We start from the raw sequence: 57,671 nt of genomic DNA, 5'->3' as shown, positions 1-57,671 counted from the left end.
GACACATTATTGTTTAACAAAGAAAAATGGAGTGGCAATTTTTTTGCCACCCATTTGCCACTACATTTTCAAATCGGTGGCAAATTGTATCATTATAGTTGTTTTTTATATTTCTAAAGTTTCTATAAGAGGGTTATCACTAAATAATTTTAATAAATTTGTTTTTTTGTATCCTTTAGGTAACTTAGTATATATAACTATTTCTAACCAATCTCCATCAAGACGTTTAATATTCATGTTTATAATTTCAATATTAGATTTCTTAAATTTCTCCTCAATGTACTCTATAGAATCAGTGCTATTAGAAATTTTGAGAGAAACTTGTTCTGCTGTAGGAAGTTTCATCCATTTCCTATCTCTATGGAGTAATATCTGTACAATAACAATGATAATACTTGAAACAATACCTAATAAATATAGTCCAGAGCCAATAGCAAGCCCTGTACCAGCTGTTGCCCATATACCAGCAGCTGTAGTAAGTCCACTTACTGATTGATTTCTAATAAATATTAATCCAGCTCCTAAGAAACCTATTCCACTAACAACTTGTGCTGCAACACGGGCTGGGTCTAGACCAATACCTGGAGTACCTACTATATCATTAAACCCATACTTAGAAACAATGATTATAAGTGCTGAACCTAATGCCACTATAAAATGAGTTCGTATTCCAGCTTCTTTTAGTCTATTTTTCCTTTCATATCCAATTAAAGCTCCACAGAAACCAGCAATAATGATTCTTGCTATATACCCAAATTGAATTAGTATATGATTATTCATTTGTCTAGCACCCCTTTCTATATAATATTATATATACTATAATACTACATTTTTTATGTGGATATAGTAAAGTTTAAAATTTATATAATAGTTATATATGAATATAAAATAGATAAGGGTATTTTATATATATAAAAATGGTAGAAAGTATCTAATTTTAAATGATTAAAAAGCATACTTAAATAGGTTAAGTTTGCTTTTTTTAATATGGTGAATATTTTTATTTATAACAACTAGACAAAAAAATATCTGTATTTTTTATATCTGCAAAACTATTCTGCAATGATGCCATGAATACTTGATGGACAGTGTTTGCATGAATTTCTACATCACACCAAGATAAATTTTTTGTTGTACAGGCATCATCTATAAGAGTTATGTCGTATCCCAATTTTTTTGCTGTTCTTACACTTGTATCAATGCACATATGACTCATCATCCCACAAATCACCAACTTAGTTATACTTTTTTTCTCAAGTACAGTGTGTAGGCTGGTTTGAAAAAAACTGTCTGGTGAATGTTTAATTATAATTTCTTCATTTGCCAGTGGAAAAACAGTTTCATTTATTTCTGAACCATAAGTGTGAGGAAGAAAAAAAGAAGCTGTTTTATCTGTTGATATATGTTGTACATGAATAACTGGTAAGTCATTTTTTCTAAAGAACAGCAATATTTTCTTTGTATTTTCAGCAGCTTTTTTTGATTCAAATAATTCGCATTTTCCGTTTTTAAAATAATCATTCTGAATATCAATTAGTATTAAAGCTATAGACATGTTTATACCTCCTATCTATCCTTATTATAATATTCATATAAGAAATGTAAATTACTTACTTTTTAGTATGTATAAAACTATTTATTATAACAAATTCCTTTGCTATCTAGAACCCCTTGTTGACCGTTTTCAAGCATATATTCTATACCTATTTCTTGCATTATTTCCACAGCCTTTAACATTTTTTTACCACGGTCAGTAAGAAAATATTCAACATGTAATGGATAACCAGCTGAACTTATCTTATCAACGATACCAAATTCATGTAGTTCTTTTAATTGTTGAATTAACATTTTTTGATTTATTCCCAAAATACTATGTTCTAACTCAGAAAATGTCTTATTAGACTGTCTCAATTCAAATACAAGGATAGTTTTCCATTTTCCTTTGATTATGTCATGTACAATTTCAAGAGGACATGTGTATTCATCTCTTATTTTCATAATATATCACCCCCATAAAATGATAATAAATTATATCACTTGTATTGTGATATGACAAATATATATGAATTGTATGTAAAGTTTATGGTTTATTAAGTTCTAAAATTCTTCTAGCGTAGTTCACATTTAATACACAAATAATTAGTAAGATATAAGTAAATAAACATATAAAATGACTACAGAAATTTAACTTTAAAATAATTTATGATAATTTAGAGGAGGAAAATATATGAATATATCAAGAAAAGCTATGAAAATAATAGAATTGGCACAAAGAATTGCAATTAAGAAAGGAATCTCAGTGGAAGAGGCTTGGAATGAAGCGATGACAGAATATAAAAATAAATATGAACACATTGCATAGACATTAAAAAATGTAATTTAATTAAAATATAAAAATGACATATAATATTTTAATTGTATACTTTTATAAGAAATTAATTAGCTTACAATTCTAAATTATTTTTGAAAAATTAAGAATATTTGGTGGAATATAATGGATTTAAATGATACTATAAATTATAAGGTATATCATTATTAATACAAAAGGAGGATATATACTTGATTGTAAAAATAGATAATACTTTAGAAAAAGAATTTTGGCAATATGTATCACATGAAGAAAGTCTAAACTTATTCATAATTGGATATGTTGAAAACTATGGGTTTAGCTCCTACTCTCAAGATATATGGTCTCAAATGAAAGGAGGAAATATAACTTCTATAATATTAAAGAATAAGTCAAAACTTGTAATTTATAGTCTAAAAAATGACTTTGATGTAAAAGAGATGAAACATCATATAAAAGATTTGGATGTAGAAAGTATAAGTGGAAAAAAGTGTGTAATAGATAGACTAATAAGCGAATATAAAGATTTTTATGAAAAACTAGATAATAAATTTTGTATATTAAAGGAAATAAAAGAAATAGATTTTTCTCACATGAAAGAGTATAAAATAGAAACAGCTCAGGAAAAAGATATTGATGAGATAGGAAAACTTTTAAATATCTCAGATTATAAAGTAAGTAAAAATTACATAGAAGAAAGAAAAGAGCATTTAAAAGAAGGAAATGTAAGAGCATATTTTATTAAAAATAATGATACTATGATTAGCACTGCATCAACTGGAATGGAAACTAGTTTTTTGGCAATGGTAGTATCTGTAAGTACAGATAAAGCATATAGAGGAAAAGGATTTGCAAGTTATATAGTTTACAATTTAAGTAAAGAATTATTGTTGGAAGGAAAAGTCCCATGTCTTTTTTATAACAATGATATAGCAGGTAAAATATATCAAAATATAGGATATAAAGAGATAAATGAATGGACAATTCTTTTTAAATAAATATAAAAAATAAAAAACTCCATTAGGAATTAAAGTATTTATAAATAGTTTTATTTTTACTCTAATTCATGATGGAGTTTTGTTGAAATAAAATATTATTTTTTATTACTTAGATAATCAAGAGTTTTAAGTTTATAACCTTCTTTTTCCCAATGTGTAAGTACTTCATCCAATATTTCAGTATTTGTTGAAGAATTTGGATGTAATAAAACTATTGCCCCAGGATGCGTTCTTGAATAAATTTTGTTTTTAGCAAATTCATGCGTAGGTTGTTTCTTTTCATACCAATCCACATAAGCAAAACTCCAAAATATAGATTTATATCCTAAATCTTTTGTGTATTTTAAAGATTGCTCACTGAATTTACCCATTGGAGGTCTAAAATATTTGGGCATTTCTTTTCCAGTAACATCTTTATATGCCTTTTCTACACTTGTAATTTCTTCTTTGAATTTTTCAAAATCTGTAATATCTGCCATTGATGGATGACTTTTTGAATGATTACAAACTAAATGACCTTCTTTTTCCATACGTTTTACTAAATCTGGATTGCTTTTTATATAACTTTCAACTACGAAAAACTGTGCTTTAGCATTATGTTTTTTTAATGTATCTAATAACTTTGGAGTGTTCCCACTTTCATATCCAGCATCAAATGATAGATATATAACTTTCTCATTAGGATTTCCTACATAGTAAGAATCATATTTTTTAAAAAAAGTTGCTTCTTTTATAGGAGATGGCTGTTTACCATCCTCTCTAGGGTTAAAATACCAATCATATTCATGTGTATCGAGTGTTGGGCTAGAAATTTGAGTTTTTGTCTTATCTAATGATTTAAAGTTTACACTAGCGATTCCCAAAAGTATTAGAGCAAATGTTCCTATCAGAATGTATTTTTTTAGGCTATCTTTTTTCACAATTTCACCTCTTATTTAAAATTTCAAGTGCATTTCTTACAATATAGTTTGAATATTTATAGTTAAAAATATTCATATATACAGATAATAAATTAAAGAAATTTGTTGTAAGATATATAAAATTAATATTAATTATATTAAATAAAGTACATATAAATGATAAAATATAAAGAGCAATTATTGTAAATAAGTTAGACTTGTTTAACTTGAAGGGATATAAAAATGGATAATATAATAAGTATGTTGAATAATGTTGTTTTTTTAGATATAGAAATTAGTGGATTAGATTATTTAAATTCAGAAATTTTAGAAGCTGGAGCTGTTAAGGTTAAAGATTGGAAGATAGATACATATCAATCATTAATAAAAAATAAATACGATGTACCTATAGAAGTATTTTCACTATGTAGTAATTTAAATAAAAGTGATTTAGAAATAGCTCATGATATAGAAAAAGTAGAAGATGAACTTATAAATTTTGTAGAAGATAGTTTGATTATATGTCATGATTTAAGTTTGAAAAAAAAGTTTTTTGAGTATCATATGCCAAAGTTAAAAAATAAGTTTATTGATTTAATTGAATTAGCAGTTATTTTAGAACCATATCATAAAGAATATAGTCTAGAGTATTTAAAAAATAATTTGACTGCTTGCGATTCTAAAATAAAAAATAGAGCTCTATCAGATGTATTTGATATCATAAATATTTTAAATTGTCTCCTAGTAAGATTTAATAATTATGAGAAAAGTACTTTAGAGCCATTGAGTTTTAAAATAAATTCTTATCTTAAGAAGTTTAATCTTTCAACCTGGGAATGGAGTAAATTTTTAGAGGATGCAAACTATGATTTATCAAATAATATAAATATTAAAAAAGAATATAAGAAGCCTAACTCAAAAGAAGAGAAGAAAAAAGAAAGAGAAACATTAAAAATTTTAAATGAAGAGAAAAATAATTATGAAGAACTATTGAGATACAAGACCATATGGGAGAATAAAGAAGGATTTACATATGAGTATAGAACAGGTCAGTATGAGCTTACTAAAATGATAAGAGAGTTGTTTAGAAATAGTGAAGATGATGAAAAAATTGCATGTATAGAAGCACCAACTGGTATAGGTAAAAGTGTAGGGTATTTATTGCCAGCGATATTAGAATCTAGAATTAATAAGAAAAGGTTGTTAATTTCTACTGATACAAAGGAATTGCAGATACAATTAATAAATAAAGACATTCCAAACGTGTTAGACTCTTTAGGGTTAAATGGAAAAGTAAGTTATGGGTATATAAAAGGAAAAAATAACTATATTTGCATAGATAGATTGGAAGCATATATAGCAGATTACGAATCTCAAGAGCCTACTAAGGGAGAAATATTGTCTTTGATATTTTTAGAGAGATTAGTTGAAGGTGGTAAACATGGAGATATAGAAGAAATAAATTATTGGGTGTTGGATAATTTTAAGGAAATAAATGTACACTTGAGAAATATAAGCTGTGACCCAAATATGTGTAGACCTAAAAAGTGTAAAAAAGATTGCCTATATAAGAAAAGAACAGAAGAATTGAAAGAAGAACATATAACAGTAGTAAACCATTCTTTATTAGCTAAATGGCCATATAAAGATGAAAAACCTCTAGAAAATATAATAGTAGATGAAGCACATAATTTGACTGAAAAAGGATATGATTTCTTTTCAAGCATTATAAATTCAAAATCTTTAAGATATTTATTGCAAGAAATTTATCCATATGAATTCATTCAAGATAGTAGCTTCATATATAAAAAATATAGTAAAAATATGAGAAAAATAAAGGCTTTTGATAAATTTTATCATGTATTAAAAATTGAAAGAAAAGATAAACAAAAAATTGCTAGAAGTATAAATCTTATTCTTGAAGAGATAGATTCAATATTAGACTTTGGTAGTTGTAATGAATATAATAGTGTAAGTAATTATAATTTAAGATGGGAATTAAATCTGCAAATAGATGAAATTGTGGGAAAACTAAAAAAAGATGGTATAGATACTGAAATAAGTTATAGATTGTATAGTGAAAAGATAAAATCAAGTTGTGAAAAAATAATAAAAAATTTAGTTGCAATAATAATAACAATTTATAGAAATATTGATGATGATAGTATAGATAAAGAAACCGACATATATAAATTTGGGAAAGCGAAGGCGAGAGACTTAGAGGATATAAAGATTATATTTGAAATATTTTTAGAGTATGATGAAAAGGATGATTATGCAAGAATAGTTGAAATTGAGAAGAATTATAATGATTTTGAATTTAGAGTAGTTCCATTAAAAATAGCAGATTTATTTGAAGAAAATATCTTATCTCAGTTAGAAAAAGGAATATTTTTATCTGCAACCTTGAGTTTATCTGAAAATATGTCTTATTTTAAAAATACATTAGGAATAGATAGAGTTAAGAATGTAGAAAAGATTATAGAACCAATTTTTGATTATAAAAATATGGTATCTGTAGTTGCCTTTTCTGATATATGTGAATACAGGAATACTGAATTCCCAAATGAAATGAGTAAAATTATATCTAATATATCACAAATTACAGAAGGTCATACATTGGCTCTTTTTAATAGTAAAGATAGACAGGAAAAGACTTATGAAATATTGAAAAAATATTTACATGGTTTTAATTTAGAACTTTATGCTGATAAAAAAGGGATTAGACATCTTAATGATTTGAATCGAAAGTGTGTTGTACTTGGCTCAAAAGGATGTTTTGAAGGTGTAGATATTCCAGGAGATGGTCTGGTATGTGTAACGTTAGACAAGCTTCCAAATCTAAATCCAAAAGACCCTTTGTATTTTACTATAATGAAGAAGTATAATATAGATTACTACACTATAAATTATCCACAAATGACAATCAAGGTAAAACAAGCTATGGGGAGAATTTTAAGAAGTAAATATGATTATGGATGTTTTGTGATTTTTGATGCAGGAACCAATATAAGTATACTAAAGAGGTTAGAGAAAGATTTGCATGGTTGTAAAATTTCTAAAATGAATAGTAATGAATTTTATACCTATATAAAGCATCATTTAAATAAATCTAGAAGTTCAATCCTAAAATCTGTTATATTTGACACTGTAAAAGCACTAAATGTTGATGCTAGAATAGATAAGAATGATGTTGATAAAGATATAATAAGAAAAGATATGAATGAAAATATAAGACAAAGAGCTATAAAAGGGGAAGTGTATTATATAGATATTATAAATAAAGATATGAAAGTAAAGTATTTTGATAGGAACTATCTGATAAATCTAGATATATTTATGAGAGAAGAACATAAAAACTAAAGGTGGGAGTGATATATTTGGCAAAACAAAAGTTTTATGCTGTAAAAAAGGGTAAAAATATAGGTGTATATAATACATGGGATGAGTGCAAAAAGCAGGTAAACGGATTTTCAGGAGCTGAATATAAGAGTTTTCCTACTTTACAAGAAGCAAAAGAATATATTTATGGTTCAAAAAAAACTAGCTTTAAAGAAGATGAAGAATTTATAGAGGCATATGTAGATGGAAGCTATGAACATTCAATAAAGATGTATGGTTCAGGTGTTGTTATTTTAAAAAATAATGAAGTTATAAAAACATATAGTGAAAAAGGAAAAGATGAAACTCTTGTAGGAATGAGAAATGTAGCTGGAGAAATAGAAGCTTCTAAAATTGCAATGCAATACTGTCTTGAGAATAATATTCAAAATTTGATTTTATATTTTGATTATGAAGGTATAGAAAAGTGGTGTATTGGAGTTTGGAAAACGAATAAAGAAGGAACTATAGCATATAAAAACTTCTATAATAGTATCAAAGCTAAACTAAATGTAAAATTTACAAAAGTCAAAGCACATTCTGGAAACCAATATAATGAGGAAGCTGACAAATTAGCTAAAAAAGCTATTGGGATATAATAAAAGATTATTGACATATAATAAGATGTTGTAGGAGTATATTTAAACTCTTAACTCATAATTAAAAAGCAGGATTGTATTATTAGAAAATAAGTATCTAATTTATAAGTAACTAATCAGTATTATTAATTAGACAAAGTTTATTTAATATAATACAATCTGCTTTTTTGTATAACAAAACTATAAAATTTCCTTACATTATATTAGAACTGACCATAGATACCTTCAAGTTCATCTTTTAATACATCAGGGTCATTTATACCAATGGACATAGTTCTAGCCAATATATTTGCTTGGTCATAAGTTGATGTCCATGAGAATACGCCACCTAGACAATTTCTAAGAACATATTGAGTTTTTAAGAATATAGATAAAGAATCGTCATAGGACATTGCAAACTCTCCATCCTTAACTAAATATGGAACTTGAGCAACATTGTCAAATCTATATTCATACCCATTTTTATTTATATAATCTCTTCTAAGTTCATCGTAAGTTCTTGTTATAGTAGCACCTAATCTTCCATAAAATGGAATACCAAGAAGTATTTTTTCAGAAGGCATTCCAGCATTTTCGAGATTTCTTACCATTATATCAACGCTATATCCTGGTAAAGATAAATCAGATTCAAAAAGATTTGCTTGATGTTTTCTACCATTTGGACCTGTTTCACCTGCTGTAAAATCATAACTCATAAGATTAAAATAATCTATTATTGGAGCTATTTTATCTATTTCAGCACTTGAATTTATATACCCTCTATCTCCTGTTCCAGCCACACTAAGCCATTTTTCATCTCCTATAACATCTCTTATGGCTGTTAATAAAAGTGTAAAGTTTTCTCTATCCTCAGGTCTTGATACTATTCCAGATGCACTACTTCCAGGATATTCCCAGTCTATATCAACTCCATCTAAAGCATATTCATTTATCATCTGATTAACCTGTCTTGCAAAATTGTATCTGGATGTAGGAGTTAATGCTGCATCAGAGAAGCCTTCAGCTCCCCAACCTCCAATAGCTACAATTACTTTTAAACTAGGCTTTTCAGCTTTAAGAGCAAGTAATTGATTTAAAAATCTAGGATAAGGGATAAATAAATTACCAGACTGGTCTATCTCTGCAAAAGCAAAGATAACTGCATCTAATAGTTGAGCATCTACATTAGTTGGATTACCAAGAACATATTCTACCACAATTGGATTTATATCTGGACAATTTGCATTTTCAACTATTGGATTGTATGGGTCTGTTATTTGTGGTCTAACTAATTTTTTTGAATCCTTCAAAGTCTTCATAGCTATTTTCTTAGTATTTTTTTCACTAGTATAATCATAGTTTTTATAATTTTCTTTATAGAAATCCTCATAACTACTATCTTCTTTATCGTAGTTATGATTCATTACATCACAAGATTTATCTTTAAGCTTATTTTGTTTAGAGTTACAAGTTTTATTGGTATTTTTAGTGTGCTTTTGTTCACAGTTAAAATCTTTTTTAGTATCATTACTGTGTTCTTCCTTACAATCGTGAGTTTTGTGCATGTAGTCAGTATTTTTGTCTTCACAATCACCTTTATTTTCAATGTTTTTAGTATGTTCTGTATTCCAGCTACAAGTATTATCAATTTTCTTGTTTAATTCTTCGTCATTATAATTATCTGGTACAAAACATAAGTACCAGTCCATGCAGGAATATTTCTTATTACAGCTGTTAACCCTGTTTTTTAATTCTTTATAGTTTTTAGGATATGGTAAAATCACTGGCATACCAGGGAACCAGTTTGCAGGTGTAACTATGTTGTCTCTGTCGCTAGTTTGAAGAGCATCTACTATTCTAAGTATTTCTGGAATATTTCTTCCTGTAGTAAGTGGATAATAAAGAATCGTTCTCAAAATTTGATTATTATCTATAATAAATACAGAACGAACAGTTGATGTATCACTCATTGGTTTTGATATCATACCATATAACTTTGCAATTCTCATATCTCTATCTTCTATAATAGGAAATGGAATTTCTACACCTGTAAGCAAAGAAATATTGTACATCCAAGCTAGATGTGAACTGTTACTATCGACGCTTAGACCAATTAACTCTGTATTTCTTTTTTTGAACTCGTCATAATATTTAGCAAAGCACAAAAATTCTGTAGTACAAACTGGTGTAAAATCACCAGGATGTGAAAATAAAACAATCCAATTACCTTTATAATCAGAGAGTCTAATAGGGCCGTTTGTTGTATTGGCTTTAAAATCAGGAGCCTTTGATCCTAAACTTGGCAAATTTGGCATGTAAATCACCCCTCAATAAATTATCATTTATTTTATTCTATTAATTAATACAGATTAGTGTTACTACTTTATTAAAAATTAACGAATCCTAATGTCAAAAAAAGATATTTATTAAAAATATTTAATATATTCCTAATATAAATGACAATAGTAATTGCTATTTTTTTACTAATTTGGTATAGTAATGGATAAGGGGTAGTGTCAATATTAGTGATTATACGAGGTGATTGGATTGAAAAAAATTCTAAGAATTTTAGTTATCTCCATGATGATATGTTTTGCAATGACTTTTGCATTAGTATTAATAAATTCAGTTATGGGAGTACATATAGGATTGGATTATTACTTTTTGATGGGCGGTGTAGTTACAGTTTGTTTAACAACTGGAATTGTTTTATGCAATGCTAGAAAAATATTTGATAATAAAACTGTACATAAAACAAGAATGAAAAATGTCAGTGCTAATAAAAAACAAAAAAGTCATTCTAGAGATATAAAGAGAAAGATATCATAGTTTATGTAAAGGAAATATTTATGTATAAAATAATGATTGATAGGTAAAATAAAAACACGATTTAACTTGTGTTTTTATTTTTTTTCAGGAATTATGATATAATAACCAATAAGAAATTTAGTTTACCATAGAATATAAATATTGCTAAATGGAGAGGGAACCATAATGAATTTTAGAGATTTATTTGAGAAAACTGTAGATTTTATTGATGAAAAAAGAAAGTCTATAGTTGCAGTTTCATTATCAGCATTAGGCGTAATTGTTTTAATGATAGTATTTTTCTTAAGCAGTAATGAATTTAGTGTAGGGAATGAAGCTAATGAGTTGTTGAAAATCATAGATAAAAGACAATATTCTATAGCTGTTGATTACTATGCGAGTATAGAAAAAAAGTTTTCTGCTTCAAAAATGGAAAGATTCAATAAGTCTGTTTCTAAAAAAATTAACAAATTATTATTAAATAGTGGTGATAAATACTTAGATGGAGATATAAGTCAAGAAAGTTTTATTGGATTAATAAATACAGTAAAAGAGCTAAATAAAATAAATATAGATGTGGATGATTTGCTAACTCAGGCGGATAGAGTTAAGGAAATGTATAAGGAAGAGAATACTACTTATGATGTTGCCATTAACTACATAAACACTGTTTCAATATTAAATGGAGTGGGTAGTAATTTAGATGTATACAAACAGAATATAGAAACAATTAGGGAATCTAGAGATGTTTATGATTCAGCAGTCAAAGACCAAAAAGTATATAAGTATTATGAAGCTATCGAAAAGTATAATAAAGTATTAAAAGAAGATGAGAAGTATTATAATATGGCTCAAAATGCGAAAAAGCAATGTATTGAGGAAATGTATGATTATTATATAAGTAGAGCTGAAGAGGCAAATACTTCTGGAGATTATGAAAGAGCATTACAGTATATAGAATATTTAAAAGAAGATTATTCAGATGATGAAAAAGTGCAAAGTCTAGAGAAAAAATATAAGAAGAATTTATCATTGTATACTTTAACATCTGATGACATCATAAATGTAATATCCAAAAAAAGTGGCAAGGATAAGTCAAATCTATCTATAAATTCACTTCCACAAATGATAAAAAATAATAAATATTATTATGCTGAAGTATATGAGTATGACAAATTAGTAAATGAGGTTTTAGTAAGTGCAAAAACTAAAGATTTATATTCATATAAAGATGGTAAGAAAGATTACAAAGTAGACTATGGAGATGGATACTTTAGAATATTAGAGGATGGAAGTTATCAATTTGGTATTACTAAAGATAAAGCTAAATTTGTATTAACTAATACTCTTGATGAAAAAGATAACAAATATAAAAAGGTTGAGATATTAGATATAGAGAAAGCTGAGAGGTATGTAAAGAGTAAAAAAACATTAGAAGAGTTATTTGGGAAGTATAAAAATATTTATTATTACGCTATAGTAAACAAAGGATTATTTAAAGGTAAAGAGGTTTATGCTATTAATATTTACAATGAAAAAATATATGCCATATCAGAAAAAGGACTAAATGAATATTAATTAATTATATTGATAATGTTAAATTATTATATAATTAAAAAGTTTTTGGGTTTTTAAGGCAGATTATGTAGTAATATAATAGTAGGTGTATATAAATAATTTTATTGTAAGGAGAAGTATGGGATGAGTAATGTGAACAAAAAGCTAGTTATAGCCATTGGTGCTGTAGCATTAGTAGTCATAATTTTTATAGGCATAATGTGTGTGCAATTTAATGGGGAGAAAATAGCAAAAAACACATATGTTAATGGAGTAAACATTGGCAAATTGACTAAAGCACAAGCAAAACAGGAATTAAGTAAAAAATACAAATTAGAAAATGTTGAGTTTATCTACAATGATAAAAACTGGAAAGTTAAAAGTAAAGATTTAAATTTATCTGCAGATTTGGATAAAACAGTAGAAAATGCATATAATTTAAATAGAAAGAATGGTTTCTTTGGAAATCTATCAAAAACTATTTCAGCAAATTTTGGAAAGAAAAACAACTTAGTAGTAGTGACAAATTATGATAAAAATAAGCTAAAATCAGAAATGGAAAAGATAGCTAAAGAAATAGATGTAGAGGTAAAAGATGCAACACTTGATATAAGTGGTGAAAAAGTAAAAGTTGTACCAGACTCTGATGGTCTTAAAATGGATATTTCTAAGAGTATGGAGAATTTTGAGAATCAAACTAAAAAAGGAAATTATAAGAATAAGTTAGTAGTAAAAGCTACTCCAGCAAAGATAAAAAAAGAGCAACTTGCTAATATAGACACAAATTTAGGCAAGTATTCAACAACATTTAAAACTTCTCAAGTAAATAGAAGTATAAACATAAAATTAGCAACAGATAATATAAGTAATGTATTACTTATGCCAGGAGAAACTTTTTCATTTAACAAGCATACAGGTAAAAGAAGTAAAGAAAATGGATATAAAAGTGCACCTGTAATAATGGAAGGTGAGATGGAAGAAGACTATGGTGGAGGAGTTTGTCAAGTTTCGTCAACACTATATAATTCTGTGTTATATGCAGGATTAGAAATTGTTAATGTAAAAAATCATACAATACCATCAAGTTATGTTCCAAAAGGAAGAGATGCAACTGTTGCAGATAGTGGAATAGATTTCTTATTTAAAAACAATCTAAAGCATCCAGTTTACATAAAAAATTACGTTTCAGGGAATCAAATTGTTTGCAATATATATGGAAGTGCAGAAGACAAACAAAATATAACAATATCAACAAAATTAGATGGTGTTTCACAAACTACAATGAAAAGAGTTAATGATTCTACAATGCCTAAAGGCAAAGAAAAAGTGGAAAAGAGCGGAAGAAATGCATATTCTGTATCAACATATAGAACATTTAATGATGCTAATGGTAAGAAAATTAAAACTGAAAAAATAGCTAATTCATATTATCCTAAGAAGGAAGGTATTATATTAGTTGGAACTATGGAACCAAAACCAGAAGAAAAGCCAAAGACAGATGAAAATAAAAACAATCAAAATTCGAATAATCAAAATAATCAACAAAAACCAGAAACACCACCAACTGATAATAAGCCTAATGAGACACAACCACAACCGCAAGCTTAAAGTTCTCAAGAATAGGATTTATGTAGAGTATTAAAAAATATAAATCTAAATAGGAGGGATTACTTTGAATTTAAATAATATAACGAATTACGTTCAAAGTATTTGCGAGAATATTTCTAATGTGTTGGATGTAGATGTTACTTTAGTTACAAAAGATTTAACTAGGATAGCAGGGACAGGAATATTCAGAGGTAAAATAGGAGAGACAATCTCAGAGAAATCAGTATACTCTCTTGTTTTAAAAGATGGAAAATCCTATGTTATAAATAAGGAAATAGAAGAGAACTGTAATCAATGTGCAAATAGAGAAAATTGTAAAGAGTTAGCTGATATATGTACTCCTGTTAAAATGGGAGAACATATACTTGGAATTTTGGGTATAGCTGCATTTAATGAAGAACAAAAGGAAAAAATACTTTCAAAAGACAAGGAGTTAACTGCTTTTATAAGAAGTATGTCTGACTTAATATCTTTTAAATTAGATGAATTATATAAACAAGAAGTTAAGACTATGGATGACCTTGAGAGGGAAGCTATAGAAAAAGCTATAAAAAAATATGGAAGTAACACAGAAGGTATGAAAAAGGTAGCTGAGGCTTTAAATATAGGCATAGCTACACTGTATAGAAAAGTAAAAAAATTCAACATTAAAAGTTAGTAATATTGGAAAAAGGTAACCTTTTCACAAGAAGAAGAGGATTACCTTTTTTATTATTAGGATAATGGCAAAATATGTATAGTTTTGACTTGACATATTAAATATGTTATCTTAAATATATATTTTAGAGTGGAGGTGAGTATTATTTTAGTTAAAGATATAAAACAGGACATAGAAAACATGCCTAGAAAAATTTTAGATATATCTTTGATAGAAGATAATAAAAGTGATTTGACTTTTTTTAACATAGAAGAAGAAGATGGTGACGAGACACTAAAAGCATTAAAGCAGAGCTATGTGACTACAAATTATAAAGAAGAGACACTATTGAACTTACAAGGAGCTTTAAATTCAAAGTCAGACACAACATCAAAGGAATTAAAATTAGAATCATACAAAAGATATAATAATGCACTGGATTTGGCATATAAGAACTATATAACTAGTGCTATTAACATGGTGAATAAGGCTTTAGAAATAAATCCTAAAGATATTGATATACTAAATCTTAGAGGTCTTTTAAAGCTATTAAAATGTGACTTTGCTAAGTCATTTGAGAGCTTTTATACAGCTTTATGTTATGAAAATAACCATATATCGAGAAAATATGTAAATCTAATTTCATCCGAAGATTTTAAAACATTTTTAGGAAGGTACAATCATTCTATAAGATTTATAAATGAAGAATTAAATTATGAGTCAATACATATTTTGGAGAATATAATTGAGGAAGAACCTGAACTAATAGAACCATATGTGATTTTATCTTTGCTGTATGATAAACTAGGCAATGTAAAAAAGAGAGAAGGATACTTAGATAAACTTAAAGAGTTAGATAAGGATAATCCAGTATTTGAAAAGAAAGAGGAAGAAAAAGAAGATACAAGTAAAAAAGAAGAAGTAAAAAAAGTTAAAAAGAAGAAAAATATTTTACCATATATTATAGTTGTTTGTGTTTTAGTAGGTATGGGTGTATATTTGATTCAAAGTAAAAAGAGAATAGAAAATTTAAATAATCAAATAAGTAGTAAAGATGAAAAGCTAAATGAAACTGATAAAAAGCTGGGAGAAACAAGTGAAAAATTAGAAAAAACGAATAAAGAGTTAAGTGAGGCTAAAAATAAAGAACCAGAAAGAGAGATAACTGTAGCTGATGAGGAAGATTTATACTATCAAGCTCTAGATTTAAAGAAAAATAAAGAATATGAAAAAGCCATAGATAATTTTAAAAGTGTAGTTTCTTCTGGGAAAACTAAAAAATATATTTCTGAATCAATATATCAATTAGCCATAACAAATAAGCTATTAGGAAATAAAGATGAAGCTATAAAATATTATAAAAAATATATAAATACTTATACTAAACATGACCAGTATTATGATGATTCATATTATGAGTTAGGGATGCTTTATTATGATAATGGTGATTTAAAAAATGCACAACAAACCTTCTATAGTTTAAGAAGTGAAGTTCCAGACAGCATGTATAACAATTCAAAAATAAAAGAGATTTTAAGTGAAAAATAGGTTTATATAGTTAAGTTTTTTGAAACAACCAAGTATGTATTTTATTAAATTAAAATAAAAATAAATTTAAAAGAGATTGTATCAAATTATAACTTTCTATTTGAAGAAAGATATTTGCTTGTTGAAAAAACTACAAATATGTGATTTGAAGCAATCTCTTTAGTTTTTGGAGGTGGAAAATGAAAGTTTTCAATCAGTTAGTAATAATTTTATGTATATGGGTCATAGGAGAGTATATAAGTTCCTTTATACAGGGAATTATACTTATTCCTGGAAGTATAGTTGGGATGCTATTATTATTCTTGCTACTACAACTTAAGGTATTAGATTTGAGTAGTATAGAAAATATAAGTGGATTTTTCCTTGATAATATGGCTATATTCTTCATCCCAGCAGGTGTGTCACTTATAAAATCATTAGACCTGATAAAGGAAAATGTACTAGTGCTTTTATTAGTCATATGCTTAAGCACACTAATAGTAATGTATGCCACTGGAGTTATAGTGGAAAAAATGATAAAAAAGAAGGAAGAAGGACAAAAAGATGTATAATGTATTACAAACACCAGTGTTTGGTATAATAGTGACAATAGTATTTTTTAATTTAGGGAGATATATCCAACGAAAAACGAACAATCCTATATGTAATCCCATGTTAATTGCAATCGTAGGAATAATAGTGTTTTTAAGCATAACTAAAATTCCTTATGAGAACTACAAGATAGGAGCAGATAGTATAAATTTCTTTCTAGGTCCTGTTACAGTAGTACTTGCAGTTCCACTTTATAAGCAATTTGAATTATTTAAAAAGCATATGGTTGAAATTATTGTAGGTATAGGTTGTGGTATAGTAATTTCTTTTATATCTGTATTGATAATTGGTAAGATAGCTAATTCAGATGTAAGTATTATAAACTCTTTGATTCCAAAATCTATAACAACACCAATGGGAATATCTTTAGCAAATTCCTTAAATGGTATAGAGTCAATAACAGTTGTGGCTATAATTTTTACAGGTATCTTTGGTGGAATGGTTGCTTCTACAGTATTTAAACTTGGAAATATAAATCATCCAGTTGCTAAAGGAATTGCACTTGGAACGTCTGCACATGCTCTAGGGACTACGAAAGCTTTTGAACTTGGAGAAGTAGAAGGAGCTATGAGTGGTGTTTCTATTGGAGTATCTGGTACAATTACAGTAATATTAATTCCAATTATAATGAATTTTATATAAAAATAAAATTAAAATTAGTATTGTGGATACTTAAAACAAAATAAAATAAAAAAATTTTAAAATAAAAAGTGAATGAAAAAAATGCAAATAATGAAATAAAAAAATCATATACTGAAATTATGAAAACAAAAATTTCATTTAGCAATTAATTATGAACAGATAAATATTAAATTTGAATTTGCTAAGATAAGATAAATTACTGTAAAAATAGATATTTAGAAAAGAATACTATAAATTTACTATATTGCAAGTCAAACAATAAATAGTATCATATTGTGCTAGAAGGATTTTTATTTAAAGCATAAATGAGATGATTTGAACGTTTTTAAAGATTAAAATATAAAAAATTGCACTAGACATATATGAAAAAGATACTATAATAGATGATGTAATAGATGACAGTTCAAGAAATTATATAAAAATTTATTTGAAATATTATCTATTACATCAGGAATAATATAATATATGTAAAGATAAGTTTTTAAAATTCTAAAGATTTAGAAAGATTGAAGGGAGAAAGAAATGAGTGAAGTTAAGAATACCCTACAAAAACATCCAGTTTTAAGATATTCAACAATGTTATTTGGGATGTTGATGACATCTATAGGTATAAATGGGTTCTTAAGACCAGCACATCTGCTTAGTGGAGGTGCTACAGGTATAGCAACATCTATAAACTATTTGACAAATATAAATGTGGGTCTATTAACATTTTTAATCAATATCCCAATATTTATTTTAGGGTTCATATACCTTGAAAAAGAGTTTTGTATTTCAAGTTTAGTAAATATGATTGTATTTTCATTATTATTAGGTGCGACTCAGGAAATAAGTCAGATTATACCTATACATGATATATTACTCCAAAGTGTATATGGTGGGATACTATCTGGTTTAGGTGTTGGGGTTGTATTTAGAACTAGGTCTTCCCAAGGTGGTACAGATATAATAGCTGCAATACTAAAAATTAAGAAGAACATAGAAATGAAAGATACTGCTTTAGCAATAAATGGATTAATAGTACTTACAGGAAGTTTCTTATTTGGATTAGATTTAGCATTATATACTCTTATAGGTTTATTTCTAAATGCGTATTCAATGAGCTTCATTAAAGATGCAATGAATTATCAAAAATCTGTTATGGTAATGTCAAATGAAGTCGATTTAATAGCAGAAGATATAATGAAGAGTTTAGTTAGGGGTGTAACTTTTTTAGATGCAGAAGGTGCATATACTCATCAAAAAAAGAAAATTATATATACAATAGTTTCATCAAATGAGATACCAAAGATAAAAGATATAGCTTTGAAGTATGATAAAAAGGCCTTTATATCTGTAAATGATGTCACAGAGGTAAAAGGAAGAGGATTTAAAGCAAAAGATTTATAGAGAATTTTATAGGCTGAGAGCTATAATATATAAATTTATATTATGGCTCTCAGCCTATTTAAATTTAATAGGTGGAAGATAAAGATTTTATTAATGATTTGTGTATCACTTTAAAAGATGCCATTTTAAAATTAAAATTGAAAAAATTACTTAATGTGTAGAAAACATGACCACTATTAGGATATAATAAATTTAATGGATTTAGTAAAATATCTAGTAATAACGTTGGAGGAATGGCATTATGAATTTATCTAAAGAATATGTTAATTTGTATGATAATTATTTGAAATATATAAATGAAGTAAATAAAGAGATTAAAAGTATAAAGAACATGAAAAAACGTGTTTTAAAAAAGGGAGATTTTGCTCCAGAAAATGAAGTATTAGAATTAGAAGGAAAAACAATTCGTGATATAGATGAAGTAGATACAAAAAAACCAAAAAATAAAATATATAAATTTTCAAATGGGGATGTATATGTAGGTAAGTTTTTAGAGGGAAAGATGGAAGGTCAAGGCTCTTATACTTTTTTTGTAGATGAAGGAACAGAAATGGAGTACATAGGAGAGTTTAAACAAGATAAAAAAAATGGAAAAGGAAGTTTTGTATTTTCAAATGGAAATGAATATATAGGTAATTTTGAAGAAGATACAATGAATGGTATTGGAAATATGCTCTATAATAGTAAAGATGAGTATATTGGAACTTGGAAAAATGGTAAGAAGGATGGGAAAGGTATTTACAAGTGGAGTGATGGATGTATATATGCAGGTGAATTTAAAGGTGGAAAGATGGAAGGGTATGGTATTTGTTACAATAGTGAAGGCGAAATACTTTATGAAGGAGAATGGAAGAACAATTTGATTCATGGTAAAGGGACTTATATATGGGAAAAAGGCAAGAAATATGTAGGTGAATTTATGCATGGAAAAAAACATGGGCAAGGAACTTTTTATCTAAATAATGAATTGGTTTATGAAGGGACTTGGAAATTTGATAAACCATCCATTTTTGATAGAACATTAGATGAAATATTTTCTTTAAGACTGTAGCTTTATCTATTAGTAGGTAAAGCTTTTTTATAATACTTAGTAAATTTGAATAGGTATGAATGTTATTTATTAGTATATATTATCATTATTAGTATACTAAATGAATATTAAAAAATTTTAATTCGATTTTATGAAGGAGGGATATATTGAAGAAATTAATTGCATTAGTGTTAGTAATACTTATTGTTTTATTTTATAGTCCTGAATTGTTAGAGGAAGTATATGATTTAAAAGAAAAAATTTCTCAAAGTGAAATATGGAATGAATTTTTAGACAAGATAAATGTAGGTGACAATTCAAAAAAAGATAAAAAAGAAAAAAATCAAAATTTACAATTGAATAATACTGAGAATGAAAATCTAGATGAATCAGATATAAAGAGTTTTGAAAAAATAAGTCTGGGAGACAATTTAAATCAAGTATTATCAAGTATTGGGAAACCTGGAAGAATTGATACTAGTGAATATGGCTTTGATTGGTATGTATATAATCAATATGGAAAAGAATTTGCAATGATTGGTGTTGAAAATAATGAGGTAGTAGCACTTTACAGTAATTCTATGAATTCATGTGAAAACCAAGATATAAAAATAAATCAAGATAGGCAAACAGTGAGAACTAAGATTACACCATTAAAATATAAGAGAAAAGGAAATACTAGATATATAATAAACTCAGAAAATCAATATGATATAATAAGTAAAGAAGGCAAGTATATTACAATTTTCTACGATATTCATGAAAAAAATAGAGTTTGTTCATATTTAATAATTGATAAAAGTACTGAAGATGAGTTTAAAGAATTATATCCAGATGATAGAGAAGAGCTTAAAAAATGTTTTGAACTAGAAGTTATAGACCTTGTAAATAGTGTTAGGAATCAAAGAGGATTAAATTCACTAATATACAGTGAACAAGCTACTTTGAGTTCAAGAAAGCATAGTGAAGATATGAGAGATAATAATTTTTTTGACCATATAAATAAAAATAATGAAACTCCATTTGATAGAATGAAAAGGGAGGGAATCGTATATACTTCGGCTGGGGAAAACATAGCAGCGGGGCAAATTAACGCAATATATGCACATGAAGCTTGGATGAATTCTGAAGGACATAGAAAAAATATTTTGGGGAATTATAATAATATTGGAGTTGGAGTAATATTTGGAGGAAGCTATAAAACATATTACACTCAAAATTTTTATAAATAACTAAAATGTTTGAAAGGAAGTTTAAAAATGACACCATGGAAAAAGAGGACAACATATAAGTGTTTAGTAGCGATAGTCTTGTTTTGTGGAATAATACTAGTATCTAATTTTGGTAAGGTCTCTGCTTTGATGACAGATACTAATGGAAATGTTTTAATTAAGCATGGTTCAAGGGAAAAAAAGTTAATAGCAATTACCTTTGATGATGGACCACATCCAAAAGAAACTAGCCAAGTTTTAGATGTATTAAAGAAATACAATGTAAAAGCTACTTTTTTTATAGCTGGTAAACATGCTCAATGGTATAAAGAACCATTAGTGAGAGCCAGTAAAGAAGGGCATGAAATAGGAAATCACACTTTTAATCACCCTGATATAAGTAATTTAAGCTCTAATCAGATAGAAGAGGAGATTGTTAAGTGTGAAGATATCTTAAAAGAAGTGACTGGAAAGAAACCTACATTATTTAGACCACCATTTGGAAGTTATAGAGAAAAAGACTTAGTAGAAATTGCAAAAAAGCATGACTATAAAGTTGTTTTATGGACAGGTGTAGATGTGAAGGACTGGAAAAATCCTGGAGCTAACAGTATTGCTGATAAAATAATTAATAAAGTACAAAATGGAGATATAATACTTTTACACGATTATGCAACCAATGATACAGTTGAAGCTTTAGATATGTTTATCCCAAAAATGATGGAAAAAGGCTTTAAATTCGTAACAGTTTCTGAGTTAATAAAATAATTTTTAGGGGGGGATTTTAGTATGATTCTAATGATAGACAATTATGATTCTTTTGTGTATAACCTAGTACAATACATAGAAGAATTAGGGGAAATAGTCGTAGTAAAGAGAAATAATGAAATCAAAATAAGTGATATTGAAGAACTTAATCCAGAGGTAATTGTATTATCTCCAGGACCATGTTCTCCAAAAGAAGCTGGTGTTTGCATAGATATTGTTAACTATTTTAAAGGGAAAAAGCCTATACTAGGAATTTGTTTGGGTCACCAAACTATTGGACATGTTTTTGGAGGAGATATTATAAAGGCACAGCAACCTGTACATGGAAAAGTGCATAGTATAAACCATATTAATAAAGGGGTTTTTAGTGGTCTTAAGAATCCTTTGAATGTCACTAGGTATCATTCACTAATAATTGATTCTAATAAAGTTCCTGAAGAACTAGAAGTTACAGCAACAACTGATAAAGGTGAAATAATGGGAATTAGACATAAAAAATACTTAATAGAAGGAGTACAATTTCATCCAGAAGCTATTTTATCAGAGTATGGTCATGAGATGCTGAAAAACTTTATAACAGAAGCTAGAGAAAGGATACATATGTAATATGATAAGAGAGATAAACACTAAACTTAATTCTTTTGAGATATTTACTATTTTTAGAAACGAACATGACAGTTTTATATTAGACAGTGCTATGGATAAAGAAAAATTAGGAAGATATTCTTTTATAAGTAGTAAGCCATTTAAGGTATTAAAATATAAAGATACTGACGAAAATCCATTAGAATTTTTAAAAGAAGAACTAAATAAATATAGAGTTAAAAATGATACTAACCTTCCATTTATAGGAGGAGCTGTAGGATATTTGTCTTATGATTTAGGTAATTATATGGAAGAATTGCCTAGAAGTGCTATAGATGATATTGGGATGCCTGATATGTATTTTGGTTTGTACAATCATGTAATAGTTGTAGACCATCTTATGGAAAAAACTTACATAGCTACTCCAAATATAGATATGAAATTAGAAGAAAAGATAGTTGATGACATCGAACAAAAAATACTAAAAGAAGAAGAAAAAGGCATAGATAATATATGTTATCAAGAAAAAGAAGTTAAACCTATAAGACTTAAATCTAATTTCACAAAGAAAGAATTTAAAAATGCAGTTCAAAATGTTAGAGAGTACATAAGACAAGGGGATATATATCAAGCAAACTTAACACAAAGGTTCAGTGGAGAAACAGAACTTACAAGCTTTGAACTATACAGAGATTTAAGAAGATTTAGTCCAGCACCATTTGGAGCATTTTTAAACTTTGATGATGTACATATATTATCAAACTCTCCAGAAAGATTTATAAGATGTATTGATAAGAAAATAGAAACTAGACCAATAAAAGGTACTCGTCCAAGAGGTAAGGATAGGGAAGAAGACTTAAAGCTTCAACAAGAACTTAAAAATAGTGAAAAAGATAGAGCTGAATTACTTATGATAGTGGACTTAGAAAGAAATGATATTGGTAGAATATCTAAAACAGGAAGTGTAAAAGTTCCAGAACTATTTGTAATTGAACCATATGCAAATGTAAATCACTTAGTTTCAACAGTTGTAGGTGAATTAAAAGACGATAAGGATGCTACTGATATAATAAAAGCTACTTTTCCAGGTGGTTCTATAACAGGAGCACCTAAGATTAGAGCAATGGAAATTATAGATGAATTGGAGCCAACACAAAGAAGTGTATATACTGGTTCAATAGGTTATATAGGTTTTAATGGTGATATGGATTTTAATATAGCAATTAGAACAATAATAAAAGATGATAGAAAGGTTTATTTCCAAGTTGGAGGAGGAATGACTTGGGATTCTGACCCAGATGAAGAATATCAAGAAACAATGGATAAAGCAAAATCTATAATGAAGGCTTTGAGGGGTTATTATGAAGAATAATGTAGGTTTTGATAGCAGTTTAAGTAAGTTTGGAATTGGTTTATTTGAAACTATTAAAGTTGAACATGGTATAGCAATAGATTTAAATCTTCATATAGAAAGAATGCTTAATTCAATAAGGTGTTTAGAACTAGATATAAAGCATGAAAAAGACTTCTTGATAAATGAGATTAATACATATATAAAAAAAGAAACTATTGTTGATAAAGCACTTAGAATTACTGTTTTTGATAAAGGTTATAATATATCTATCAGAGATATCCCATATAATCAAGAAACATATGAAAAGGGCTTTAAATTAACTGTCTCACCAATCATTAGAGGAGATAGTTTGATTCATAGACATAAAACTACAAATTATTTTGAAAATATATATACTAAAAATTTTGCAAATAAAGATGGTTATGATGATGGTATATTTGTAAATTCAGAGGGTGTAATCTTAGAATGCTCTATGAGTAATATATTTTTTATAAAAGGAGAAATAGTATACACTCCTAGTGGTAAATTACCAATATTAAATGGAATAATAAAAAAGAGGATTATAAATATTTGTGACGAATTACATATAGAGTTGGTAGAAAATGAAATTAATATATCAGAAATTAGTAGTTTTGATTTTGTTTTTGTCACAAATAGTCTTATGGGAGCTATGAAAGTTACAGAAATTGACAAAATAAAATTTTATGAAAAAAATGCTATTTTCGATAAAATAGTAGAATATTTAAAGTAAATTAAAATATTAACAATTTGTTGGAGATAAGAAATGATAAGTTGTGTTTATAAGGTATATAGTGAAGAGATAACAATGATAATAGAAAATCCAAATACTTTAGCAGTATTTTTGGTTGGTTCTAGTAAAGACTTAGATTTTACTCTTCACGATGTAGAAATAAATGATATTGATATATTCGTTTTTGTAAAAAAAGGGGAAAAACAAGAGCGAGTACTGTTTGAAAAAGAGGGAATAGAATTTGACATAAACTATTTTTCAAGAGATGGTGTAAAAAAATTATTATCAGATAGAGAGTATTTCTTTATTAAAGAGATGAAGGATGCTAAAGTTCTATTTGATAAAGAGCAGATATCAAAGAATATAAAGGATATAAGTAGGGATATTTACCTAAAAGGGCCTAAAAAAATGTCACTGGAAGAAAAGTCTTTTTTAAAACAAGATATTGGGGGAAAAATATCAAATTTAAAAAATAAAGAAAAATTTGATGCTTTTGAATATCATTTTTTGACGAATTTATATTTAAAAGATATAATAATTGGGTACTTTAATATAAATGATAATTGGGTACCAAAAGATAAAAAATTGCTAAAAGTTTTGGAAAAAGAAAATAATGAGCTTTTTGAACTAGTATCAAAGGTAAGTGAAAGTTATGACTATCAAAAACTTTTAGATGTGTATAATTATATTTTTAAAGAAATTGAGACAAAAGAGATTATAAAACTAATCTTCTAGTCACAAATCAATGGGGGGAGTTTAAATGAATAAAGTTGATAAAGAAAAGATACAACATGCAGTAAAGGAAATATTGGAGGCAATTGGAGAAGACCCAGATAGAGAAGGTCTAATTGAGACTCCAAATAGAGTTGCTAGAATGTATGAAGAGATATTTTCAGGTCTTACTGAAGAACCAAGAGACCATTTAAAAGTTCTTTTTGCAGATGAGAAACATGAAGAATTAGTCTTGGTAAAAGATATTCCATTTTATTCATGTTGTGAACATCACTTAGTTCCTTTTTTTGGAAAAGCTCATATTGCTTATTTACCAAAAGGAGGAAGACTTACAGGTCTTTCTAAACTTGCTAGAGTAATAGATACATTGGCAAAAAGACCACAATTACAAGAAAGAATTACTAAAAATGCTGCAGATATAATAATGGAAGAATTACAGCCTTATGGTGTTTTAGTTGTAGTGGAAGCAGAGCATATGTGTATGACAATGAGGGGTGTGAAAAAGCCAGGTTCAAAAACTGTTACATCAGCAGTAAGAGGTATATTTGAAAAGGATATTGCATCTAGAGCTGAGGCGATGAGTCTTATTACTATGAAATAGTAGTTGTTGTAGATATAATCATTTGTTGAGATATAAAATTTAATTTAAGGGAGTGTCAGTAATTGTGTTTGATTATGGTAAAAGAACTTATATAATGGGAATATTAAATGTAACTCCAGATAGTTTTTCAGATGGAGGAGATTTTAATAACTTAGACATAGCAATAAAACACGCAAAAGATATGGTTGACCAAGGCGCTGATATAATAGACTTAGGAGGAGAATCTACACGTCCAGGTCATAGTTATGTAGACTCAGATGAAGAACTAAGAAGAGTAATCCCTGTAATAAAAAAACTTAAACAAGAATTAGATATACCAATATCAATAGATACTTATAAGGCAGATGTTGCAGAAGAAGCACTAAAATTAGGTGTTACTATGGTAAATGATGTTTGGGGTCTTAGAAAAGATAAAAATATGGCCTCTGTAATAGGTAAATATGATGCAGAAGTATGTATAATGCACAATCAAGATGGGACAAAATATGAAAAAGATATAATGGAGTCAATAAGGGACTTTTTTGAAGAAAGCATAGAAATGGCAATTAGCTGTGGAGTAAAAAAAGAAAAAATAGTACTTGACCCAGGAATAGGATTTGGTAAGGATTTTGAACAGAATATAGAGGTATTAAGAAGGTTAGGCGAATTGAAAGACTTAAGCTATCCTATTTTACTTGGCACATCTAGAAAATCGGTAATAGGTAAGGTCCTTCCAGTTGAACCCAAAAAAAGATTGGAAGGTACAATAGCTACTACTGTACTAGGTATAAGAGATGGTGTAGATATAGTTAGAGTACACGATGTTTATGAAAACTTAATGGCAGCTAGAATGACTGATGCAATATATAGAAAGTAGGTATAATATAATGGATAAAATATTACTTAGTAATCTAGGATTCTATGGATATCATGGTGTGCTTAAAGAAGAAAATTTTCTAGGTCAGAAATTTTTTATCGACATGGAGCTTTATGTTGATTCAAGAGAGGCTGGACTTAGTGATGATATAAATAAATCTGTAAACTATGCTGAGGTTTACAGTGTTGTTAAGGATATTACTGAAAATAAACAATTTAATCTTTTGGAGGCTTTAGCAGAAAATATTGCAGAAGAGGTCTTAAATAAATTTGTGCTTATAAATGGAGTCATGGTTAGGGTTAGAAAACCAGAAGCTCCTGTGAATGGAATTTATGACTATTTTGGTGTTGAGATAAGGAGAACAAGAGATGAATAAGGCTTATTTGGGAATAGGTACTAATATGGGGGATAGATTTAATAATTTATCAGAGGCATGTGAGCTTTTAAGAAATAGTGAATCTATCTATAATGTAAAAGAATCAGGATTATATGAAACAAAACCATGGGGATATACAGAACAAGCAGATTTTCTAAATATGTGTGTAGAAATAGAAACAGAGTTTGAACCATATGAGTTGTTAGAATATTGTCAAAAAATAGAGAGAGAACTACACAGAGAGAGAATAGTACGCTGGGGTCCAAGAACTATAGATGTAGATATACTATTTTTTAATGATGTAGTCTCTACTGACGAAAAACTATTAATACCTCATCCAAGGATTCAAGACAGAGCTTTCGTTTTGATACCACTTATGGATTTAAATGAAGAACTTCTAATAAATGAAAAATCAATAAAAGAACATTTAAACCTCCTATCTGCTGAAGAAAGAGAAGAAGTAAAGGAGCTTGTAGGTTATGAAAGAAAACCTATTTAATGGTAATTCAAAAATAGAGATAAAAACAAATAATAAAGAGATAGTTGTAAAAAAAGACAAACTTATAATAGCTGGACCATGTGCAATAGAGAGTTATGAGCAACTTTTAATGACTGCTAAATTTGTAAAAAGTCATGGTGCAAATATTTTAAGAGGTGGAGCATATAAGCCAAGAACATCACCAAACTCATTTCAAGGATTAAAAAAAGAAGGTCTTGAAATATTAAAAGCAGTCAAAAAAGAGGTTGGCATAGCTGTTATTACAGAACTTATGGATGTAAGAGATATGGACGACCTGTATAGTATAAGTGATATAATTCAAATTGGCTCAAGAAATATGCAAAACTTTACACTTTTAAGTGAAGTAGGAAGACAAAACAAACCTGTTATGTTAAAAAGAGGAATAGCATCGACAATTACTGAATGGATAGGTGCTGCAGAATATATAGCAATAGAAGGAAATAGCAATATTATAATGTGTGAGAGAGGTATAAGAACATATAATGATTATACTAGAAATACATTAGATTTAGCTGCTGTACCTATTATCCAAAAAGAAACAGGTCTTCCTGTTGTGGTAGATCCAAGTCATGCTACTGGAATTAGATACTTGATAAAACCTATGTCAATGGCATCACTTGCATGTGGAGCTGATGGAATAATGGTAGAAGTGCACCCTGACCCAGAAAATGCTCTATCAGATGGTGCCCAATCTCTTTGTTTTGATGAGTTTGAAGATTTAATGGAATCAATTAAGAATTATTAAAAGAGGCAAAAGCCTCTTTTTTATTCGTAATGGTTATTGATACGAATTTACAGGTTATATATAATTTAATAGTTAGACCATTTGATATAAATAAAGACTTAATATTGATATAATTAATATAAAAAATAAAAATTTTTTGATTAATAAGAAGGATATCAATAAAAAAAGTCGAATTCTGTATATTGAGTGATTGACAAATTTAGAATATAGTGTAGAATAGAAATGTTAACACAAAAAATTACACCAGAAGGTGATAATATGAATGATATAAAAGACATTATTGAAGAAATAAAGGCTAGATGCGATATAGCAAGTATAATATCTGAATATATGAATATAAAACAATCTGGAGCTAATTATAAAGGATTATGTCCATTTCATGGTGAAAAGACACCATCTTTTTATATAAACACATCAAAACAAATTTATAAATGTTTTGGATGTGGAGAAGGTGGAGATGTAATAAATTTCGTCATGAAAATGGAAAATTTGGATTTTATGGATGCTGTAAAAATTTTAGCAAATAAATGTGGTATAGAAATTAACACTAACATGAATGAAGAGACTAGAATTAAAATAGAAAAATCTAAAAAATTCCAAGATATTCACACAGAAGCTGCTAGATTTTATCTTTCAAACTTGTTGGGAAGTAAAAATCTTGGGTATGAATATCTAAGAATAAGAGGACTAGATGATAAAATTATTAAGAAATTTGGTTTAGGATTTTCTTTAGATTCATGGAATTCACTTATGAATACTTTAATCAGTAAAGGATATAAAAAACAAGATTTATTGGAGTGCGGTCTAATTGCAAAAAACAGAGATGGAACTAATTGCTATGATAAATTTAGAAATAGAGTTATGTTTCCTATATTCGATTATAGAGGAAATATAATAGGATTTGGGGGAAGAGTATTAGATGATTCGTTGCCAAAATACTTAAATTCTCCAGACACAATAATTTTTAATAAAAAACAGAACTTATATGGATTAAACTTTGCTAGAAAAAATTTAGAGAGTAAAACTATAGTCTTAGTTGAAGGATATATGGATTTAATTTCGCTTTATCAGTATGGCATAAGAAATGTAGTAGCAACCCTTGGAACAGCCTTGACTGAACAACAAGGCATTTTAATAAAGAGATATGCGGACACTGCTATTATATCTTATGATTCTGATGAACCAGGAATAAAAGCAACTTTAAGAGCTATGGATATACTTACTAAATTAGGTATTAATGTAAAAGTATTGGATTTAAAAGATGCTAAAGACCCAGATGAATTTGTAAGAAAATATGGACTTAATGATTATAAAAAAGCTATGGATGTTTCTACTCACTACATAAAATATAAAATAGATCATCTTAAAAAAGAATTTAATATTCAAAAAGATGAAGAACGAGTGAAGTTCGCAAAAGAAGCTTCTAAGATTATAAAACAATTGACAAGTCCTGTTGAAATTGATTTTTATACAAAGTATTTAAGCAATCAAATAGATATTAATGTCGAGTCTATAAAGAGAGAAGTGTATGGTAAAAATTATAATAAGCCATATAACAACAAAAATCAAAAGAAAGCAGAAGAAAAAATAATTGAAAAAGTCGAAGTCAGACAAGATGGAAAACAATTAGTTGAAGAGACTCTAATAAAAATAATGTTAGAAGATAAAAAAATTAGAGAAATAGCGTTACTAAAAGTAGAAGAAAGTGATTTTTTATTGAAAGAAAGTAAAGAAATTTTAAATTACATGATTAAAAATCAAGAATTGGACAAAATAACTATTGACAAATTGAAAAGTTTAAACATATCCGAAGAATACTTAAAAGAATTAAATTCAATTTCTTTGAATAGTATAAACTTAGAGAACACAAAAGAAATAGAAGGAATAGTAACAAATATCAGAAAAAATTCATTAGAAGAACAAATTAACAGCTTGTTGAGAGAGCAACAAGAATTAGAAAATAATAATGATATGAAAGAGGTAGATGGTAGAGTTATGGAAATTGCTTTAAAAATAGTTGATATAAATAAAATTTTAAAGAGCTTGTAGAGAAAGGAGGTTTGAGTGTGGAAAATAAATCGAATAAAAAAGAGTTAAAAAAAGTTACTGCTAAGACATTAATAGAAAAAGGAAAAAAGCAAGGTTCATTAACACTTGCAGAGATAATGGAAGCTTTTTCAGAGACTGAACTTGATAAGGACCAAGTAGAGAATCTTTATGAGACTTTAGGAAATCTGGGAATAGAAATAACAGAAACAAAAAATTATAAAGCTGATATAGATTTTTCGACTACTGATGATGATTTAAGTATTAGCAACCTGGATGAAGATACAGAAGCGATTTCACATGAAGACTCTTCTGCAATAGAAATAGAAACTGTGGATTTATCTTTACCAAAAGGGATAAGTATAGATGACCCTGTTAGAATGTACCTAAAAGAAATAGGAAAAATTCCTCTACTTAAACCACATGAAGAAGTTGAATTTGCTAGGAGAATGCACGAAGGTGATGAGATAGCGAAACAAAGGTTAGTTGAGGCAAACTTAAGATTGGTTGTAAGTATAGCAAAAAGATATGTAGGAAGAGGTATGCTTTTCTTAGATTTAATACAAGAGGGAAATTTAGGTCTTATAAAAGCAGTCGAAAAATTTGACTATACAAAAGGATATAAGTTTAGTACTTATGCAACATGGTGGATAAGACAAGCCATAACACGTGCCATTGCAGACCAAGCTAGAACTATAAGAATACCAGTTCATATGGTAGAGACTATAAATAAGCTAATAAGAGTATCAAGACAACTACTTCAAGAACTTGGAAGAGACCCAAAACCAGAAGAAATTGCAAAAGAAATGGAAATGACAGAAGATAAAGTAAGAGAAATAATGAAAATAGCTCAAGACCCTGTGTCTTTAGAAACACCAATAGGAGAAGAAGAAGATAGTCATTTAGGAGACTTTATTCCAGATGATGATGCTCCAGCCCCAGCAGAGGCAGCAGCATATTCTTTACTAAAAGAACAAATAGAAGATGTACTTGGCTCATTAAATGATAGAGAGCAAAAAGTATTAAAACTTAGATTTGGCCTTGAAGATGGTAGAGCTAGGACTCTTGAAGAAGTTGGAAAAGAGTTTGATGTAACTAGGGAAAGAATAAGACAGATAGAAGCAAAAGCACTAAGAAAATTAAGACATCCAAGTAGATCAAAAAAACTTAGAGATTATTTAGATTAAAAAGATACATCATTAATGTTTTTGTTATAAAGGCCATGGGATAAGTGATATCTCATGGCTATTTTGTAGTAGAGATTTAATTTTATTTTTTATAATAACCTTAATTTAATGATTATAATTTAATATAAAGACTATAAATGAAGGCAATTGAAAGGAGATATATATTTGAAATTAACAGATAGATTATTAAAAATAGCATCATTGGTATCAGATGGTAAAAAAATAGCTGACATAGGAACTGACCATGGATATATACCAGTATATTTGTTAAAAGAGGGAAGAGTACCATTTGCAGTATTGGCAGATGTTAATAAAGGGCCTCTTGACAATGCACATAAAGAGGTCATACAGAACAATCTTTTAGATAAGGTTGATTTACGACTGGGTTCTGGTATAGAGGTTCTTGAAGTAGGAGAAATAGAAGAAATAATAATTGCTGGTATGGGTGGAATTTTGATAAGTGAACTTCTTGAAGCTAAAAAACAAGTGGCGCATAATGTAGAAAAATTGATACTACAACCTATGCAAGCACAAGAAGAACTCAGACGTTATCTTTTAAATAATGGTTATGAAATCTCAGAAGAAGTTTTGGTGAGAGAAGATTTTAGGATATATGAAATAATAGTTGCCAAATACACAGGTAAAAATACTATAATAGAAGATGAGATATATTTTGAAACTGGAATAAAACTTTTAGAAAATAAGGACTCTCTTTTTAATGAATTTATAGAAAAAAAGATAAAGACATATAGTGCTATAGTTAATAACCTAGAAGGAAAGAATGGGGAAGCAATAGACAAGAAGAGAGAAGATAGTAAGACTGCAATAAAAAAACTTGAAAATTTAATAAAATAAATTGGAGGCATATATGTTATTAAAGAGTCTAACTAGAAAAATTGAAAAAAAGTATCCTCTAAACTTAGCTGAGGATTGGGACAATGTAGGTCTTATAGTTGGAGATTTTGATATGGATGTAAAAAAAGTATTAGTATCTTTGGAAGCTAATGAAAATGTTATTGATGAAGCCATCTCAAAAAACATAGATTTAATTGTGACACATCATCCTTTTATATTTGGGAAAATTAATAAGATTAATAGTGCAGATTTAAAAGGTAGGCTTATACCAAAACTTATTAAAAATGATATAGCACTTTATTCTATGCATACCAACTTTGACATAGCATTTGATGGTCTAAATGACTATTTTATGGAGATTATGGAATTTGGTAACTCAAAGGTTTTAGATGTGACTGAAAGCGAGACTTTATATAAACTTGCAGTATATGTACCATGTAATTATTCAGATGAATTGAAAAGAGTTTTAAGTAATTCAGGAGCAGGTCATATAGGAAATTATAGTGATTGTGTATTTTCAATAGAAGGTGAAGGACAGTTTAAGCCATTAGAAGGCTCCAAGCCGTTTCTTGGAAGCATAAATGATATAGAAGTTGTAAATGAGGTTAAAATTGAAACTGTAGTGCCACAGAAGCTTTTAGGAGGGGTAATAAGTTCTATGTTGGATGCACATCCTTATGAAGAAGTAGCATATGATTTGTACAAGTTAGAAAATAAAGGGAAGACATTTGGTCTAGGTAGAGTTAGTAGACTTGATGAAAGTATGACATTAGAAGACCTTTCAAATAAAATAAAAGAAAAATTAAATATGAAACATATCAGGGTAGTTGGAAAACTTAATACAAATATAACCAAAGTAGCAGTTGTAACAGGAGCTGGTTCTGAGTTTGTAAAAAAAGCTAAGAGACAAGGTGCAGAAGTATTAATAACTGGAGATGTAAAGTATCATGAAGCACAAGATGCACTTGATATTGGAATGTGTATAGTAGATTGTGGTCATTTTGATACAGAAGATATATTCAAAGATGTCATGAAGAGATTTTTGAGAGACTTTAATGAAATTGAAGTAATAAAAAGTGATGTATATTTGAATCCATTTAGTATTATTTAGTAGTATTTAATTATAAAAATACTATATAAAAAATAAATTTGAATTTACTTAGGGGGATAAAGATGAAAGCAGCAGTAATTTTTCATAGTGTTTGTGGGAGTACATATTTATTAGCAAGAACATATAAAGAAGTGCTTGAAGAAATGGATATAGAAGTAGATATGTTTAAAGTAAGTGACGAAGTTGCAAAAACACTTCTTCAATATTATTTAATAAATTCTAAAGAATATAAAGACGAGTTTGAAAGTGTAAATATAATTAAATCTGGAAAAGAATTGCTAGACTATGATGCTATATTTATGGGTTCGCCAACATATTATGGAAATGTATCTGGACCAATGAAGATGTTTATGGATAGTTTTTCTGATATTTGGGTAGGTGCTCCTTTGAGTGGGAAAATATTTGGTTGTTTTGCCACAGCAGGTTCACAACATGGAGGAGGAGAGCTATCTTTGCAAGCAATGAATATATTTGCTCAACATATGGGAATGACTCTTTTATCAGTTCCATGTACAGTAAGAGGAGGACATCCAGCATATGGAATACTACATATAGCAGGTGATAACTCTGATATAAGACCAAATGATGATGTTAAGCTGGGGATAAGAGATTATCTAAAAAGAATTAGTCTATAAGAATGTCAAAAAAAAGTGCCTAAAAGTGGCTATATAGCTACTTTTAGGTATTTTAATATGTTATTATAAACGTGAAGCTTTGCCAGAAATATGGTTGATTTCTATTTTAACTACAGTTGTTAAATTTATGTCTTTCTCTATATATTTCATTCCCTCTTCAAAAAATCCTTTAGAATATTTTTTTATGATTTCTACAAGAGCATTTTTCTTTTCTTCATCTTCTACAGTTGAAGCTTTTCCAAACACTATAGCACTAGAATATGTAGTACTAAATTTGTCTGGAATAACATTTTCATTAGCAACTACTAAAAAAGAAACTTTGTTGTTTTTTGATATATTATCTAATTTATGACCATTTCTTGCACAATGGAAGTAAATAGAATCATTAAGATACACATAGTTTACAGCTACTCCATAAGGATAGCCATTTTCAGATATAGTGGAAAAAGTACCAAATTCACCATTCTTTAACACTTCTACAGTATCTTCTTTTGTCATTTCTCTCTTTTTTAATCTCATTTCTCTAAACATATTATCATCCTTTCTAATTTTGATTATTAAATTAAATTTTAAAACATTTACAAAGATTATGCTATGCTTTTTACAAATTTAAAATAAAATAAAAATTAGAGTTGACAATTATAAAAATTTAGAATATTATAATAGCAACAGCAAATTAAAAATCCTATGACAAGGAAGAGTAATTATGTTTAGCTTCAAGATAGAGAGCTGAGGATGGTGGAATCTTAGCAAGAAGGAATATAGTGAATGGACCTTAGAGGAATGAATTGAAATCATATTATTATGAGAGTAGACTTTATCGTCAGTCGCACGTTACAGCGAATAAGGTATGTAAGTACCTGATAATGAGATGTATAAGAAATAAGTTTATGTTTATTTTTTATATAATTTAGGTGGCAACGCGGATAATCTCCGTCCTATTAATTTAGGACGGAGTTTTTTATTTTACAAAAATTTCAAAATAAAAATATATAAATGAGATAAAAGGTGGTGAAAAAGATGTTATGAACTCTCAAAGCTAATGAAAATGATTTAGAAAATTGGCAAAGAAATAAAATAAATATTAATAAAATTAGGGGGAATTATTACAATGAAATCAAATACAAAAAAATTAACTTTAAATGCTATACTCTTAGCTATGGGATTATTAATACATCAACTTACACCTGCTATAGGACTTCCAATGCAACCAGATATATCTCTAGCAATGATGTTTATAATAATGATATTGAACAAAGATGATTATAAAATTTGTCTAGTGGCAGGAATTGTGACAGGAATATTTGCAGCATTAACAACTAAATTTCCAGGAGGTCAAGTTCCAAATATACTTGATAAAACTGTTACAATAAATATAATGTTCATGATAATGTATATAATTTATAAATTACCATTTATGAAAAACTTAAGTAATAAAAAGCAAGACTTAATAGTAGCTACAATAATCTTTCCAATAGGAACTATTGTGAGTGGAACTGCATTTTTATTGTTTGCTCAAGTAATAGTAGGTCTTCCTGGAGGTTCATTTATAGCATTGTTTATGGTTGCAGTAGTACCAGCAATACTAATAAATCTGATAGCTGGTTTACTGTTATTTAAGGTAGTAAGCATGTCTATAAGAAGGGTAAGTTATCAAGGTTAAATATTATTGCTTACAATGATATTATAAAAAAATAGTATTTTAAAGAATAAAATAATAAAGAGGTATTAAGTTATAATACTTAAGACCTCTTTAAAGTTAAATTTTAACTATGCTAAAGAAATATTCTATACATGGTAAGGAGATAGTAAAGAATGTATCTTTAAAGTCTCAACCAAACAGCAAAATTTATCCAACAAACATACAATTAAGGCCTCTTTGTATCTAGGAGGCGTAATTGTAAGTGGCCACATATGTTTTAAAATTATGTCTGTTTCCATTTCATTTATTTGAAAAAATAAATTCGCATTTTTTAGTGCTTCTTTAGGATGAGTAAATCCGTGTAATCCTTTTCTATCCCCTTTGTAATGCCAGTCATAAAGGAAAAAGTCATGTAATAAAGCTCCTCTAATAACACTTTGAATATCAACATTTAGATGCAATTTTTTACATAATAGATAACTATAATATGCTACTGACAAACTATGTTCAAGACATGAAACATCGCCGTGATGAGGAAATGTTCTCATAAGTTGTACTTGTTCTGAAGAAAGTATTTCAGAAGCACATTCATTAAAGTATTTGATTTCAGCTTTTGACAACATTATGCAAATCTCCATTCCTAGTAAAATATAAATACTATATTTCAATGATAATATGAAATATTTCTTATCCTACAAAATATAATACCCAATAATACAAGTAAGATACCTTTTATGGTATTTAAAGTAAAAGAGATTTTATTAGGCTAAACAATGAAAAAATTAAAAGTAAAGCTATAGCAATATATATTATTTTTCCTATAGGATTTCCAAAATTTACAGTATAACCAATACCAAATCTCTTATCAACCATTAATGATGGGTCGTTTGGATTATTGTATATGATGCCTGCTATCCAATGTTTTTCATCATCTTCTGGAGAATAAGAAGAGTTAGACTTTAAATTTGGAGACTTAATATATGTTAACACTAAATAAATTATAACCACAAATGTTGCTATGGTCATAGCAGTTGATAAATTTGTTTTTATTGATAAAAAAGCAATGAAAAATTGTATTGTCATTAAAATCATCAATATCAAAAATAAATAACCAATTTTGTTTAGATATTTAATGTTTTCAGTTCTGCTTTCTTCAATTCTATTTGAATCTATCTTAATTCTTGACTTTATAGAACCAATAGAAGTTATATATAATAAAACGATTAAACAGAATGCAGTGCCTATTGATTTAAACACATTAAAATATGATTTTTCCATAAAAGAATTAGGTGTCCCATTTATATTCCAATTTATAACAATTAAGTTTGGCAGTTGATTATAATTAGATGCTATAAAAATACTCATTCCAAAAGCAAGTAGTATTGGTATTAAATATAATATTTTAAACCTTTTTATTATTTTATCTTTTTTATTTAAGAAATCCATATCTACTATTAATTTTGAATCCATATCTATATGACCTTCTATAGAATAAATTTCTGATTTAAACTTTTTAGCCTTTTTATGAGTATGAATATACAATAAACTTTCATATAATAAAAATCCAGTTATACTAATAAAATAGGAAAATTCTAATTTATCAGATGTAAGAACTAGAATAAAAACTAATATAAAGTCTATAATAAAACCTAAAGATAAAAGTTTTTTGAATTTCTTATCTAGCATTATAAAGTTAGTATAGTTTTTGTGTTCTTGGTCTATAGAAACTCCATAAATATGTTTATTACCTACTAAATATGGCATAAAATAAAATGTAGCATACATCAAAATTAAAATTGGGAATATTGTAAATAGACATTCAATCTTACTCATAGTATTTCACCTCATATTTGTCAAATAAAGTTGAACTTAGCGATAAAAATTCTTCTTTGCTGATACCTGATAAATAAGATTTTGCTACTAGAAGTTCTAAGTCAAGCTTATTTTTTTGACGAGTGGAATTGTCTATTTTCATTGGTAGCTTAGCAACAATAGCACCTTTTCTTCTATCAATATTTAAGAAGCCCTCTTCTTTTAGCTCATTATAAGATTTATTCACTGTATGTAAATTTACACCAATGTTTTCGGCCATACTTCTCACAGATGGAAGTGATTCGTTTATTTTCAATTCTCCTGAAGCTATAGCTTTAGTTATTTCTTCTTTAATTTGTACATAAATAGATTTATCACTATTAAAATCTAGATTTAGAACCATAAAAAACCTCCATTATGCTTTATAAATGAAAAAGACTGTTATACATATAGTATAACATAAAAAATAATATCGAACACAAAATATAAATTTATATTTGTAAAAATTGTAATTTAAAAATAACCTAATTTTTATCAAAATAATACAGATACTATCTATAGATATAAATAAAAATTAGAAAGGAGAAAAAAATATGTTAACATATTTAATGAAAAGACAAATGCATAAAAAAGATGATGGAATGAGTAAACCAATGATGTTCACAGGAGCAGTTCTTACAGGTGTGGGTGCATATGCTGTATATAAGATGGTAAAAAATCGTAAATCTAATTCTCAAATGGTTGATACAAATTATTATAGAAATAGTGACTATGATGACTATATGTATGACGAATTTGATTATGACTGTGATTGTAGAGACAAAAAACAGGATTATGAATATGAAGAATTAAAAAAAAAAGTAAAAGAATTTAATTCAAGAAGAATAAATTGTGAAAATTGTCCACATGTATCTCAGGAAGAAATGATGCAATATGTAAATAGTGTTAAAGATATAAAGAATGATATTGATGTACATGAAGACGATAAAAAAGACAATATTTACAAAGAAGAAGAATATAAGAAGTATGATGAAGAATAAATTATATTCTAAATAGTTAAATAGTTATATTAGATTATTTAACTTAAAGTTTCTAAAATGTAAGTTGTAACTTAACTTGAAGAAATTAGTATTATTCTTATGAGAGTTAAGTAATAACTTACATTTTTGTTTTTGTAAGCTTTAATAACCCTTTGTGACTATTTTGTAATTTTAGATATATTTTAGTATATAAGGTATTTGTGTATAATAAAAACTGTATAGGTAAATAATTTAAAATCAAAATGAAAAGAAAGGAAATAGTTATGTTAAAGTTATTAATAGTTGAGGATGATAGTACTATATCTTTTGGAATAAAGTATGCTTTAGAGCAAGAAGGATTTAGTGTAGATATAGCAAAGGACTTATTAAGTGGAAAAGAAATGATTTCTTCTAATGAATATAGCATGATACTTTTGGATGTGACATTACCAGATGGAACTGGTTATGAATTGTGTCAATATACAAGAAAATTCTCTCAAATTCCAATAATATTTTTGACTGCTTGTGATGAAGAAGTAAATATTGTAATGGGTCTTGATATGGGTGGAGATGATTATATAACAAAGCCTTTTAGAATTAGAGAACTAATATCTAGAATAAAAGCTGTTTTAAGAAGAAAAGGCAATACTTCAGAAGAAGCTAAAAAAATGCTTAAATTTGGGGAGTTAAATATATATACATTAGAAGCTAGAGTATATAAAAATGAAAAAGAAATATTTCTGACATCAGTTGAATATAAACTTCTTCTAATTCTTATACAGAATAAAAATACAGTTTTAAGTAGAACTCAAATATTGGAAAAACTTTGGGATGTAACATATGATTTTGTAAATGATAATACTCTAACTGTTTATATAAAAAGACTTAGAGAAAAAATAGGTGATGACTTATGTGAGCCAATATACATAGAAACTGTAAGAGGCCTTGGTTATAAATGGATAGGAAGTGAAAATAATGTTTCTATATAATCCAGAAGTGAAGAGGTTTTTTAGTAAGTATATTGTTTTGATGTTTGTTGCTATTACTATATCTATTGGGTTTAGTATAATCAATATGAATATAACTAAAGGTATGATTGTAAAAAACAATCAAGCTATAATAGGAACACTGTCTAGTAAATATCCAAATTTAGAAAGAGAGATAGTAGATATAATAACTCAAGGAAAGTCTATAAGAAATATAGACTATGGAGAGAAAATATTAAGTAAGTATAATTATGATAAATCTATTAAAATAAACACTGAGCCTATAATTTCTAAATTAGTTTTAGATACGATAAAAATAAATATAATCTTGGTATGTATAATATTTATTTTAATATTTATATTGGTTGTTAGCTATTTTAAAGTAATGTACAATGATTTATCAGATATGACTAAGTATGTTTACTATAGTTCAGAAGGAAAACCATTTGATATGAAAAATAAAAATCAAGAAGGTCAGGTAGGTCTTTTAAAAACTGAACTATTGAAGATGACGACAATTCTTAATGAAAAGGTTGAACTTTTAAAATCAGAAAAAATATTTTTAAATAATACAATCTCTGATATATCACATCAATTAAAAACTCCTATGACTTCTTTAATAATGTTGAATGACTTGTTATATAATGATATACCATGCGAAGTAAAAATTGATTTTTTGGATAAGATAAAGAATCAACTAAATAGAATGGACTGGTTGATTAAAAGTATGCTTAAACTATCAAAAGTAGAAGCAAAAGTGATAAAGTTTAAAAAAGATAAGATAAAATTTAGTGAACTTATACATAGAGCAATACAACCAATGAAAATACCTATGGAAATTAAAAATCAAAAATTAACTATAGAAGGAAATGATAATGTATCTTATATTGGTGATATTGATTGGTCTGTGGAAGCATTAGTGAATATAATTAAAAATTGTATAGAGCATACTCCTGAATTTGGAAATATAAGTATGACATATAAAGAAAATCCATTATTTTCTGAACTAATAATAAAAGATGATGGTGAGGGAATAGATAAAAAAGATATACCACATATATTTAAACGATTTTATAGAGGAAAGAGTAGTTCAAAAGAAGATAGTGTAGGTATAGGTCTTGCAATGTCAAAATCCATAATAGAAAGCCAAAATGGAGATATCTATGTAAATAGTGAAAAAGGAAAAGGAACAGAATTCCATATAATATTTCATAAAATGTATGCTGATAATAGTGACTAATCTGTAATATTTAATTCACTTTATAGTAATAGCTAAAGTCTAATATATGAAGTATAGAATATAAATATTGGAGGTAGCCATGGAAATTTTAAGAGTAGAAAATCTAACTAAAAGTTATGGTAAAAATGAAACAAAAGTTGATGCTATAAAAAATGTAAACTTATCAATTGAAAAAGGTGAATTTATAGCGATAACAGGTCCAAGTGGAAGTGGTAAAAGTACATTATTGCATTTGCTAGGAGGTGTTGATAGACCTACTAGTGGTAAGGTTTATATAAATGATGTGGATATCTATAATTTGAAAATTAAAGATTTAGCAATATTTAGAAGAAGAAATATAGGTCTTATATATCAATTTTATAACTTAATTCCAGTCTTAACTGTAAAGGAAAACATATTGCTTCCAGCAGAACTTGACAATAGAGATATTGACAAAGAATATTTAAATGATTTGATGAAAACATTAGGTCTAAACGATAGAGAAAAACATCTTCCAAACCAGTTATCAGGGGGTCAACAACAAAGGACTTCTATAGGACGTGCTTTGATTAATAGACCTTCTATAGTGTTGGCAGATGAACCAACAGGTAATTTAGATAGTAAAAATTCAAAAGAAATACTAGGATTATTAAAACTGTCAGTAAAGAAATACAATCAGACTCTAATAATGATAACTCATGATAAAGACATAGCACTTCAGGCTGATAGAATTATAGGTATAGAAGATGGAATTATAAAAAGTGATGAGGTGATGTAGATGAATTTATATACATCACTAACTATTAGATATTTAAAACAAAATAAAAGAAGAACTATTGTAACTATAATTGGGATAATACTTTCAACAGCTTTAATCTGTGGTATAGGAAATATATTTGAAAGTTTCATGGATTATCAAGTAAGAGAAACTATAAAAAATGATGGAAGTTTTCATGTTACATTCCATGATGTAAACAAAAAGAATATGGAATATGTAACAAAATCAGCTGAAATAGAAAAACATGCATTTACTAAGCAAATTGGATATTCTAAATTGGAAAATAGTGAGAATGGTATATTAAGTATAAAACAGTATGATAAAAATGCCATGGAGGGATATCAAATTTCTATAAAAGAAGGTAGATTGCCATCTAAAGAAGGAGAAATTGTTCTAAGTGAAAATGTTATTAATCTTATGGATGATAAATTAAAAATAGGAGACGAAATAACCTTAAAAGTAGGAGACATGTTTGACTCAAATAAGAAAAAGATTGATAACATGGTATTTCATGAAGGTGATTATATAGCAAATGAAAAGGATAGCACTTTTAAACTGGTGGGTATAATTAAAAAGCCCGGGTTTGAGCTTTATGATGAGATTACAACTGCTATAACTTACTTTAATCCTATGATTGATTATAAAGGAGCAATGAACATCTCAGTAACAGTAAAAAATCCTAAAGATGTGTATAAAATAAGTAAAAAAATAAGCAAAAACATATATCCAAATAAAGATGAAGAATCAATTTCTGATATGGTAAAATACAATGAACATTTATTGAGATTACAAGGCGCCAGTAAATATGAGAATATAAATAGTTCTGTAAAATCTATAATTGCATTAGTAACTATATTAGTAATTATATGCACGATTGCTACAGTTTATAATTCTTTTAGTATTTCTATAACTGAACGAAAAAAACAGTTTGGCATATTAAATTCTATAGGTGCTACATCTAGCCAAATTAAAAGGTTAGTCTTTATAGAAGGTATTATAATTAGTTTAATTGGAATACCAATAGGATTAATATCTGGAACAATAGCTATAGACTTATTATTTAAAACCATAAATAAGTATTTTACAGAATCGATTGTTACACAGATGAGTTTACAAATAGTGTATAACCCAATAATAATTATTGTTAGTATAATAATAGTTTTATTTACAATATTTATATCAATTCTATTACCTGCAATAGCAGCTTCTAATGTTTCTCCACTTGATATAATTAAGAACAGTGGAGAGTATAAAGTGAGAAAAGTTAAAGATTCAAAGCTTATTAAAATTATTTTTAAGACTGAAGGAGTACTTGCATATAAAAATATGAAAAGAAATAGAAAAAAATTCATAGTGACTCTTTTTTCTTTAATGATAAGTATAATAATATTTATATCTTTTAGTGGATTTACATTGCTTTTGTTAAGAGGTGAGGAAATTAGAAGTTCTCAAAGAAACTATGATTTGTATCTAACTGCAAAGGGTACAGCTAGACCTATTGATGATGTCATAAGTAAACTACAGGATATTCCTGAAATAAAGAACTTTGAATTCGCAACAGGTCAATCTATGTCTATAAAAGTAAGTGAAAATAAAATAAATAAATCCAAGGAGGATTTAATTAAGGAGTATTATCAACAACATAAGAGTGGAGATAGTTATGAATACGACTTTAGCAATAATGAATTAAATTTTCCAGGAGAGTTTGCAATAAAAAATAAAACAAATAATTTAGTAAAAGGTTCTTTTGATAAGGAAAAAGCAATTAAAGAAAATGGTGTGATACTAGTTAGAAAAAGCTACTTTGAATCTAGAGGTAAGAAAGGGATAGTGGAGTTAACTAATTACAAAGTTGGAGATACACTAAATTGTGAATATCTTGATGACAATGGTTCAAGTAAAAAAATGAAGATTAAAATTCTTGCGATAACTGATGAAGAACGTTTAGGAATGGGATATCAAAATATGGGCTTGCAATTTATAACTTATGATGAAGTTGCTAAAAATTTAGGTCTAAAATTAAATAAAAGTCTTATATTTATCGACTTAGGAGGAGATATTCAGACTAAGAAGAAAATAGAATCTTTAGCTGATAAAAATAATTTTAACTTCCATGATGAAAGTGTAGGAGGAGAAGAAGAAAAACAAAATCTAAAAGTTGTCAAAATATTTGTATACGGTTTTATAGTAGTGATATCTCTAGTAAGTGTTACAAATATACTAAATACAGTAAGTACAAGTATAAATCTAAGAAAAAGAGAGCTTGCTATAATACAATCTATAGGAGTTACCCCTAATGGATTTAGAAAAATGATATATTTAGAAAGTTTTATTTATGGTATACTGTCTTTAATATTTGGGATACCAATTGGTATTGGAATGACTCTAGTTATGAATAAACTTATTTCAGGTGTAATTGAGTTTTCCCCTGTCATACCATGGGCAGCAATAGCTATATGTATAGTAAGTGTTTTTATAATAACTTTTATAGCAGCTTATATACCAATGAGTAAATTGAACAAAGAAAATATAATAGATAATATAAGAAGAGAAAGTATCTAAGTATAAAAGTAATTTTTAAATATATAAAATATTATTAAAATCGTTTAATTTGTATAAACTATTATTATACAAATTGAACGATTTTTTATTTATATAAGAAATCTAATAAATAAATTACTAGAGGTATTTAACTATTTAGAAAGAATTGGTATTATATAAGGTAAGGGGTTAGATAAAGTATTTATAAATAAGTATAAATATTTGATTTTATTGGAAAACAAAAGAAAAAGAAGGTGATTACTATTTCTCATATAACTGCTAAGAACATGTATAAAAGTTTAGAGGAAAGAATAAACAAGTTTCCACAAGGGGCTCCACCATCAGATACATTATACAAAATACTAAATGTATTATATACAGAACAAGAAGCAAAATTAGTAGCTCAGCTTCCAATAAAGCCTTTTAGAGTAAAAACAGCAGCTAAAATCTGGAGTGTAAGTGAAAGTGAAGCATATAGAGTATTAGATAAACTTGCAAGTAAGGCTCTGATACTAGATATAGAAGATAATAAAGGGAAAAAATATATAATGCCTCCTCCAATGGCTGGCTTTTTTGAGTTTGCTATGATGAGAACAAGACATGATATAGACCAAAAACTTTTAGCAGAACTTTACTATCAATATATGAATGTAGAGGAAGATTTTATTAAAGACTTATTTTATTCAACAGAAACAAAGCTTGGAAGAGTGTATGTTCAAGAGGAAGTTTTGACTAATGATAATGAAGTTAGTATTTTAGATTACGAAAGAGCTACTCATATAATCGATGAATCGACTCATATAGGTGTAAGTATGTGTTACTGTAGACATAGAATGCAACATGTTGGCAAAGCTTGTGATGCTCCTATGGATATATGTATGACATTTGACAATGTAGCAAATTCTTTAATAAATAATAAGTTTGCAAGATGTGTAGATAAAGTAGAATGTAAAGAGTTACTTCATCAAGCATATGAGCATAACTTAGTTCAATGTGGAGAAAATGTTAGAAAAGGAGTTACATTTATATGTAATTGCTGTGGCTGTTGTTGTGAGGCATTAGTAGCAGCTAAAAGATTTGGAAATCTTCATCCAGTACAGACAACTAGTTTTATACCAAATATAAACCATGAAAGTTGTGTAAAATGTGGAAAGTGTATAACTGCATGTCCTATAGATGCAATAAGCAAGGTCAAGGAAAATGATAAAGAATATATAAAAATTGATGAGGATAGATGTCTAGGTTGTGGAGTTTGTGTTAGAAATTGCCATAAAAATAGTATTATGTTATTAAAGAGAGATGAAAAGATAATAACTCCAGCAAACTCAGTACATAGAGCAGTTCTAATGGCAATTGAAAAAGGGCAATTACAAAATCTAATTTTTGATAATAATGCCTTAGCTAGTCATAGAGCTATGGGAGCTATACTATCAGCCATCTTAAAACTTGAACCAGCTAAAAAGATTTTAGCTAGTAAGCAATTAAAGTCAGTGTATTTAGATAAACTATTGAGTATGAATGATAAATAGATAAAAAAGGGCTATATTTAAGTAATATTACTTAAATATAGCCCTTTTTAACATGTTAAGCTATTTCTTTGATTTGTTTAAATGAATTCTCATTTCCATTTCCACCAATTTGTGTTACAGATTTAAATCTCATAGTTTTAAATAGTTCTTTTTGATTATAATCTAATAAATTTCCTACTAATATTACAGGAGACTTAGTTTTTCCAGCTAAAACTCCAACAGATAATCCATCTATTAAATCATCTTGTTTATTGATTCCGTTTTTTGCAACATATAAGTTGTCTATCTTAGAATCTTTATAAAATTCTTTTATTACTTTTGCATTAGTTTCATTTCTAGTGCTACCTGATATTCTTTGTGGATTTTGAAGTTTACTTTCTATATTTTTAGAAACTGTGTATTCTCCACCAATTACATAAGACTTCTCAATTTTTTTGTTTTTAAACAAGTTGTTTATTTCATCTATATTACTGTTTTCATTAGTAAGTATTATAGGCATATCATTTTGAGCTGATACAGCTCCAATGCTTACTGCATCGGCTAATCCTTTTTCACCATTAACTACTGAAATCTTTGATATGTTACTAATATTATTCAATTCTTTAGCAATGTTCATAGAAGTTTGATATCTATCATTTCCTGAAATTCTAGATACAGAAATATTATTTGATTTTATAGTATCTAATGATTTTTCATTTACAGAAGCTTCTCCACCAACTACGTACACATTTTTTACTTTTAATCTTTTCAATTCAGTCAAAGTTTTTTCATTTATTTGAGAGCTTCCAGTTAATAATATAGGAGCATTCTTCTTATATGCAAGTGGTGTTGCAGCTAAAGCATCTGCAATTGCTGAGTCATTTATTAAAACTGCATTTTCAGCATTTTCCCAACCTGCTTGACTTATTTTAATAGAAGTTTCATATCTATCAGTTCCTGTAAGTGTACTTGCATTTACTTCATCTTGGTACGCAACTTCAAATTTAGCATTTGGACTTCCTGAGAAAACAATTACGCCTCCTTTTGGCAATCTAACTCTATTATTTTTTGTAACTAAAGAATAGTTTACAGGAACTCCTTTATCATCATAAACAGCAAAAGACGAATTTTGAGGAAGATTAACTTCTATTTTTTTATTTGCTATATCGTCACCAATTTTATACCATTTTGCATAACCATTAGATGCTAACTCACATGTAAAAGATTTTTCTGATGGTAAATTAGTTATAGAATCTTCACTAACATATGTCTGTGTGGCAAAAGTTAAATACTCTGTACCATTTTCTTTATGAAGTTTAATATCAGCTAAGTCACGTCCCATCACACCAGGTATTTCTATAAAAGCATTTGAGTTATTTTCATCTGCTATTTTAGTATTAGCTATATAACCAGGAGTTCCGTCAGAAAGACCAAGAACTGCTTTTACAGAACCAAACATATAGTGTTGAGAAGTATATTTTTCATCTACTATATAGTAGCCTTTATCATTCCTTTTTTTCCATGCTTCTTTTACGCTATCTGATATATCATTATTATCTACTCTTTGAGCTACATAATACAAACTTGCCGTTTGACCTAATCCAGGGACATCATCGTAAGAGCTCATATTTAAATATGTAATATTATTTTTTTCTTTTACAAATTTTAAGCAACTATTACCCTTTTCAGATACAAATCTATCTTGACCTATGTATACATACTTATCTTCAGGTCCATTTTCTAGATAAGGAGAAGACACTGTTAAAGTACCATTATCATTAACGTCAATTTTTATCATATTTGAAGAAGCGTAAAGACCACTGTTTTCTTTTAAATAACTTGGCATTTTAACTTGTTGTGGTTTACTGAATGTTTTATCAGGTTTTATTTCTTTAATTTTACCTTTTTCTTTTAGAGCAGATAGTAAAAGTTCTTGTCCAATTATTTCATTAAGTTGACTACTTCCACCAGAAGAAACAACTGCAACTGCCATATTTTCATCTGGAAGAACTGTAAGATTACTGTGGAATAGTAAAGAGTCTCCACCTTTTGTAAGAGCCTTTAAGTTATATTGATTAAATGGATAAGTGTTTACACAATCCCATCCTAAGCCATATCCAAGTATAGAATCTTCTCCCTCAGGCCATAGACCGTTTAAATATTCTTTGTTTTCCATAGCTTTTATTGAAGAAGGTGAAAGAATACCATTTGAATTTTTCATAAATGTTTGTGCAAATGTACATAAATTTTCTGCACTTGAATATAAACCACCAGCACCTATAGTATTAAAATTATCTTGTGGTACAGCATCTTCAAAATAAGGTACATAGGCTTTTGCAAGTCTTGAGCTGTCAAAACTATCTTCTGGAGTTTTTGTATTTTGTAAATTAAGTGGACTGCTTATGTACTTGTAAATAAAATTAGTAAATGGCATACCAGATACTTTTTCCACTAAAATTTCAGCTAAAGTAAATCCATCATTACAATAGACAGAAAAAGCTCCTGGTTTAGCCTTTAATCTTTGTTTCTTTAATTCTTCTAGGAAACTATCGTGACCATAAGAATCATTGTCTCCCAATAAAAGAGCATTTTTTAAAGAACTTCCCATTAATCCTGATGAGTGGTTTAATAACATTCTTGGAGTGATTTCCTTGTATCTCTCATCAGCCATTTTAAACTCAGGTATATAATTTACAACAGGAGTATCTAATTTTACTTTTCCCTCTTCTACTAACTTCATAACAGCAGTAGTAGTAAATATTTTACTGATAGATGCAATATTATACATATTATCCTTAGTTAAATTTTTATTATCTTGTCTACTGTAGACTCCACCATTACCAGAAATCTCAATTTTACCATTATCAATCAAAGCATATTGAGCATTTTCAATTCCATACTTAGATAATAAAGTTTTAATTTTCTCTTTAGCAAGAGCTTTAGTTTTTGGATAAGATTCTGAGTTTTTGCTATAATCATTTAGCTTTATGTCAGAACTTTGATATTTCTCCGAGTTATCTTTTATATTACTATCAGCAAAAGTAATATTTGGAGCAGCAGTAAATAACATACTCAATACTAATGTACTAGATAATAATTTAGAGAGCCTTTGCTTAAACATATTACACTACCTCTTTTCCCTTTTAATAATTTATAATTAGCATAACATTCTTAATTATTTAAATCAACAGATTATTATTAATAAAAAATTTTTAATAAGTATACCTTTTTGTATAGCTGAGAAAAATAAAAAAGAATATTTGTTGCTGTATGAAGAATAAAGGGTATAAGTAACATATACAAATAAAATGGAGGAATCTTAGACATATGTACAAGAATATAAGTAAGAAACAACTTAAAGAAATGATGAAAAATGAAAATGATATTTTATTACTAGATGTAAGAACTAAAGATGAATTTAGAGAATGTAAAATAGAAGATGCTATAAATATATCTTTACAGGAGCTAATCAATAATATAGATGAAATTTATGAGTATAAAGATAAGAAAGTAGTGGTTTATTGTAGAAGTGGTCATAGAAGTGTTACTGCATGCAATTTATTAGCTGAGGAAGGATTTGAATATCTGTATAATTTAAACTCAGGAATAATTGATTATCTTAATTAAATTATGTAAGTTATATTGAATACTGAATATATCCCTGTTTATTAAGCAGGGATATATTTAGATGTTCATAAGATAACTTAGGAATGAACGAATTTTTTCTGATTTTTCATTATTGGAAATATCTTTACGCAATAATATACCTTGTTGACCATATACACAAAAGTATGTTGTTGTGTCAACATCAGGGACATTAATTTCTCCTCGTGAGTTAGCTAATTCAAGTTGTTTTTTTACTATAGGAATAAGTTTTTCACAAATTTTTAAAGATAATTGGTCATGAATTTTTTTACTCTTTTCTCCATGGCATACTTTATAGTAAAGGTTATCATCAGTTTCTATATCAATAAATGTAGGAACTTCTTCAATAATTTGTTTTAATGTTTTATCTGCATTGTCTATAATAGTAGACATTTTGTCCACTAAAGTCTGTGCATAGTAGTCTATAGCACTGTCAAATAGGTTTTCTTTTGATGGAAAATAACGATAACATAATCCTTGTGCGACATTCATATGTTTTGCAATATCAGTTATAGAAGTTTTCTCATATCCATTTTCATAAAACAATTTTATTGCAGTATCTAAAATTTCTTGTTTACGTTCACTTGGTTCTTTAGTAATACGTGCCATATAGTATCCTCCTTATAATTTCAAGTACATAATAACATAAGGAATTTTTAAAGTCAATGAATGAATATCAGTCATTTAAATTACATAATAAATTTTAATTTTGAAGTTAAAAAAGGTAGTAACTGAGAAGTTACTACCTTCAATGTAAATATTAAGTACTATTTCTAAAAAATATATTTAAATACAGAATTGATTTTTTAATGACCAGTTAAATTACTATCACCAAATTTATCATTGAATGGTTTTATAATTCTGTTTATAGGTCCTTTTAGAAGTACATTTAAACAAATAGATAGAATCATAAATAACAACAGAACTAATATATCTTTAGTTAAATTTGGAGCATATATACCACCTACTGCTTCTCTTGTAGCGCCTATTGCATAGGTAAATGGCATTATAGGGTTTATTCTTTGGAAAAATGTAGGTGTAACCTGTATAGGGAATGTACCACCAGAAGAACCAATCTGAACTACTAATAGTACTATTGCAATTGCTTTTCCTACATTTCCAAATACAGAAACTAAAGAATAAACAATAAAGTTAAATACCATACTAGTAAACATAAGCAGAAGTATCAATAAAATTGGATGCTTTGCTGTTACTCCTAATAATAGTATATCTCCAGTTCCGATTATGAAGCCTTGAATAAGAGCTATACTTAGAAAAGTAAGACCTCTTCCAAAATAAATTTCATATGGCTTATAGTTTCCATGTACAGATGTAGATAATAATGCAGAAAGAAGCAATATACCTACCCATGTAGAAAGAACACTATAAAATGGTGTCATTGCAGAACCATAATTTTCAATTGGATATAATTTTTCTGTTTTCACTTCAACAGGTTCCTTTAAGAAGTTAGACTTGGTTAATATATCACTTTCAAGTAAGCTGACTAATTTTTTCATATCTTCACCATTACTAATCTTACTTAAATTATTAATCAAGTCATCCAACATTCCTTTTGCTAGAGGAAGTTTTTCTCTTATTAATGATATACTTTCCTGTGCATTTCCTGATAGACTTAGAGAAGTAGTCAGTATTTCTTCAACCTTTGGAAGTTTTGCTTCTGCCTTGTCTAGTACAGTGATTATATCATTTGCTACTTTTATACTGTTTGAAAATATGCTATTTATAGGTTTTGATATTTTTGAATCAAAATTATTTAAAATATTTAAATTAATTCTTCCGATACCATTTGATAAACTTAAAACGTTATTTAATGCACTTATAGATGGTTGTTGCCCAGATATAACCTTGTTTTTAATGTCATTCAATGTTGATATAGAAGAATCTATTTTATTGTTAGAGTCTTCTAAGTTATCTATTACATCATCCAATCGATGGTTTGATGTAAGCTGATTTAATTTAGTTAAAAAGTCTTCTAATGTATCATTTAAAGCTTGTAAATTAGAAAGCTTTTCTGATAAATTATCTATCAACTTAGGTACATCTTCGCTTCCATTATTTACGGCATCAATTAAATTTAGTGTAAGAGAAGAAGCAGAAGATGAAAGGTCAACCATTAAATTTAAATCAGATTTTATAAGAGGAGAAAGTTCATCTAAGTTATCATTTGTATCCTCTAAGAATTTCTTTAAATCATTTGATAACAGTTTTGTATCATTTAAAGTCTTTTTAATTGTAGGTAAATCTGATTTAATATCTTTAACTGTATCAGACAACTTTGAAGTAGCATCAGAGGCTAAATCAACAGTCTTATTTATATGGTCGAATCTCTTTTGAAGGTCGATAAGAGAACTTTCAACCTTTGTTAATTTTGGAAGACTGTGTTCAATTCCTGCACCAACTCCATTTGATATACCAAGAACAATTTCACTTACTGTTTTCACTATAGTCTGATTAACTTGCAACTGTATTGTAGAAGCACCTTTATCAGTAATTTTTGGTGCAACTGCATTTATTTTTTCATTTACTGTATAAATAATTTCACCTTTTTTAACATCATCTGTAATTAATGATGTTAAATCTTTTGTAAAATTCTTTGGAATTTTAAGTGATGCATAATAAGTACCTTTTTTAACACCTTCAAGAGCGGTTTTTTCATCTACAAATTGCCAACCTAAACTTTTATTATCCTTAAGTTGTTCAATTAATTGGTCTCCTACATTAATCTTCTGACCTGCTATTTCATTTCCTTTATCTTCATTTGTTACTGCTACAAGCATATTAGCGGTACTTCCATAAGGGTCCCAAGATGCCTTTATATTGAACCAGGCATACAAAGAAGGTAAAAAAGCAAGTCCGACAACTATTACAAGTACTGCATAATTTCCACGTATATCTTTTAGGTCATTTTTAAAAATTTCTAATATATTTTTTAAACCATTTGAAGGTTTTAAATTCTTGATATTATTCCAGTTTAAAACTTCTTTTAAACTATTAGTTTTTTTCAAATGTCTCACCTCCTAAAATATTTTGATAGAGAAAAAGTTAGATTTATAATCAATTTTAAATTATATTACTTTTTACACAAATAGTAAAGTTAAAGTTTTGTCTTAATTTTAATACATATATATTATATATAATAGTATGCTATAAATATATATAAATATAGGAAATAAAAACAAATAATTTATAAAGTGTATAGTATAAAATTTAATAATAAAACAAATATTTATAATTGATACAATCAATTAAATTAGCCATTATGATATACTTTTGATAATGAGAAAATTCTATGAAGGGATGATTAAATGAGGTATTTTAAAAAATACATAAAAAAATATATAGTGTTATTTTTTACAGCAGTATTTTTTTTGACGCTGGAAGCTTTTTGTGATTTAGCTCAACCAACTATAATGGCAAAAATAATCGATATAGGAGTTTCAAATAAGAATTTAGATTACATATTATCAACAGGAGCTTTAATGATAGGTATAACCTTTTTAGGTGCAATATTTTCAATAATAAGAAGTATAATCTCAGCAAGAGTTTCTCAATGTTTTTCTTATGATTTGAGACAGGATGTGTTTGAAAAGATAAATACATACTCATTAAAACAAATAGATAAATTTGGTAGAGCTTCACTAATAACAAGAATTACTAATGATATTAATCAAATACAACAATTCGTACATGGAATGATGAGAGTTTTTATAAAATCACCAATCATGTGTATAGGAAGTTTAATTATAGCTATAAAATTAAATTTAAAGATGTCAATAATTATCTTAGTTGCAGTTTTAATCATATTTATTATAATATTACTCAATATGAAGATTGGCTATAGATTATTTAAGAATGTACAAGAAAGTACAGATAAGATAAATTCAAAATTAAGGCAGTTTTTAAGTGGCATAAAAGTAGTTAAGCTATTTTGCAGATATGATTATGAGAGCAAACGTTTTGAAGAGTTAAATGAGGAGCTTTTCCAAAACAGTAGAAAAGCTACAACAATGATGTCATTTTTTAGACCTACAATTACAATAATTATTAATGTTTCCATAATAATAATCTTATTAATTGGAAGATATTTAGTTTATTCAGGGGAAATTAAAATTGGAATTATAGTTGCTTATGTAAATTATATGACTAGGATATTAACATCACTTATAATGATTTCACATGTTTTTAATGTTTTTGTTAGAGCAAAAGCTTCATATGAAAGAGTAAGTGAAGTTTTGCTTGATGAGAATGAAGAAATAATTGAGAAAAATGTAAATTTAGATATTGAAGAAAAGAAGTTTAAACTTACAAGTGGTGATATAGTTTTTGAAAATGTGTATTTTTCATATAATAAAAATACGGATGAACAAATATTGAAAAATGTATCTTTTAAAATAGAAGAAGGTCAAAACATTGGTGTAATTGGTCAGACTGGTTCAGGAAAGACTTCTTTAATAAATTTAATTCAAAAATTATATATAGTTGATAAAGGAGATATTAAGATTGGAGGAAATAGTATATACAGTATTTCTGAAGAAAGTTTAAGAGAGGGAATAGGTGTAGTATTTCAAAATAGTAGTGTGTTTGGGAAAAGTATACTAGAAAATATAATTATGGGAAATAAGGATATAAGTAGAGAAGATGTTATAAATTCGTGCGAAATAGCAAATGCAAATCAATTTATAACAAAACTTGAAAATTCTTATGATGAAGTTTTATTTCAAAGGGGTAAAAACCTATCAGGAGGACAAAGACAAAGAATTACGATAGCTAGAGCTATAGCTAAAAAGCCACAAATATTAATCCTTGATGATTGTTTTAGTGCAATGGATATTAATACAGAGACAACTATTAGAAAGAATATAAAAGATTATATAAAAGATTTAAGAGACAAAGAAAATAAGAAATGTACTATCATAACTATTTCACAAAAGATTAGCTCTATAATTGACTGTGATAAAATTTTAGTCTTAGATGAGGGAGAGGTGGTTGGATTTGCTACACATGAAGATTTACTGGTTAGTTCTCCAATTTATAAAAAAATTTTTGAGTTGCAGAACTTAGCAAATGAAGATGTAAATTAAGGAGGAAGTATATTGAATTTAAGCACTGGAAATCAAAAGGTCAGTAGATTAAAGAAAAAAGAGAAGCCTAAAGATTTTAAAAAAACATTTAAAAGAGTTTTTATATACTTTAAAAAAGACAAAAAGATTACTAGATTCATTTTTTTGCTAGTAATAATCGACTCTATTATATCAACTATAATACCATATACTCTTGGAAAAGTAGTTGACATAATAAATATTGATACGTATTCGAAGTCCATTTTCTTAAAAGGCATAATTATATTACTCTCATTTTATATAATTGAATTTTCAGTTAAACTGTCTAAGGGGATATGTACAGCTAGACTATCTCAAAGTATAGTTAAAGAGATGAGAAGTAATTTGTTTTTGAAATTTAAAAATCTACCAATAACCTTCTTTGATAAAAGTTCTACTGGAGATATTATGAGCAGGGTAACAAATGATGTTGATAATATTAGCACAGGAATCTCAAATTCATTAGTACAATTAATTTCAGGAATTTTAAATATATTGATGACTTTCATTATGATGTTTATATTAAGTCCAATTTTAACATTTTGTAGTATTATATTAATACCAATAGTAATGTTTCTAAGTAACTTTATAGCAAAGAGGACTAGAGTTCTTTTTAAACAACAACAAGTGGAGTTAGGGAAGTTAAATTCTCATATTGAAGAAATGGTATCTAATATAAATGTAGTAAAATCTTTTAACTATGAAAGAAAGTCTATAAATGATTTTAAGGAAGTTAATGATAGACTATTGAATATTTCACTCAAATCGCAAATCTATACATCTCTTTTAATGCCTATTATGAATGTAATTAGCAATATAGGGTTTGCAACTATATGTATTATAGGTGGAGTCTTGGCGTCTAAAGATATTATAACTATAGGAGTTATAGCTAGTTTTTTAAGCTATGTAAGACAATTTACAAGACCATTGAATGAATTGGCAAATCTATTTAATACATTACTTTCAGCAATAGCAGGATGTGAAAGAGTTTTTGAGATTATAGATGAGAAAGAGGAAAAAGAAGTAAAGGATGTATTTAAAGACAAGTTTAATGATAACAAGAATGATAATCTAAATTCTTCTTTTTCAAATGGAGAGATAGAGTTTAAAGATGTAAGTTTTTCTTATAATTCAAAAAAGAAGATTTTAGATAATATAAACTTAAGGATAAAGGCAGGCACATCAAATGCCATTATAGGAGAGACTGGTAGTGGGAAAACAACAATTATAAATCTAATTACAAATTTTTATCAAGTAGATAAAGGAAGCATATTTTTAGATGGTGAAGATATATATTCTATTGATAGAAATTATTTAAGAACTTGTTTTGGAGTAGTTCCACAAGAAAGTTATATATTTAATGATACAGTTATGGAAAATATAAGATATGGGAATCTAATGGCTACTGATGAAGATGTTATATATGCTAGTAAAATAGCAAATTCACATAAATTTATAACGAAAATGCATAGAGGATATAATACTGTATTATCAGATAGGGGTGAGGATTTAAGCGAAGGTCAAAAACAGTTAATAAGTATTGCTAGAGCAATATTAAAAAATGCACCTATACTTATTTTGGATGAAGCTACAAGCAATATAGATATAGCAACAGAGGCCAAGATTCAAGATGCAATAAATAATTTAACTTTTGGAAAGACCAGTATAATCATAGCACATAGATTAAGTACTATATCAAATTGTGACAATATAATAGTTTTAGAAAATGGCAGAATTTTAGAATCTGGAAATCATAAAGAATTAATAAAACTAAAAGGACATTATTATAGAAACATACTGTTAACACAAGGAAAGTAAGTGTTTAGAAAAAACTTTAAAAAAATTGTTTAAAGGTATATGCCTCGGGTATATATAAACTAACTTGATAAATAAAAAATTTAATTTGATATATAAAATTTAGGAGGAAAGTAATTATGAAAAAATTTGTTTGTACAGTATGTGGATATATACATGAAGGGGATGCTGCACCAGCACAATGTCCAGTATGTAAAGTTGGAGCTGATAAATTTGAAGAAATGAAAGGCGAAAAAAATTGGGCTGATGAGCATAGAATAGGTGTAGCTCAAGGTGTAGACGAAGAAATAATCGAAGGATTAAGAGCTAACTTTGTTGGTGAATGTACAGAAGTAGGAATGTATTTAGCAATGAGTAGACAGGCTGATAGAGAAGGTTATCCAGAAGTAGGAGAAGCTTATAAGAGAATAGCTTTTGAAGAAGCTGAGCATGCTGCTAAATTTGCAGAACTTCTTGGAGAAGTTGTAGTTGCAGATACAAAAGAAAACTTAAGAGTTAGAGTTGACGCTGAGTATGGAGCAACTGATGGAAAACTAAAATTAGCTAAAAAAGCTAAAGAATTAGGATTAGATGCTATACGTGATACAGTACATGAAATGTGTAAAGATGAAGCTAGACATGGTAAAGCATTCTTAGGATTATTAAATAGATATTTTGGAAAATAAATTTAATATAAGTTAAGTAGATTTTTAGGAGTATATCATTTATGATTTTTAAAATTATAAGGATATACTCCTTTTTAATAGTTGTATTTTATAGCTATAATCTTGTAAATATTTAAATGAGTATAAATATAGTTTTAATGAAATCAATCTTTTAGTTTTATTATCTCTAATTTATATAATGATGAAATTAATTTGATGTAAATATATTCGAAAAACTAACTGGCTGGGGGTCATGCCTACTGCATATCTTGTGTAATATTGTTACATGAGTGTTGATTTTTACTACTTAGTCACTTTTACTTTGCAGAAAGTTTGTTGTAATAAACGGATTATTTTATAAGTCAGATTTTAGAGATAGTAAATTGACATACTTAAAAGAATACATTAAACTAAATGTAAAAAATATCGACAGGTGGTGGACAATCTGATTAAGTATATACATAAAAGTAATATAGCTATTGTTGTACTACATGAAATTTATGGAGCTAATAATTTTATAAAAGATGTTTGTCAAAAGTATTATAAAGATGGATATGATGTGTTTTGTCCAGAGCTTTTGGGAGATAGGAAAGTTT

At 27.4% G+C, this 57,671-nt stretch carries 53 protein-coding genes and 1 other annotated feature (1 of these 54 only partly in view); of the genes, 41 read left to right on the top strand and 12 right to left on the bottom strand.

Features of this window, described 5'->3' with window-relative positions; all coding sequences use genetic code 11:
- Positions 1-105: 105 nt before the first annotated feature.
- The 3 genes from Q3223_RS15745 to Q3223_RS15735 all read right to left on the bottom strand — a co-directional run bounded on the left by Q3223_RS15745 (position 106) and on the right by Q3223_RS15735 (position 1,998).
- On the bottom strand, positions 106-780 hold the full coding sequence (locus Q3223_RS15745) for an MgtC/SapB family protein (protein ID WP_054269910.1): 675 nt from the start codon (positions 778-780) through the stop codon (positions 106-108).
- A gap of 220 nt (positions 781-1,000) precedes the next feature.
- Positions 1,001-1,555, bottom strand: a complete 555-nt coding sequence (locus tag Q3223_RS15740; protein WP_054269911.1) for a cysteine hydrolase family protein — start codon at positions 1,553-1,555, stop codon at positions 1,001-1,003.
- A gap of 77 nt (positions 1,556-1,632) precedes the next feature.
- Positions 1,633-1,998, bottom strand: a complete 366-nt coding sequence (locus tag Q3223_RS15735) for a helix-turn-helix domain-containing protein (protein WP_054269912.1) — start codon at positions 1,996-1,998, stop codon at positions 1,633-1,635.
- A gap of 229 nt (positions 1,999-2,227) precedes the next feature.
- Between Q3223_RS15735 and Q3223_RS15730 the strand changes: the two genes are divergently transcribed.
- Positions 2,228-2,362 (top strand): hypothetical protein, encoded by a 135-nt coding sequence (locus Q3223_RS15730; RefSeq protein ID WP_054269913.1) that lies wholly within the window; start codon positions 2,228-2,230, stop codon positions 2,360-2,362.
- 197 nt (positions 2,363-2,559) lie between these two features.
- A complete protein-coding gene (locus Q3223_RS15725; RefSeq protein WP_054269914.1) occupies positions 2,560-3,345 on the top strand; it encodes a GNAT family N-acetyltransferase in 786 nt (261 codons plus the stop codon).
- Between the two features lie 95 nt (positions 3,346-3,440).
- On the opposite strand, the gene pdaA is transcribed toward Q3223_RS15725, so the two are convergent.
- Complete coding sequence (gene pdaA, locus Q3223_RS15720; protein WP_407812181.1) at positions 3,441-4,265, bottom strand: delta-lactam-biosynthetic de-N-acetylase; 825 nt, start codon at positions 4,263-4,265, stop codon at positions 3,441-3,443.
- 222 nt (positions 4,266-4,487) lie between these two features.
- Here pdaA and Q3223_RS15715 point away from each other — a divergent pair, with 222 nt between their 5' ends.
- Both Q3223_RS15715 and Q3223_RS15710 read left to right on the top strand, forming a co-directional pair.
- The gene (locus tag Q3223_RS15715; RefSeq protein WP_054269916.1) at positions 4,488-7,607 is read left to right on the top strand and encodes a helicase C-terminal domain-containing protein; all 3,120 of its coding nucleotides are present in this window, start codon (positions 4,488-4,490) and stop codon (positions 7,605-7,607) included.
- Positions 7,608-7,624: 17 nt separating this feature from the next.
- Positions 7,625-8,224: a viroplasmin family protein gene (locus tag Q3223_RS15710; RefSeq protein WP_407812180.1), complete on the top strand. Its 600-nt coding sequence runs from the start codon at positions 7,625-7,627 to the stop codon at positions 8,222-8,224.
- Between the two features lie 203 nt (positions 8,225-8,427).
- On the opposite strand, the gene Q3223_RS15705 is transcribed toward Q3223_RS15710, so the two are convergent.
- On the bottom strand, positions 8,428-10,518 hold the full coding sequence (locus Q3223_RS15705; protein ID WP_054269918.1) for a peroxiredoxin: 2,091 nt from the start codon (positions 10,516-10,518) through the stop codon (positions 8,428-8,430).
- Positions 10,519-10,783: 265 nt separating this feature from the next.
- Here Q3223_RS15705 and Q3223_RS15700 point away from each other — a divergent pair, with 265 nt between their 5' ends.
- The 25 genes from Q3223_RS15700 to Q3223_RS15580 all read left to right on the top strand — a co-directional run bounded on the left by Q3223_RS15700 (position 10,784) and on the right by Q3223_RS15580 (position 34,346).
- Positions 10,784-11,032, top strand: a complete 249-nt coding sequence (locus tag Q3223_RS15700) for a hypothetical protein (RefSeq protein WP_054269966.1) — start codon at positions 10,784-10,786, stop codon at positions 11,030-11,032.
- 165 nt (positions 11,033-11,197) lie between these two features.
- Positions 11,198-12,589 (top strand): hypothetical protein, encoded by a 1,392-nt coding sequence (locus tag Q3223_RS15695; protein WP_054269919.1) that lies wholly within the window; start codon positions 11,198-11,200, stop codon positions 12,587-12,589.
- Positions 12,590-12,712: 123 nt separating this feature from the next.
- The gene (locus tag Q3223_RS15690) at positions 12,713-14,176 is read left to right on the top strand and encodes a VanW family protein (RefSeq protein ID WP_054269920.1); all 1,464 of its coding nucleotides are present in this window, start codon (positions 12,713-12,715) and stop codon (positions 14,174-14,176) included.
- 64 nt (positions 14,177-14,240) lie between these two features.
- Positions 14,241-14,834 (top strand): helix-turn-helix domain-containing protein, encoded by a 594-nt coding sequence (locus Q3223_RS15685; protein ID WP_054269921.1) that lies wholly within the window; start codon positions 14,241-14,243, stop codon positions 14,832-14,834.
- 129 nt (positions 14,835-14,963) lie between these two features.
- On the top strand, positions 14,964-16,361 hold the full coding sequence (locus Q3223_RS15680) for a tetratricopeptide repeat protein (RefSeq protein ID WP_407812179.1): 1,398 nt from the start codon (positions 14,964-14,966) through the stop codon (positions 16,359-16,361).
- Between the two features lie 179 nt (positions 16,362-16,540).
- Positions 16,541-16,912, top strand: a complete 372-nt coding sequence (locus Q3223_RS15675; protein ID WP_054269922.1) for a CidA/LrgA family protein — start codon at positions 16,541-16,543, stop codon at positions 16,910-16,912.
- Complete coding sequence (locus Q3223_RS15670) at positions 16,905-17,594, top strand: LrgB family protein (RefSeq protein ID WP_054269923.1); 690 nt, start codon at positions 16,905-16,907, stop codon at positions 17,592-17,594. Before Q3223_RS15675 ends, Q3223_RS15670 begins: the two co-directional genes overlap by 8 nt.
- A 522-nt stretch (positions 17,595-18,116) precedes the next feature.
- Positions 18,117-18,983: a YitT family protein gene (locus Q3223_RS15665; RefSeq protein WP_054269924.1), complete on the top strand. Its 867-nt coding sequence runs from the start codon at positions 18,117-18,119 to the stop codon at positions 18,981-18,983.
- A gap of 241 nt (positions 18,984-19,224) precedes the next feature.
- The gene (locus Q3223_RS15660; protein WP_054269925.1) at positions 19,225-20,034 is read left to right on the top strand and encodes an MORN repeat-containing protein; all 810 of its coding nucleotides are present in this window, start codon (positions 19,225-19,227) and stop codon (positions 20,032-20,034) included.
- Positions 20,035-20,180: 146 nt separating this feature from the next.
- A complete protein-coding gene (locus Q3223_RS15655) occupies positions 20,181-21,245 on the top strand; it encodes a CAP domain-containing protein (RefSeq protein ID WP_407812178.1) in 1,065 nt (354 codons plus the stop codon).
- A 27-nt stretch (positions 21,246-21,272) separates the two neighbouring features.
- A complete protein-coding gene (locus tag Q3223_RS15650) occupies positions 21,273-21,992 on the top strand; it encodes a polysaccharide deacetylase family protein (protein ID WP_167640092.1) in 720 nt (239 codons plus the stop codon).
- Between the two features lie 21 nt (positions 21,993-22,013).
- A complete protein-coding gene (locus Q3223_RS15645) occupies positions 22,014-22,598 on the top strand; it encodes an aminodeoxychorismate/anthranilate synthase component II (RefSeq protein WP_223152499.1) in 585 nt (194 codons plus the stop codon).
- A gap of 1 nt (position 22,599) precedes the next feature.
- Entirely contained in the window at positions 22,600-23,949 is a 1,350-nt protein-coding gene (gene pabB / locus Q3223_RS15640) for an aminodeoxychorismate synthase component I (RefSeq protein ID WP_407812177.1), read from the top strand.
- Positions 23,939-24,682 carry an aminotransferase class IV gene (locus Q3223_RS15635; protein WP_054269930.1) on the top strand — a complete coding sequence of 248 codons (744 nt, stop codon included), beginning with the start codon at positions 23,939-23,941 and terminating at the stop codon, positions 24,680-24,682. Before pabB ends, Q3223_RS15635 begins: the two co-directional genes overlap by 11 nt.
- A gap of 33 nt (positions 24,683-24,715) precedes the next feature.
- On the top strand, positions 24,716-25,417 hold the full coding sequence (locus Q3223_RS15630; RefSeq protein ID WP_407812176.1) for a hypothetical protein: 702 nt from the start codon (positions 24,716-24,718) through the stop codon (positions 25,415-25,417).
- A 25-nt stretch (positions 25,418-25,442) separates the two neighbouring features.
- Positions 25,443-26,015 carry a GTP cyclohydrolase I FolE gene (gene folE / locus Q3223_RS15625; protein ID WP_407812175.1) on the top strand — a complete coding sequence of 191 codons (573 nt, stop codon included), beginning with the start codon at positions 25,443-25,445 and terminating at the stop codon, positions 26,013-26,015.
- Positions 26,016-26,079: 64 nt separating this feature from the next.
- Entirely contained in the window at positions 26,080-26,871 is a 792-nt protein-coding gene (gene folP, locus Q3223_RS15620) for a dihydropteroate synthase (RefSeq protein WP_161803367.1), read from the top strand.
- A gap of 10 nt (positions 26,872-26,881) precedes the next feature.
- A complete protein-coding gene (gene folB, locus Q3223_RS15615) occupies positions 26,882-27,247 on the top strand; it encodes a dihydroneopterin aldolase (RefSeq protein ID WP_054269969.1) in 366 nt (121 codons plus the stop codon).
- Complete coding sequence (gene folK, locus Q3223_RS15610) at positions 27,240-27,746, top strand: 2-amino-4-hydroxy-6-hydroxymethyldihydropteridine diphosphokinase (protein WP_054269933.1); 507 nt, start codon at positions 27,240-27,242, stop codon at positions 27,744-27,746. The genes folB and folK overlap by 8 nt, the downstream gene beginning before the upstream one ends.
- Positions 27,727-28,512 (top strand): 3-deoxy-7-phosphoheptulonate synthase, encoded by a 786-nt coding sequence (gene aroF, locus Q3223_RS15605; protein WP_219673528.1) that lies wholly within the window; start codon positions 27,727-27,729, stop codon positions 28,510-28,512. Before folK ends, aroF begins: the two co-directional genes overlap by 20 nt.
- Before the next feature lie 258 nt (positions 28,513-28,770).
- Positions 28,771-30,561 (top strand): DNA primase, encoded by a 1,791-nt coding sequence (gene dnaG / locus Q3223_RS15600; RefSeq protein WP_054269935.1) that lies wholly within the window; start codon positions 28,771-28,773, stop codon positions 30,559-30,561.
- Between the two features lie 17 nt (positions 30,562-30,578).
- Entirely contained in the window at positions 30,579-31,745 is a 1,167-nt protein-coding gene (gene rpoD / locus Q3223_RS15595; RefSeq protein ID WP_054269936.1) for an RNA polymerase sigma factor RpoD, read from the top strand.
- Positions 31,746-31,910: 165 nt separating this feature from the next.
- Positions 31,911-32,600 (top strand): class I SAM-dependent methyltransferase, encoded by a 690-nt coding sequence (locus Q3223_RS15590; protein WP_054269937.1) that lies wholly within the window; start codon positions 31,911-31,913, stop codon positions 32,598-32,600.
- Positions 32,601-32,613: 13 nt separating this feature from the next.
- Complete coding sequence (locus Q3223_RS15585; protein ID WP_407812174.1) at positions 32,614-33,711, top strand: Nif3-like dinuclear metal center hexameric protein; 1,098 nt, start codon at positions 32,614-32,616, stop codon at positions 33,709-33,711.
- A gap of 62 nt (positions 33,712-33,773) precedes the next feature.
- A complete protein-coding gene (locus Q3223_RS15580) occupies positions 33,774-34,346 on the top strand; it encodes a flavodoxin family protein (protein ID WP_054269939.1) in 573 nt (190 codons plus the stop codon).
- Between the two features lie 63 nt (positions 34,347-34,409).
- Here the strand turns inward: Q3223_RS15580 and Q3223_RS15575 are convergent, their stop codons facing one another.
- Positions 34,410-34,877 carry a pyridoxamine 5'-phosphate oxidase family protein gene (locus tag Q3223_RS15575; protein ID WP_407812173.1) on the bottom strand — a complete coding sequence of 156 codons (468 nt, stop codon included), beginning with the start codon at positions 34,875-34,877 and terminating at the stop codon, positions 34,410-34,412.
- Between the two features lie 147 nt (positions 34,878-35,024).
- Positions 35,025-35,290, top strand: a binding site (T-box leader).
- A gap of 167 nt (positions 35,291-35,457) precedes the next feature.
- On the opposite strand from Q3223_RS15575, the gene Q3223_RS15570 reads away from it, so the two are divergent.
- Complete coding sequence (locus tag Q3223_RS15570) at positions 35,458-36,009, top strand: tryptophan transporter (RefSeq protein WP_054269941.1); 552 nt, start codon at positions 35,458-35,460, stop codon at positions 36,007-36,009.
- A 125-nt stretch (positions 36,010-36,134) separates the two neighbouring features.
- Here Q3223_RS15570 and Q3223_RS15565 read toward each other — a convergent pair whose 3' ends face one another.
- The 3 genes from Q3223_RS15565 to Q3223_RS15555 form a co-directional block, all read right to left on the bottom strand.
- A complete protein-coding gene (locus tag Q3223_RS15565) occupies positions 36,135-36,611 on the bottom strand; it encodes an HD domain-containing protein (protein ID WP_054269942.1) in 477 nt (158 codons plus the stop codon).
- Positions 36,612-36,729: 118 nt separating this feature from the next.
- Positions 36,730-37,821 (bottom strand): DUF5808 domain-containing protein, encoded by a 1,092-nt coding sequence (locus Q3223_RS15560; RefSeq protein ID WP_223152497.1) that lies wholly within the window; start codon positions 37,819-37,821, stop codon positions 36,730-36,732.
- Positions 37,814-38,203 (bottom strand): GntR family transcriptional regulator, encoded by a 390-nt coding sequence (locus Q3223_RS15555; protein ID WP_054269944.1) that lies wholly within the window; start codon positions 38,201-38,203, stop codon positions 37,814-37,816. Before Q3223_RS15555 ends, Q3223_RS15560 begins: the two co-directional genes overlap by 8 nt.
- Before the next feature lie 190 nt (positions 38,204-38,393).
- On the opposite strand from Q3223_RS15555, the gene Q3223_RS15550 reads away from it, so the two are divergent.
- The 6 genes from Q3223_RS15550 to Q3223_RS15525 all read left to right on the top strand — a co-directional run bounded on the left by Q3223_RS15550 (position 38,394) and on the right by Q3223_RS15525 (position 45,872).
- On the top strand, positions 38,394-38,840 hold the full coding sequence (locus Q3223_RS15550) for a hypothetical protein (RefSeq protein WP_054269945.1): 447 nt from the start codon (positions 38,394-38,396) through the stop codon (positions 38,838-38,840).
- Positions 38,841-39,103: 263 nt separating this feature from the next.
- On the top strand, positions 39,104-39,808 hold the full coding sequence (locus tag Q3223_RS15545) for a response regulator transcription factor (protein ID WP_223152496.1): 705 nt from the start codon (positions 39,104-39,106) through the stop codon (positions 39,806-39,808).
- Complete coding sequence (locus Q3223_RS15540) at positions 39,795-41,045, top strand: sensor histidine kinase KdpD (RefSeq protein WP_054269947.1); 1,251 nt, start codon at positions 39,795-39,797, stop codon at positions 41,043-41,045. Before Q3223_RS15545 ends, Q3223_RS15540 begins: the two co-directional genes overlap by 14 nt.
- A 79-nt stretch (positions 41,046-41,124) precedes the next feature.
- Entirely contained in the window at positions 41,125-41,802 is a 678-nt protein-coding gene (locus Q3223_RS15535; protein WP_054269948.1) for an ABC transporter ATP-binding protein, read from the top strand.
- A complete protein-coding gene (locus Q3223_RS15530; RefSeq protein WP_407812172.1) occupies positions 41,803-44,364 on the top strand; it encodes an ABC transporter permease in 2,562 nt (853 codons plus the stop codon).
- Positions 44,365-44,597: 233 nt separating this feature from the next.
- Positions 44,598-45,872, top strand: coding sequence for a 4Fe-4S dicluster-binding protein (locus Q3223_RS15525; RefSeq protein WP_407812171.1), 1,275 nt, complete (start codon positions 44,598-44,600; stop codon positions 45,870-45,872).
- Positions 45,873-45,927: 55 nt separating this feature from the next.
- On the opposite strand, the gene Q3223_RS15520 is transcribed toward Q3223_RS15525, so the two are convergent.
- Complete coding sequence (locus Q3223_RS15520; protein WP_407812170.1) at positions 45,928-48,972, bottom strand: serine hydrolase; 3,045 nt, start codon at positions 48,970-48,972, stop codon at positions 45,928-45,930.
- A 206-nt stretch (positions 48,973-49,178) separates the two neighbouring features.
- On the opposite strand from Q3223_RS15520, the gene Q3223_RS15515 reads away from it, so the two are divergent.
- Positions 49,179-49,478, top strand: a complete 300-nt coding sequence (locus tag Q3223_RS15515; RefSeq protein ID WP_223152493.1) for a rhodanese-like domain-containing protein — start codon at positions 49,179-49,181, stop codon at positions 49,476-49,478.
- Positions 49,479-49,535: 57 nt separating this feature from the next.
- Here the strand turns inward: Q3223_RS15515 and Q3223_RS15510 are convergent, their stop codons facing one another.
- Together Q3223_RS15510 and Q3223_RS15505 are read right to left on the bottom strand one after the other, a co-directional pair.
- Positions 49,536-50,105: a TetR/AcrR family transcriptional regulator gene (locus tag Q3223_RS15510; protein ID WP_223152492.1), complete on the bottom strand. Its 570-nt coding sequence runs from the start codon at positions 50,103-50,105 to the stop codon at positions 49,536-49,538.
- A gap of 197 nt (positions 50,106-50,302) precedes the next feature.
- On the bottom strand, positions 50,303-52,531 hold the full coding sequence (locus Q3223_RS15505) for a YhgE/Pip domain-containing protein (RefSeq protein ID WP_176702481.1): 2,229 nt from the start codon (positions 52,529-52,531) through the stop codon (positions 50,303-50,305).
- A 291-nt stretch (positions 52,532-52,822) separates the two neighbouring features.
- On the opposite strand from Q3223_RS15505, the gene Q3223_RS15500 reads away from it, so the two are divergent.
- The 4 genes from Q3223_RS15500 to Q3223_RS15485 form a co-directional block, all read left to right on the top strand.
- On the top strand, positions 52,823-54,598 hold the full coding sequence (locus tag Q3223_RS15500) for an ABC transporter ATP-binding protein (RefSeq protein WP_054276423.1): 1,776 nt from the start codon (positions 52,823-52,825) through the stop codon (positions 54,596-54,598).
- A gap of 12 nt (positions 54,599-54,610) precedes the next feature.
- The gene (locus Q3223_RS15495; protein ID WP_407812169.1) at positions 54,611-56,434 is read left to right on the top strand and encodes an ABC transporter ATP-binding protein; all 1,824 of its coding nucleotides are present in this window, start codon (positions 54,611-54,613) and stop codon (positions 56,432-56,434) included.
- Between the two features lie 116 nt (positions 56,435-56,550).
- Entirely contained in the window at positions 56,551-57,096 is a 546-nt protein-coding gene (locus tag Q3223_RS15490; RefSeq protein ID WP_407812168.1) for an NADH peroxidase, read from the top strand.
- Between the two features lie 412 nt (positions 57,097-57,508).
- Positions 57,509-57,671, top strand: partial view of a dienelactone hydrolase family protein gene (locus Q3223_RS15485; protein ID WP_407812167.1) — the 5' end (the start) only. The gene runs 446 nt beyond the window's last position; the window shows 163 of its 609 coding nt (coding positions 1-163); its start codon is at positions 57,509-57,511; its stop codon lies beyond the right edge, outside the window.

It is taken from the genome of Clostridioides sp. GD02367 (assembly GCF_045900275.1).
Classification (GTDB): Bacteria; Bacillota; Clostridia; order Peptostreptococcales; family Peptostreptococcaceae; genus Clostridioides; species Clostridioides difficile_A.
This window is presented reverse-complemented; position numbering and strand designations above follow the sequence as displayed.

What these genes read in the sequence shown, in the direction of transcription:
- Q3223_RS15540 (WP_054269947.1), top strand. Translation starts at nt 39,795, where the DNA reads ATGTTTCTATATAATCCAGAAGTGAAGAGGTTTTTTAGTAAGTATATT.
- Q3223_RS15650 (WP_167640092.1), top strand. Translation starts at nt 21,273, where the DNA reads ATGACACCATGGAAAAAGAGGACAACATATAAGTGTTTAGTAGCGATA.
- Q3223_RS15575 (WP_407812173.1), bottom strand. Translation starts at nt 34,877, where the DNA reads ATGTTTAGAGAAATGAGATTAAAAAAGAGAGAAATGACAAAAGAAGAT.
- Q3223_RS15530 (WP_407812172.1), top strand. Translation starts at nt 41,803, where the DNA reads ATGAATTTATATACATCACTAACTATTAGATATTTAAAACAAAATAAA.
- Q3223_RS15730 (WP_054269913.1), top strand. Translation starts at nt 2,228, where the DNA reads ATGAATATATCAAGAAAAGCTATGAAAATAATAGAATTGGCACAAAGA.
- Q3223_RS15700 (WP_054269966.1), top strand. Translation starts at nt 10,784, where the DNA reads ATGATGATATGTTTTGCAATGACTTTTGCATTAGTATTAATAAATTCA.
- Q3223_RS15550 (WP_054269945.1), top strand. Translation starts at nt 38,394, where the DNA reads ATGTTAACATATTTAATGAAAAGACAAATGCATAAAAAAGATGATGGA.
- Q3223_RS15520 (WP_407812170.1), bottom strand. Translation starts at nt 48,972, where the DNA reads ATGTTTAAGCAAAGGCTCTCTAAATTATTATCTAGTACATTAGTATTG.
- folE (WP_407812175.1), top strand. Translation starts at nt 25,443, where the DNA reads ATGAATAAAGTTGATAAAGAAAAGATACAACATGCAGTAAAGGAAATA.
- Q3223_RS15695 (WP_054269919.1), top strand. Translation starts at nt 11,198, where the DNA reads ATGAATTTTAGAGATTTATTTGAGAAAACTGTAGATTTTATTGATGAA.
- Q3223_RS15565 (WP_054269942.1), bottom strand. Translation starts at nt 36,611, where the DNA reads ATGTTGTCAAAAGCTGAAATCAAATACTTTAATGAATGTGCTTCTGAA.
- Q3223_RS15740 (WP_054269911.1), bottom strand. Translation starts at nt 1,555, where the DNA reads ATGTCTATAGCTTTAATACTAATTGATATTCAGAATGATTATTTTAAA.
- Q3223_RS15690 (WP_054269920.1), top strand. Translation starts at nt 12,713, where the DNA reads ATGAGTAATGTGAACAAAAAGCTAGTTATAGCCATTGGTGCTGTAGCA.
- Q3223_RS15715 (WP_054269916.1), top strand. Translation starts at nt 4,488, where the DNA reads ATGGATAATATAATAAGTATGTTGAATAATGTTGTTTTTTTAGATATA.
- Q3223_RS15745 (WP_054269910.1), bottom strand. Translation starts at nt 780, where the DNA reads ATGAATAATCATATACTAATTCAATTTGGGTATATAGCAAGAATCATT.
- Q3223_RS15670 (WP_054269923.1), top strand. Translation starts at nt 16,905, where the DNA reads ATGTATAATGTATTACAAACACCAGTGTTTGGTATAATAGTGACAATA.
- Q3223_RS15545 (WP_223152496.1), top strand. Translation starts at nt 39,104, where the DNA reads ATGTTAAAGTTATTAATAGTTGAGGATGATAGTACTATATCTTTTGGA.
- Q3223_RS15510 (WP_223152492.1), bottom strand. Translation starts at nt 50,105, where the DNA reads ATGGCACGTATTACTAAAGAACCAAGTGAACGTAAACAAGAAATTTTA.
- Q3223_RS15490 (WP_407812168.1), top strand. Translation starts at nt 56,551, where the DNA reads ATGAAAAAATTTGTTTGTACAGTATGTGGATATATACATGAAGGGGAT.
- Q3223_RS15560 (WP_223152497.1), bottom strand. Translation starts at nt 37,821, where the DNA reads ATGAGTAAGATTGAATGTCTATTTACAATATTCCCAATTTTAATTTTG.
- Q3223_RS15515 (WP_223152493.1), top strand. Translation starts at nt 49,179, where the DNA reads ATGTACAAGAATATAAGTAAGAAACAACTTAAAGAAATGATGAAAAAT.
- Q3223_RS15580 (WP_054269939.1), top strand. Translation starts at nt 33,774, where the DNA reads ATGAAAGCAGCAGTAATTTTTCATAGTGTTTGTGGGAGTACATATTTA.
- Q3223_RS15645 (WP_223152499.1), top strand. Translation starts at nt 22,014, where the DNA reads ATGATTCTAATGATAGACAATTATGATTCTTTTGTGTATAACCTAGTA.
- Q3223_RS15570 (WP_054269941.1), top strand. Translation starts at nt 35,458, where the DNA reads ATGAAATCAAATACAAAAAAATTAACTTTAAATGCTATACTCTTAGCT.
- Q3223_RS15675 (WP_054269922.1), top strand. Translation starts at nt 16,541, where the DNA reads ATGAAAGTTTTCAATCAGTTAGTAATAATTTTATGTATATGGGTCATA.
- Q3223_RS15635 (WP_054269930.1), top strand. Translation starts at nt 23,939, where the DNA reads ATGAAGAATAATGTAGGTTTTGATAGCAGTTTAAGTAAGTTTGGAATT.
- Q3223_RS15535 (WP_054269948.1), top strand. Translation starts at nt 41,125, where the DNA reads ATGGAAATTTTAAGAGTAGAAAATCTAACTAAAAGTTATGGTAAAAAT.
- Q3223_RS15630 (WP_407812176.1), top strand. Translation starts at nt 24,716, where the DNA reads ATGATAAGTTGTGTTTATAAGGTATATAGTGAAGAGATAACAATGATA.
- Q3223_RS15585 (WP_407812174.1), top strand. Translation starts at nt 32,614, where the DNA reads ATGTTATTAAAGAGTCTAACTAGAAAAATTGAAAAAAAGTATCCTCTA.
- Q3223_RS15735 (WP_054269912.1), bottom strand. Translation starts at nt 1,998, where the DNA reads ATGAAAATAAGAGATGAATACACATGTCCTCTTGAAATTGTACATGAC.
- aroF (WP_219673528.1), top strand. Translation starts at nt 27,727, where the DNA reads ATGAAAGAAAACCTATTTAATGGTAATTCAAAAATAGAGATAAAAACA.
- pabB (WP_407812177.1), top strand. Translation starts at nt 22,600, where the DNA reads ATGATAAGAGAGATAAACACTAAACTTAATTCTTTTGAGATATTTACT.
- dnaG (WP_054269935.1), top strand. Translation starts at nt 28,771, where the DNA reads ATGAATGATATAAAAGACATTATTGAAGAAATAAAGGCTAGATGCGAT.
- Q3223_RS15665 (WP_054269924.1), top strand. Translation starts at nt 18,117, where the DNA reads ATGAGTGAAGTTAAGAATACCCTACAAAAACATCCAGTTTTAAGATAT.
- Q3223_RS15705 (WP_054269918.1), bottom strand. Translation starts at nt 10,518, where the DNA reads ATGCCAAATTTGCCAAGTTTAGGATCAAAGGCTCCTGATTTTAAAGCC.
- folB (WP_054269969.1), top strand. Translation starts at nt 26,882, where the DNA reads ATGGATAAAATATTACTTAGTAATCTAGGATTCTATGGATATCATGGT.
- folK (WP_054269933.1), top strand. Translation starts at nt 27,240, where the DNA reads ATGAATAAGGCTTATTTGGGAATAGGTACTAATATGGGGGATAGATTT.
- Q3223_RS15660 (WP_054269925.1), top strand. Translation starts at nt 19,225, where the DNA reads ATGAATTTATCTAAAGAATATGTTAATTTGTATGATAATTATTTGAAA.
- Q3223_RS15555 (WP_054269944.1), bottom strand. Translation starts at nt 38,203, where the DNA reads ATGGTTCTAAATCTAGATTTTAATAGTGATAAATCTATTTATGTACAA.
- Q3223_RS15500 (WP_054276423.1), top strand. Translation starts at nt 52,823, where the DNA reads ATGAGGTATTTTAAAAAATACATAAAAAAATATATAGTGTTATTTTTT.